The organism is Desulfovibrio oxyclinae DSM 11498 (assembly GCF_000375485.1).
Taxonomy (GTDB): domain Bacteria; phylum Desulfobacterota; class Desulfovibrionia; order Desulfovibrionales; family Desulfovibrionaceae; genus Pseudodesulfovibrio; species Pseudodesulfovibrio oxyclinae.
This window is the reverse complement of record NZ_AQXE01000011.1, coordinates 57,672-114,100: the sequence shown is the minus strand read 5'-3', so window position 1 is coordinate 114,100 and position 56,429 is coordinate 57,672. Positions and strand designations below refer to the sequence as shown.

General features: G+C 54.1%; 58 protein-coding genes and 1 tRNA gene (2 of these 59 cut by a window edge). 42 read left to right on the top strand and 17 right to left on the bottom strand.

The genetic code is table 11. The annotated features are described in order from the left end of the window. From B149_RS0112825 to B149_RS0112815, 3 genes are all read left to right on the top strand, one after another. A protein-coding gene (locus B149_RS0112825) for a hypothetical protein (protein ID WP_018125569.1) crosses the window boundary here: on the top strand, nt 1-308 show its 3' portion. Its footprint begins 43 nt before the window's first position; the window shows 308 of its 351 coding nt (coding positions 44-351); its start codon lies off the left edge, out of view; the stop codon is at nt 306-308. Nucleotides 309-437: 129 nt separating this feature from the next. Further along, entirely contained in the window at nt 438-1,412 is a 975-nt protein-coding gene (locus tag B149_RS0112820; RefSeq protein ID WP_018125568.1) for a hypothetical protein, read from the top strand. A 23-nt stretch (nt 1,413-1,435) separates the two neighbouring features. Beyond that, nucleotides 1,436-1,813, top strand: a complete 378-nt coding sequence (locus tag B149_RS0112815; RefSeq protein ID WP_018125567.1) for a Rid family detoxifying hydrolase — start codon at nt 1,436-1,438, stop codon at nt 1,811-1,813. Between the two features lie 306 nt (nt 1,814-2,119). Here the strand turns inward: B149_RS0112815 and B149_RS18735 are convergent, their stop codons facing one another. Continuing rightward, nucleotides 2,120-2,422, bottom strand: a complete 303-nt coding sequence (locus B149_RS18735; protein ID WP_018125566.1) for an Hpt domain-containing protein — start codon at nt 2,420-2,422, stop codon at nt 2,120-2,122. Nucleotides 2,423-2,558: 136 nt separating this feature from the next. Here B149_RS18735 and B149_RS0112805 point away from each other — a divergent pair, with 136 nt between their 5' ends. Continuing rightward, nucleotides 2,559-3,698, top strand: coding sequence for a murein transglycosylase domain-containing protein (locus tag B149_RS0112805; protein WP_245533218.1), 1,140 nt, complete (start codon nt 2,559-2,561; stop codon nt 3,696-3,698). Beyond that, on the top strand, nt 3,698-4,627 hold the full coding sequence (locus B149_RS17225; RefSeq protein WP_018125564.1) for a PilZ domain-containing protein: 930 nt from the start codon (nt 3,698-3,700) through the stop codon (nt 4,625-4,627). Before B149_RS0112805 ends, B149_RS17225 begins: the two co-directional genes overlap by 1 nt. An 87-nt stretch (nt 4,628-4,714) precedes the next feature. On the opposite strand, the gene B149_RS0112795 is transcribed toward B149_RS17225, so the two are convergent. Beyond that, complete coding sequence (locus tag B149_RS0112795; protein ID WP_018125563.1) at nt 4,715-5,275, bottom strand: GAK system XXXCH domain-containing protein; 561 nt, start codon at nt 5,273-5,275, stop codon at nt 4,715-4,717. A 142-nt stretch (nt 5,276-5,417) separates the two neighbouring features. Between B149_RS0112795 and B149_RS0112790 the strand changes: the two genes are divergently transcribed. Beyond that, the gene (locus B149_RS0112790; protein WP_018125562.1) at nt 5,418-6,572 is read left to right on the top strand and encodes an iron-containing alcohol dehydrogenase; all 1,155 of its coding nucleotides are present in this window, start codon (nt 5,418-5,420) and stop codon (nt 6,570-6,572) included. Here B149_RS0112790 and B149_RS18040 read toward each other — a convergent pair. The 8 genes from B149_RS18040 to B149_RS0112745 form a co-directional block, all read right to left on the bottom strand. Further along, nucleotides 6,569-8,821 (bottom strand): ATP-binding protein, encoded by a 2,253-nt coding sequence (locus B149_RS18040; RefSeq protein ID WP_018125561.1) that lies wholly within the window; start codon nt 8,819-8,821, stop codon nt 6,569-6,571. The two genes, B149_RS0112790 and B149_RS18040, sit on opposite strands and share 4 nt — an antisense overlap. 12 nt (nt 8,822-8,833) lie before the next feature. Further along, a complete protein-coding gene (locus B149_RS0112780; protein WP_018125560.1) occupies nt 8,834-9,592 on the bottom strand; it encodes a transporter substrate-binding domain-containing protein in 759 nt (252 codons plus the stop codon). A 242-nt stretch (nt 9,593-9,834) separates the two neighbouring features. Further along, nucleotides 9,835-10,587 carry an acyl-CoA dehydratase activase gene (locus B149_RS0112775; RefSeq protein WP_018125559.1) on the bottom strand — a complete coding sequence of 251 codons (753 nt, stop codon included), beginning with the start codon at nt 10,585-10,587 and terminating at the stop codon, nt 9,835-9,837. After that, complete coding sequence (locus B149_RS0112770) at nt 10,588-11,865, bottom strand: double-cubane-cluster-containing anaerobic reductase (protein ID WP_018125558.1); 1,278 nt, start codon at nt 11,863-11,865, stop codon at nt 10,588-10,590. It lies immediately after the preceding gene. A gap of 113 nt (nt 11,866-11,978) precedes the next feature. Beyond that, entirely contained in the window at nt 11,979-12,254 is a 276-nt protein-coding gene (hgcB, locus tag B149_RS0112765; RefSeq protein WP_018125557.1) for a mercury methylation ferredoxin HgcB, read from the bottom strand. Further along, on the bottom strand, nt 12,254-13,411 hold the full coding sequence (hgcA, locus tag B149_RS0112760) for a mercury methylation corrinoid protein HgcA (protein ID WP_252396623.1): 1,158 nt from the start codon (nt 13,409-13,411) through the stop codon (nt 12,254-12,256). The genes hgcB and hgcA overlap by 1 nt, the downstream gene beginning before the upstream one ends. Further along, entirely contained in the window at nt 13,411-13,695 is a 285-nt protein-coding gene (locus B149_RS0112750; protein WP_018125555.1) for an ArsR/SmtB family transcription factor, read from the bottom strand. The genes hgcA and B149_RS0112750 overlap by 1 nt, the downstream gene beginning before the upstream one ends. Nucleotides 13,696-13,831: 136 nt before the next feature. Then, nucleotides 13,832-15,106: an AICARFT/IMPCHase bienzyme formylation region gene (locus B149_RS0112745; protein ID WP_018125554.1), complete on the bottom strand. Its 1,275-nt coding sequence runs from the start codon at nt 15,104-15,106 to the stop codon at nt 13,832-13,834. Nucleotides 15,107-15,281: 175 nt separating this feature from the next. Here B149_RS0112745 and B149_RS0112740 point away from each other — a divergent pair, with 175 nt between their 5' ends. From B149_RS0112740 to B149_RS18580, 7 genes are all read left to right on the top strand, one after another. Beyond that, entirely contained in the window at nt 15,282-17,003 is a 1,722-nt protein-coding gene (locus B149_RS0112740; protein ID WP_018125553.1) for a methyl-accepting chemotaxis protein, read from the top strand. 145 nt (nt 17,004-17,148) lie between these two features. After that, nucleotides 17,149-17,529: a hypothetical protein gene (locus B149_RS0112735; protein ID WP_018125552.1), complete on the top strand. Its 381-nt coding sequence runs from the start codon at nt 17,149-17,151 to the stop codon at nt 17,527-17,529. A gap of 104 nt (nt 17,530-17,633) precedes the next feature. Beyond that, on the top strand, nt 17,634-18,908 hold the full coding sequence (locus tag B149_RS0112730; protein WP_018125551.1) for an adenylosuccinate synthase: 1,275 nt from the start codon (nt 17,634-17,636) through the stop codon (nt 18,906-18,908). An 11-nt stretch (nt 18,909-18,919) separates the two neighbouring features. After that, nucleotides 18,920-19,759 carry a hypothetical protein gene (locus tag B149_RS0112725; protein WP_018125550.1) on the top strand — a complete coding sequence of 280 codons (840 nt, stop codon included), beginning with the start codon at nt 18,920-18,922 and terminating at the stop codon, nt 19,757-19,759. 84 nt (nt 19,760-19,843) lie between these two features. Next, a tRNA-Ala gene (locus B149_RS0112720) sits at nt 19,844-19,919 on the top strand. A 277-nt stretch (nt 19,920-20,196) separates the two neighbouring features. Next, the gene (locus B149_RS0112715) at nt 20,197-20,790 is read left to right on the top strand and encodes a hypothetical protein (RefSeq protein ID WP_018125549.1); all 594 of its coding nucleotides are present in this window, start codon (nt 20,197-20,199) and stop codon (nt 20,788-20,790) included. Continuing rightward, the gene (locus tag B149_RS18580; RefSeq protein ID WP_156816827.1) at nt 20,783-21,172 is read left to right on the top strand and encodes a hypothetical protein; all 390 of its coding nucleotides are present in this window, start codon (nt 20,783-20,785) and stop codon (nt 21,170-21,172) included. Before B149_RS0112715 ends, B149_RS18580 begins: the two co-directional genes overlap by 8 nt. A gap of 138 nt (nt 21,173-21,310) precedes the next feature. On the opposite strand, the gene B149_RS0112705 is transcribed toward B149_RS18580, so the two are convergent. The 5 genes from B149_RS0112705 to B149_RS0112685 form a co-directional block, all read right to left on the bottom strand. Further along, nucleotides 21,311-21,643 carry a molybdopterin dinucleotide binding domain-containing protein gene (locus B149_RS0112705; RefSeq protein WP_018125547.1) on the bottom strand — a complete coding sequence of 111 codons (333 nt, stop codon included), beginning with the start codon at nt 21,641-21,643 and terminating at the stop codon, nt 21,311-21,313. Nucleotides 21,644-22,248: 605 nt separating this feature from the next. Then, nucleotides 22,249-22,896 carry a hypothetical protein gene (locus B149_RS0112700; protein ID WP_018125546.1) on the bottom strand — a complete coding sequence of 216 codons (648 nt, stop codon included), beginning with the start codon at nt 22,894-22,896 and terminating at the stop codon, nt 22,249-22,251. Nucleotides 22,897-23,545: 649 nt separating this feature from the next. Continuing rightward, nucleotides 23,546-25,720 (bottom strand): malate synthase G, encoded by a 2,175-nt coding sequence (locus B149_RS0112695; protein WP_018125545.1) that lies wholly within the window; start codon nt 25,718-25,720, stop codon nt 23,546-23,548. Nucleotides 25,721-25,963: 243 nt separating this feature from the next. Further along, entirely contained in the window at nt 25,964-26,614 is a 651-nt protein-coding gene (locus B149_RS0112690; RefSeq protein WP_018125544.1) for a YiaD family glycine zipper/OmpA-like lipoprotein, read from the bottom strand. A 161-nt stretch (nt 26,615-26,775) separates the two neighbouring features. Further along, on the bottom strand, nt 26,776-27,624 hold the full coding sequence (locus B149_RS0112685) for a LysR family transcriptional regulator (protein WP_245533216.1): 849 nt from the start codon (nt 27,622-27,624) through the stop codon (nt 26,776-26,778). Between the two features lie 231 nt (nt 27,625-27,855). On the opposite strand from B149_RS0112685, the gene B149_RS0112680 reads away from it, so the two are divergent. The 20 genes from B149_RS0112680 (at nt 27,856) to B149_RS0112590 (ending at nt 47,083) form a co-directional block, all read left to right on the top strand. After that, entirely contained in the window at nt 27,856-29,112 is a 1,257-nt protein-coding gene (locus B149_RS0112680) for a M24 family metallopeptidase (protein ID WP_018125542.1), read from the top strand. A gap of 11 nt (nt 29,113-29,123) precedes the next feature. Next, a complete protein-coding gene (locus tag B149_RS0112675; RefSeq protein WP_018125541.1) occupies nt 29,124-30,488 on the top strand; it encodes a radical SAM protein in 1,365 nt (454 codons plus the stop codon). Between the two features lie 116 nt (nt 30,489-30,604). Next, nucleotides 30,605-31,453, top strand: a complete 849-nt coding sequence (locus tag B149_RS0112670; RefSeq protein ID WP_018125540.1) for a glycine betaine ABC transporter substrate-binding protein — start codon at nt 30,605-30,607, stop codon at nt 31,451-31,453. 204 nt (nt 31,454-31,657) lie between these two features. Then, a complete protein-coding gene (locus B149_RS0112665; RefSeq protein WP_018125539.1) occupies nt 31,658-32,341 on the top strand; it encodes a type 1 glutamine amidotransferase domain-containing protein in 684 nt (227 codons plus the stop codon). A gap of 204 nt (nt 32,342-32,545) precedes the next feature. Next, nucleotides 32,546-33,070 carry a winged helix-turn-helix domain-containing protein gene (locus B149_RS0112660; protein WP_018125538.1) on the top strand — a complete coding sequence of 175 codons (525 nt, stop codon included), beginning with the start codon at nt 32,546-32,548 and terminating at the stop codon, nt 33,068-33,070. A 50-nt stretch (nt 33,071-33,120) separates the two neighbouring features. Beyond that, complete coding sequence (locus B149_RS18365) at nt 33,121-34,905, top strand: ABC transporter ATP-binding protein (RefSeq protein ID WP_083909232.1); 1,785 nt, start codon at nt 33,121-33,123, stop codon at nt 34,903-34,905. Between the two features lie 77 nt (nt 34,906-34,982). Further along, the gene (locus B149_RS0112650; RefSeq protein ID WP_018125536.1) at nt 34,983-36,062 is read left to right on the top strand and encodes a hypothetical protein; all 1,080 of its coding nucleotides are present in this window, start codon (nt 34,983-34,985) and stop codon (nt 36,060-36,062) included. Nucleotides 36,063-36,069: 7 nt separating this feature from the next. After that, nucleotides 36,070-37,185 (top strand): DegT/DnrJ/EryC1/StrS family aminotransferase, encoded by a 1,116-nt coding sequence (locus B149_RS0112645; protein WP_018125535.1) that lies wholly within the window; start codon nt 36,070-36,072, stop codon nt 37,183-37,185. Beyond that, a complete protein-coding gene (locus B149_RS0112640) occupies nt 37,185-37,889 on the top strand; it encodes a WbqC family protein (RefSeq protein ID WP_018125534.1) in 705 nt (234 codons plus the stop codon). Before B149_RS0112645 ends, B149_RS0112640 begins: the two co-directional genes overlap by 1 nt. 18 nt (nt 37,890-37,907) lie before the next feature. Further along, the gene (locus B149_RS0112635) at nt 37,908-39,152 is read left to right on the top strand and encodes a radical SAM protein (protein ID WP_018125533.1); all 1,245 of its coding nucleotides are present in this window, start codon (nt 37,908-37,910) and stop codon (nt 39,150-39,152) included. Nucleotides 39,153-39,168: 16 nt separating this feature from the next. Next, a complete protein-coding gene (locus tag B149_RS0112625) occupies nt 39,169-40,209 on the top strand; it encodes a hypothetical protein (RefSeq protein ID WP_156816826.1) in 1,041 nt (346 codons plus the stop codon). Continuing rightward, nucleotides 40,179-40,871, top strand: a complete 693-nt coding sequence (locus B149_RS0112620) for a class I SAM-dependent methyltransferase (protein ID WP_156816825.1) — start codon at nt 40,179-40,181, stop codon at nt 40,869-40,871. The genes B149_RS0112625 and B149_RS0112620 overlap by 31 nt, the downstream gene beginning before the upstream one ends. Next, nucleotides 40,868-41,344 carry a GNAT family N-acetyltransferase gene (locus B149_RS0112615; protein WP_026167601.1) on the top strand — a complete coding sequence of 159 codons (477 nt, stop codon included), beginning with the start codon at nt 40,868-40,870 and terminating at the stop codon, nt 41,342-41,344. Before B149_RS0112620 ends, B149_RS0112615 begins: the two co-directional genes overlap by 4 nt. 24 nt (nt 41,345-41,368) lie before the next feature. Next, nucleotides 41,369-42,295, top strand: a complete 927-nt coding sequence (locus tag B149_RS18575; protein ID WP_156816824.1) for a glycoside hydrolase family protein — start codon at nt 41,369-41,371, stop codon at nt 42,293-42,295. A gap of 25 nt (nt 42,296-42,320) precedes the next feature. Beyond that, nucleotides 42,321-43,253 carry a glycosyltransferase gene (locus B149_RS17210; RefSeq protein ID WP_156816823.1) on the top strand — a complete coding sequence of 311 codons (933 nt, stop codon included), beginning with the start codon at nt 42,321-42,323 and terminating at the stop codon, nt 43,251-43,253. A 119-nt stretch (nt 43,254-43,372) separates the two neighbouring features. Further along, the gene (locus B149_RS18360) at nt 43,373-44,470 is read left to right on the top strand and encodes a glycosyltransferase family 4 protein (protein ID WP_156816822.1); all 1,098 of its coding nucleotides are present in this window, start codon (nt 43,373-43,375) and stop codon (nt 44,468-44,470) included. Between the two features lie 292 nt (nt 44,471-44,762). Next, nucleotides 44,763-45,515, top strand: a complete 753-nt coding sequence (locus tag B149_RS0112605) for a DUF1538 domain-containing protein (protein ID WP_018125527.1) — start codon at nt 44,763-44,765, stop codon at nt 45,513-45,515. A 13-nt stretch (nt 45,516-45,528) separates the two neighbouring features. Next, the gene (locus B149_RS0112600) at nt 45,529-46,308 is read left to right on the top strand and encodes a DUF1538 domain-containing protein (protein WP_018125526.1); all 780 of its coding nucleotides are present in this window, start codon (nt 45,529-45,531) and stop codon (nt 46,306-46,308) included. A 4-nt stretch (nt 46,309-46,312) separates the two neighbouring features. Continuing rightward, nucleotides 46,313-46,660: a P-II family nitrogen regulator gene (locus B149_RS0112595; protein WP_018125525.1), complete on the top strand. Its 348-nt coding sequence runs from the start codon at nt 46,313-46,315 to the stop codon at nt 46,658-46,660. A 27-nt stretch (nt 46,661-46,687) separates the two neighbouring features. Further along, entirely contained in the window at nt 46,688-47,083 is a 396-nt protein-coding gene (locus tag B149_RS0112590; protein WP_018125524.1) for a CBS domain-containing protein, read from the top strand. 313 nt (nt 47,084-47,396) lie between these two features. Here B149_RS0112590 and B149_RS18035 read toward each other — a convergent pair whose 3' ends face one another. Then, the gene (locus B149_RS18035) at nt 47,397-47,744 is read right to left on the bottom strand and encodes a C-GCAxxG-C-C family (seleno)protein (protein ID WP_018125522.1); all 348 of its coding nucleotides are present in this window, start codon (nt 47,742-47,744) and stop codon (nt 47,397-47,399) included. 270 nt (nt 47,745-48,014) lie between these two features. Between B149_RS18035 and B149_RS0112575 the strand changes: the two genes are divergently transcribed. Further along, nucleotides 48,015-49,088: a PEP-CTERM sorting domain-containing protein gene (locus B149_RS0112575; RefSeq protein ID WP_083909229.1), complete on the top strand. Its 1,074-nt coding sequence runs from the start codon at nt 48,015-48,017 to the stop codon at nt 49,086-49,088. A gap of 66 nt (nt 49,089-49,154) precedes the next feature. Here the strand turns inward: B149_RS0112575 and B149_RS0112570 are convergent, their stop codons facing one another. Next, nucleotides 49,155-49,571 carry a winged helix-turn-helix transcriptional regulator gene (locus B149_RS0112570; protein WP_018125520.1) on the bottom strand — a complete coding sequence of 139 codons (417 nt, stop codon included), beginning with the start codon at nt 49,569-49,571 and terminating at the stop codon, nt 49,155-49,157. A gap of 117 nt (nt 49,572-49,688) precedes the next feature. Between B149_RS0112570 and B149_RS0112565 the strand changes: the two genes are divergently transcribed. From B149_RS0112565 to B149_RS0112530, 8 genes are all read left to right on the top strand, one after another. Next, the gene (locus B149_RS0112565; RefSeq protein ID WP_018125519.1) at nt 49,689-50,288 is read left to right on the top strand and encodes a flavodoxin family protein; all 600 of its coding nucleotides are present in this window, start codon (nt 49,689-49,691) and stop codon (nt 50,286-50,288) included. Nucleotides 50,289-50,606: 318 nt separating this feature from the next. Further along, nucleotides 50,607-51,869 carry a DEAD/DEAH box helicase gene (locus B149_RS0112560; protein ID WP_018125518.1) on the top strand — a complete coding sequence of 421 codons (1,263 nt, stop codon included), beginning with the start codon at nt 50,607-50,609 and terminating at the stop codon, nt 51,867-51,869. A 196-nt stretch (nt 51,870-52,065) separates the two neighbouring features. Continuing rightward, nucleotides 52,066-52,524 (top strand): hypothetical protein, encoded by a 459-nt coding sequence (locus B149_RS0112555; protein WP_018125517.1) that lies wholly within the window; start codon nt 52,066-52,068, stop codon nt 52,522-52,524. Continuing rightward, nucleotides 52,521-53,180: a cobalamin B12-binding domain-containing protein gene (locus B149_RS17200; protein ID WP_018125516.1), complete on the top strand. Its 660-nt coding sequence runs from the start codon at nt 52,521-52,523 to the stop codon at nt 53,178-53,180. Before B149_RS0112555 ends, B149_RS17200 begins: the two co-directional genes overlap by 4 nt. Continuing rightward, nucleotides 53,177-54,628: a sensor histidine kinase gene (locus B149_RS18030; protein WP_018125515.1), complete on the top strand. Its 1,452-nt coding sequence runs from the start codon at nt 53,177-53,179 to the stop codon at nt 54,626-54,628. The genes B149_RS17200 and B149_RS18030 overlap by 4 nt, the downstream gene beginning before the upstream one ends. Before the next feature lie 132 nt (nt 54,629-54,760). Next, entirely contained in the window at nt 54,761-55,162 is a 402-nt protein-coding gene (locus B149_RS0112540) for a cytochrome c3 family protein (RefSeq protein ID WP_018125514.1), read from the top strand. 14 nt (nt 55,163-55,176) lie between these two features. After that, entirely contained in the window at nt 55,177-56,142 is a 966-nt protein-coding gene (locus tag B149_RS0112535; RefSeq protein WP_018125513.1) for a hydrogenase small subunit, read from the top strand. A 30-nt stretch (nt 56,143-56,172) separates the two neighbouring features. Then, on the top strand, nt 56,173-56,429 hold the 5' end (the start) of the coding sequence (locus B149_RS0112530; RefSeq protein WP_018125512.1) for a nickel-dependent hydrogenase large subunit. The gene runs 1,411 nt beyond the window's last position; 257 of the gene's 1,668 nt are visible here — the first part of the coding sequence; its start codon is at nt 56,173-56,175; its stop codon lies off the right edge, out of view.

Genomic DNA, 56,429 nt, shown 5'->3' with positions numbered 1-56,429 from the left:
GTAATCAGGAACTTGATTTCCTGAAGAAGGGGGATGTGGACAGCGCTTCCGATCTTGCCGGGCAACGGCAGAAACTGATGCAAAGAGCCTTTGACGTGCTGGATGACAGCACGCGCAACAGCTGCGCCGACCAGCTGCGGGAACTGCACGAACAGCTCGACGCCATCATGGCCGAGGGCCGCAAGCTGAAGAGTTCACTTCAGGCCGATCTCGGCAAGGTCCGCAACACCGGCAAGCAGTTCAAGGGCTACAGCATGGGCGCGGGGATTCCTCAGGGCAACAGGGGACTCTACCACAAGCGCGGTTAGGAACCTCGGGGGCAACACCGACTTTATCGAGGCGTACCGGAACACCGGTGCGCCTCGTTTTCTTTTGCGCCGCGACTTCCCTTTTGGGGCGATATTTCCTAGAGTTTGCCGCGCAACAACGAGGTACTCATGGGAATCGCATCCAAGGTTTTGGAATTCTTTCGCAATATACTCAAGGACTCCGTGATGACCGCCATCGACCTCTACAAGGTCATGGTGCCCATCATCATCGGGGTCAAGCTGCTGCAGACGTTTGACCTGATCCGCTACGTGGCGTTGCCGCTCAAACCGCTCATGGCGCTGGTGGGGCTGCCTGCGGAAGCCGGGCTGGTCTGGGCATTCGCGCTGGTGAACAATATCTATACCGGGCTCATCGTCATCATGTCCCTGTGGTCGGACCTGAACCTGACGCAGGCGCAGGCCACGGTGTTGGGAGTCATGATGCTGGTGGCTCACGCCGTTCCGCTTGAGGCGGCCATTGCGAAGAAGTCCGGCCCCAAGTTCATTTTTCAGGGCGCGGTGCGCATCGCCGGGGCGCTTGTGCTGGGGATGATTCTACATGGCATCTATTCCTCGGGCGACCTGCTTTCGCAGCCCGCCGTCATGATGCTTGAACCCAAGGCCGGGCCCGAGCCGGGGCTCGCCATGTGGGCGCTGGGCGAACTCAAGAACCTCGGCTACATTTTCCTGATCATCACCGCGCTCATGACCATGATGCGCCTGCTGAACGCCATTGGCGTAGTGGAGTTGCTCAACAAGTTGCTGCGGCCTCTTTTGCGGCTCATCGGCATCGGCTCCAAGGCCTCGGCCATCACGGTCATCGGCCTGACGCTGGGCATCACCTACGGCTCGGGCCTGATCATCCGCGAGGCCAAGAGCGGCGCGCTGCCCAAGGAGGATGTCTTTTACTCGCTCACGCTCATGGGCATCGCCCACGCCCTCATCGAGGATACGTTCCTGATCCTGCTGATGGGAGCGCATATTTCCGGCGCGCTCTGGGCCCGGTTCGCCTTCGCGCTGTTGCTCACCGCACTGCTGGTGCAGGTGACGCGACGCCTCTCAAGCCGTTTTTGTGACAAATATCTGTGGGGAAACCCTGCATAATACATGCATAAAGGAGATCAACCATGACCATCGAAACCGTTCATACCGATAATGCTCCCGCCGCAGTGGGACCGTATTCTCAGGCCACCAAGGCCGGTAACCTGCTCTTTGTCAGTGGTCAGCTTGGGCTCATCCCGGGCAAAGGCAAGCTGGCGGAAGGCTTTGAGGCCCAGGCCGTGCAGGCCATGGATAACCTGCAGGCCATCCTGGACGCCGCCGGTTCCGGGCTGGACAAGGTGACCGTGGTGGAGATTTTTCTGACCGACATGGGCCGCTTCAAGGAATTCAATGAAATTTATGCGCGCTACTTCTCCGAGCACAAGCCCGCTCGCGCCGCCGTGCAGGTTGCCGGGCTGCCTCTTGGGGGAGAAGTGGAAGTGAAGTGCACCGCGCTGGTGTAGCGCTTTTCCGAGGGAGCTTTCGGTGCATGAGGCTTTCCGCAAGCGTCGGAAAACCGACTCCGGCATCATATGGTTCAACAGTCAAAAAGACCTCGTCAACCTAAATGGTTGACGAGGTTGATGCTTTTTCTGTCTCTGACTTTTTGGCCCGCATGTTGCTTTTTTAATAGGAAACGTCCTGGAAAGCAGGTGAGGCCGGATGCGGTCGGGAACTAACAGCATCGAAAGGAACGTATATCCAAGAGTTCCGGCCCCGACGCCCACGGCAGACCGGGAACAAAAAGCGGGTGCATGCACCCGCTTTTGTTATTCCGGCACGAACGAGATCGTCACCTCGTTCAGGTATTCGTCAAGCTTCTCAATTTCTGTTGAAATTTCTTCAAGTCGTCGATCCTTGGCCGCCTGCTCGATCCGCTTGCCGATTTCCCCGAGGCCATCGAAACCGTATCCGTATCCGGCACCTTTGGCATTGTGGCCCAGCCGTTCCACGGTTTCGAGGTCTCCCTCGCTCATGGCCCGGCGCAATTCATCAAGATCAGTGCGCGAATTGTGCATGAAACGGTCTATGAGAGGACGCAATTCTTCGCTGACCTGTTCCGTGACTTTCATTCGGGGACCTTTTATCGTATTTTTCGAGGCGTAGCCTGTTAGGAATAAAAAAGAAAAACGAGATATTATTTCCTTTTGGTGAAAAATGACAAAGAATTTACCTTTACAAAGGTTTGGCACCGGAGCGTGTTGTTTGGTGGTTCTGCTCGCGCTGCTGTGCACCTCCTGTTCCCGTGGTGACGCCATCCGATTGGCCACGGCGGCGGCATCGGGCAATGTGGCTGCCGCGGCGGAAGGTTTTGCGCGATCCAAGGCCGTCTCCTACGCCGTGAATCCTACGGCGCTTGTCGGGGACGTGAAGCGTTTCGGGGAATTGCTCGAAGCGTTCAGAAAAGCGGTGTCCGGCGAGTGGGGTGAGGATGTCCGCGAACCGCAGCCCAAGGTCTATGTCAAATACACGCAGGCGTTCAAATCCAGAGCCATCGTGGATTTCGACGCCGGGTTCGTACGGGTAGAGACCGTCGATTCCGAATCGCCCCGAGAGAGTCTGCGGCAGGCCGTGGTGACCACACTGCTGACTCCGGATGACCCGAGGTCCGTGGATTTGTACGACGCGGGAGAGGTGCGGCTCGGCGGAGTTCCTTTTCTTTACAACGAAGTACTGGACCACGACGGCAAACCCATCCGCTGGGAATGGCGCGCGGGACGGTATGCGGACCATCTTCTGGATACAGCCCTCAGGACCCGGAGTGCGGACGGCAAGCAGGTCCGTTATGTGGAATTCAAAATGGTCTCCGACCACCTCAAGGTCCGGGCGCGCAAGTACAGGGAGTTGGTTCGGGCGAATGCCGAACGGTTCGGCGTGAGCCGCAACCTCGTATACGCCATCATGAAGGTGGAGTCAGACTTCAACCCGTTTGCCGTGAGCCACGCCATGGCCGTTGGGCTGATGCAGGTAGTACCCGCCACCGCCGGGAGCGACGTTTACCGTTATCTCAATGGCAGCAAGGGACAGCCCACCATGCAGCAGCTCTATCGCGCGCCGCTTAACATTACTTACGGTACCTGCTATCTGCACCTGCTGCAGACGCGTTATCTTTCCCGGATTGCCGATCCCGTCACGCGGGAATACTGTGTCATTGCCGGTTATAACGGCGGCGCGGGCAATGTGTTGCGTACTTTCGACAGCAACCGCGAAAACGCGTATGACAGAATCAACGGCTTGAAGCCCGGAACGGTCTACCGCAGGCTGGTGAACGATCACCCCCACGCGGAAACGCGCCGCTATCTCCAGAAAGTGATGGCGGCCAAAAAGGAATTCGTCAATTTCAGATAATGGAAACCTTACTTGCCGACCTCCAGCGATACGTTGACGGCCCTCTGGCCGAGATGCTGACTTCCATGTTCGGGCTTGAAGATCCCGCACAGGCCCGGGTGTTGCTGGCCGGTGCGCTGGCGGCCGTCGCGCTGGCGCTGCTGCTGCTCGCGTGGCTTTTGATGCGGCCGGGCAGACGCAGGAACGGCGGGCGTGTCGAAGATATCCCTTCGCGTTTGAGCAGCAAGGGGGCGGTGCTGGACATGCTGGACGCAGCGGGACGCGACGTGGCCGTTCGCTGCGTGATTACTCGCGCCGGACGACGCAAGCTCCAGTGCGACATCGTGGAAAGCAGTGGCAGCACGCCGCAGGAAGGGGAGGCCGCGACGCTTCTCTTTGCCCCCGCCACCGCCGGCGGCAGCAAGACCAACTCATTCAGCGCCACCGTGAGCAAAAGCGATTCCGACAGGCTCGTGCTGGAGGCGCCTCACTCATTCGGATACGTCAAGCGGCGCGAGCACGTGCGCAAACGTGTCATGGACCAGCAGTTCATCCGCGTGCGGCTCTGGGTTTCCAGCAGGGATTCCGATTTTCCGTTTCAGGATGCGCAACCCGACGTGGGCGTGAATTCCTATGCGCAGGACGACTCCGGCCATGAAGCCAATACGGTGATCAACATCTCCAACGGCGGCATGGCGCTGTCGGTGCGGAATCAGAACCTTCCGCCCACCTGCATCAGCGGCGTGCCAGTGGTGATGAACATTTTTCTGTTCAATTTCCGCGAAAAGGAATTCATTCCGTACTGGTGCTCCGGAGAAATCAGGAGCATGGAAGGTGGCGACAATGGCTATACCCGCATTGGAATAGCGTTCAACGGCAGCGGTACGCCGCGGGATGACGGCTGCGTGGATTGGGATACAGGAAATTCATATCCGCCTTCCGTTCGCTGACGTGGATTAATTTTATAACGCTATAACTCTATGTAATAATATGAATGTGGTTGAAAATGGGTGCCCTGAAAGGGCACCCATTTTCTTTTAGTCGTATCTGGCGTGGCAGTGGCTCTTGAGGTCCTGAAGCTGGTCCACGGTCTCGTGCAATGCGGCCAGGTCCTGCGCCTCGAAGGCTTCGGAAAATGCGCTGCAGACGCGGCTGTATTCCTCGTAGTACTCATCCCCGTAGCCGGGATAGGTGACCATCAACGCAGAATCGCGCAGGAATTCCTCCACCGCAGCGCGCGGGGGAATCTCGTCGTCGTGGATCATGCGAAAGATCATCCTGAAGCTGCGTTTCATACGCTCCTTGAGCTTTTCGTAAGAAGGCTTCTTCGTTTTCCCGGATTCCTCGTCGGATGCGGCTGGAACTGATTCGGTCGGAGCCTCACCCTCTTCACGAAGGGTGCAGGCTTCCATGTCGTCGTTGACCTTCAGCTTGACTTCCAGCCGTCCGTAGCACTCCTTGGCTTTCAGCTTGAATTTGCGAAAGTCCGAGGGACATTCGAGGTCTTCGGGAGTTTTGCCTTCAAGGATGTCGGCCAGTTCGCGCAGCAGTTCAGGGAACTTTTCGCGGGTCATGTATCGTTCGGTCTTGTTGGACATGATTTCTCCTTTTCCGTTCGGGGGCTTGCCCATTGGTTAAGGCTTGCGTACACAATGAACACGGTTATCGACCAACATACACCACATGCGTCACGACGCAATAAGAATGAATGAAAACAGCAAATACGGTGGAGTATAGAATATGCATTTCAACTTTCGAACACCGGGCAGAATTCTCTTCGGAGCCGGGACCGCATCGGAACTGCCGTCCATAGTCTCCTCATTTGGCAAGCGTGTCTGTGTGGTGACGGGATCCTCGCCCCAACGGCACGATGACCTGACGAATGCGTTGATGGAGTCAGGCGCGCAGGTATTGGTTCAGCCGACGCAGGGAGAGCCGGATACGGATGCGGTTGCCGCATTGTGTGAGAAGGTCCGGGAGTTCGGGGCACAGGCACTGGTTGGCATCGGTGGCGGCAGTGTTATTGACGCTGCCAAGGCAGTGTCCGCGCTGGCTGCCAACCCCGGTGATATGTTCGAGCATCTCGAAGTGGTCGGGAAGGGGGAGCCGATTACAAGGAAGCCGCTTCCGCTCATCGCCATTCCTACAACGTCCGGCACCGGGGCAGAGGTTACCGCCAACGCCGTTCTGCTTTCGCGGGAACACGGGGTGAAGGTCAGCCTGCGTTCGCCCATGATGATTCCCGAGGTGGCGCTGGTGGATCCGGAGCTGGCCGTGGAAATGCCCCCCGGAGTCACGGCTTCCACCGGAATGGACGCGCTGACGCAGTTGCTTGAGGCGCTCGTGTCTCGCAAGGCGACCCCCATGACCGACGCCCTCTGCCGCGACGGTCTCGCGCGGGCAGCCGCGGCGTTGCCCGATGCATGGCATGATCCCGAAGACATGGAGGCCCGGGAGGATATGGCGTATGCGGCCATGCTTTCCGGCATTGCGTTGGCTAACGCCGGACTCGGAGCGGTGCACGGATTTGCCGCGCCGATCGGTGGACGCTTCGAAGCGCCGCACGGTGCCGTGTGCGCCGCGCTTCTGCCGCATGTCATGAGGGCCAATATCGAGGCGCTTCGAGAGCGCGATTCAGGCTCGGACAGGCTTGCCGCCTATGCCGGAGCCGCCTGGCTGCTTTGCCGAACGGCCGACGCCACCGTGGACGACGGTGTGAGCGCGGTTGCCGAGCTGTGCGGGGAATTGGAGATTCCGGGCCTTTCCGCCTACGGAATGGGAAAGCAGGATATCGAGCCGATGGTGGAGGCCGCTGCGGCAGCCAGCAGTATGCGCGGCAATCCTGTGGATCTTACCCGCGATGAACTCAGGAAGATTCTGGAGAACGCGCTCTAGTCGAGGGCGTCTATGATGGCTTCCAGCAGAGCGGCTTTGCGCACCGGCTTGGAGAGGTAGTGGTCACAGCCGACTTCGAGGCAGCGCAGCCGGTCCTGATCCATGGCGTTGGCTGTCAGCGCGATGATGGGAGTCCGCGATCGGCCCTCGTCGTCTTCGAGTGCGCGGATCATGCGTGTTGCACCGTACCCGTCAAGTTCGGGCATCTGAATGTCCATGAGCACCGCGTCGTATTTCCCGGTGCGGAACAGGGCCACGGCGTCGGCACCGTTTTCGGCGAAGTCGATCCGTTTCACGCTGTTTTGCAGGAAAAGCTCAATGAGCGCGCGGTTGTTGTCTGAGTCTTCGGCAATGAGCATGCTCAGATCGCGCTGTTGCAGCACCTTTTCCAGTTTCTGGGTCCGGTCCTTTTGGCGTTCGTCGGGGATGTCCTTTCGACTGCCTTTCACATAGGGAACCGTGAACTGGAAGGTTGTTCCTTCACCCTCGGTGGAAAGCACGCTCATGCTGCCACCCATCAATTCCGTCAGGGCGCGGGATATGCTCAGCCCCAGCCCGGAGCCGCCGTATTTACGGGTTGTCGAGGCGTCCGCCTGTGTGAACCTGCCGAAGATGAGTTCCTGTTTTTCCTCGGAAATGCCGATGCCCGTATCGCTGATAGTGAAGCACAGATTCACCCCGTCCGCGTCCCGGCCCGGGCGGGCTTCCACCGTGAGGGAAACGTAGCCTTCTTCTGTGAACTTCACCGCGTTGTCGAGCAGGTTGATGAGTATCTGGCTGGTCCTGCCACTGTCGCCGATGACGACTTCGGGCACGCCATCCGCGATGTTCAAACGGAAATCCACGCCTTTGGCTTCGGCCTTCTGGGCGATGCCGCGCGTGAGTTCCCATATCCGCCTGTCCGGCTCGAACGCATGTCTTTCAAGCTCTAGCTGCCCGGACTCGATTTTGGAAAAGTCGAGGATGTCGTTAAGGATGCCCATCAACAGATGGCTGGAAGTCTTGAAGGTGGTGATGTACTTGAGTTGGCGGTCCGTGAGATCGGTTTCGAGCATCAGGTCGGCCATGCCAAGGATGGTGTTCATGGGGGTGCGAATCTCGTGGCTCATGCCCGCAAGGAAATCGCTTTTGGCGCGTCCGGCCGCCTCGGCTTTGGCCATGGCTTTTTGCAGTTGCGCCTCGGTCTTTCGGTGTTCGGAAATCTCCCGGACCAGGGCCGCATTGGTGCGCTCAAGCTCGTCGGTGCGTTCAGCGATCTGTCTGACCAACCTTGCGGAGCGTTCCACGGAAGAGCCTATGTCATCCAGTTCCCTCAGACGGGCGCCCGGAAAACGCTCCGGGATGTCGCCTCGCTGGACCTGATCGAGAATGGTCACAGAATTGAGGATGGGACGCAGAATGTCCCGCCGTACAAGCAGGACGACCATGCCGAGTCCGGCGAGAATAATCAGAAAACACGCGGCTCCTATGGCCAAGGTCTGTTTTGATTTTTCAGCAATGACCGTGAACCGGTCCGAGGCCGTGCTGACCGTGCGGGTGGATATTTTCCCGACATTGGTGTCCAGAGTGGAAGATATTTCGGTCCACATCTCGTCTATGCGGCCACCCAGAGCGGCACTCTCTCGAAGATGCTTCACCATGGTGCGAAGCGGGGTAGCCTGTTTCGGATCGAGCTCGGGGCTGTCTGACTCCGTCTGAAGCATGAGCTTTTCAGCTATTATGGCGAGGTCTTCGGAGTCCTGTGTGCGCAGCGCCTTGAGGCCCAATTTGAGGGCCGGGGTGCGATCGCGTCCGCCCGACATGCGTTCAAATTCCTCAAAACTATCAGCTGCATGGGTCATGAGCTCGTGTTGTTCGCCACGCAGGGCATGGATGGTGCGCATCCTTGTGGCGACCGAATGGGCTATGGAAGCCATGGAAGGCGTGCCGTCGAAGGTGGCATCCTGTGAAAGGACATGAGCCGCGAGCATGTACCGGCGCCGTTCCTCGGGATCGTCGCTGCGGTAAAGTATCTGGGCGAATCGTGACAAACGTTCCAGATTGACTGCGGTGCGCAGATTGTCCGAAACAGATTTGAGCACGTTGTCCCGCGTGTCTTCGGAGAGTGTGTGGATGGAGAAAAGGGCGTGTCCGATCAGCAGACCGGTGAGGATCATCAGCAGGCAGATGAGGGACAGATAGCGCATGGCGATGGGCATGAGCCCGTGCCGTGCGCGTTTGAAAGTCTGATCCTGTGTCTGTTCGCTCATGCCGTTGCGGGGCTAGTAGATGCTGAAAGGAAAATAGCGTTTGTTGATTCTGTCGTAAAGTCCCTCTGCCTTGAGCAGTCGGATGGCGCGGTTGATCTCTTTACGAAGTTTGTCGTCTCCTTCGTTCACGGCGATGTGCGAATGGCTGGAGACGTTGTCCGCAGGCAGGGCGGCCCCGGTGTAGTCGAAATCCCGACCTTCGGGCGTTTGGAGAAAGTCGTAAATGGTGAGGCTGTCGCTGAGCATGACGTCGGCCTTGCCGTCCACCAGCATCTTGAAGGCCGCTTTGGTGCTGTCAGCGGTCACCAACTCGCTTTCGGGGTAGTTCTTGCGGATGTACTCGGCCTGAACGGTACCTCGCTGAGCCACAATGATTTTGCCGGAAAACGTCTTTCGTGAGGCGTCGGGAAAGCGTCCTGTTCGGGCGACGAAATTGCTGCGGGAGCGGTAGTACGGAATGGTGAAGTCCACGATCCGGTCTCGCTCCTCGGTCTTGGCGACGCTTGCCACGACCATGTCGAATTCATCGTCAGCCAGTCGCGGCAGCAGCTGTTCCCACGGGGCGGTGACGATACGGCAGTCGCGGTTCATAATGTCGCATATGGCCCGTGCGATATCCACGTCAAACCCGGCAGGCTGTCCTTCTTCGTCAATGTAATTGAACGGAGGGTAGGCGCCCTCGGTGGCCACCAACAGCTCCGGCTGACCTTCGGCCATGACCGGGGTCGCCATCATGAGTGTCAGCAGGATGCACACAATGAATCTGGTCATGCCAACCGGCTCCTAGGGTGAGGCAGACTTCCGGCATGTCGGGAGGCCACCATTTGTAATTGGTACTTGGGGAAAGCAATACCTTACGTTTGAAAAAAAATGAAGGATTGAAAAAGAGAGTCCGCATTTCTCGGACTGTGTGCAGGAATAATCTCTTTGAATCGAGGGTAATGGATGATATTCGGCAGGAGATGGACCGTAGCTCCGCCGGGCATGGCGAGGCTACGGTCCTTCTATGCCAATCAGGCCAACATTGCGGCGCCGAGCGCGCCGGTCATCTCCGGAGCCTCGGGGGTGAGAAGGTCGGGGCCGTCAGCTTTCAGAAGCTGGCGCAGAAGCGATGTCATACAGGGATTTCTCGCCACGCCGCCGACAAAGGCCACGGGGAGCTTGCCGCCGACGCGGCGCAGCATGTTCACGGTGCGGCGCGCAATGGACATGTGCAGTCCCAGGGCGATGTCCTCGGGCCGGGTGCCGCGCGCCATAAGGGACGTGGCCTCCGTCTCCGCAAAGACCGTACACATGCTGTTGATGACCGGGGCGTTCTCTCCCATGAGGGCATACTCCCCGAATTCCTCCACCGGAATCTGGAAGACCGCGGCCGTGTATTCCAGAAACTTACCGGTTCCGGCGGCGCACCGGTCGTTCATTTCGAACTTGAGCACCTTTCCGGCCTTGCTCAGGGATATGGCCTTGGTATCCTGTCCGCCAATGTCAAGAACCGTCACGGCCTCAGGATGTAACGCATGGGCCCCGGTGGCGTGAGCTTTGATTTCGGTGACGGTATCCACCGGGCACGGGAGCCCGGCCTCGCGCACGAGCTCCCTTCCGTATCCGGTTGCCATGCATCGCTCCGGAGCGACGTCGGCCAGCAATTTTCGCAGCTGCGCCACAGGATCGAAGGTGGTGGGCAGCGTGCGTTGCGACACTATGTTGCCGTCGTCCAGCAGAACCAGTTCCATGGATCTGGAACCGATGTCGATGCCTGCGATCATCTACATCATCTCCAGAAACGCTTCCACGCGCGTCTTGAGTTGTTCCGCGTCTTCCATGGAGTAGTCGGTCTCGATGCCAAGCACCGGGATTTCCGCTTCGGAGAGGCGCCGGTCCAGCTTGATGGATTCGTGCGTGTAGGGCTGGCAGAACATGAGCGCGTACTGAATGACTCCGTCAACGTCGAGTTCGCGCGCCATGGATTCCACATTCTGCGGGCGTTCGTCGTTGGGGGTGAAACAGGCGCAGTCGATCTTCATGTAACGGTCCGCGATGTTGTCGAGCATTTCCTCCAGCGTTTCACCGGATTCGTCCACCAGGTCGCGAGAGTTGCGGGTGCCGATGCAGGATTCCTCGCCCACGATGACCGCGCCCGAGCTTTCGATGAGCCAGGGCAGCTTCCAGTTGGGCACGGCCATGGGACAGCCGGAAAGCATGACGCGCGGGGTTCCCTCGGGGACCACGCCCTCGGATGCGGCAATGCGTTCCTCAATTTCATCGCAGAGCTTGTTGATGTTTTCGGTGAAACGGACAGGGTCGTCATAGAAGCTGATCTGGTTGACCAGAAGCACGTCGCGGCCGGAAATCGGGGTGGGTACCGCCGCGCGCAGGGCGTTCAGCCGCTGCAGGGCGCGCCGCTTTTCATTGACGATGCGAATGCCTTCCTTGAGCCGTTCAGCGGTGATTTCGACGCCGGTCAGTTCTTCGAGGGAGTCCTTGAAGCGCAGCACTTCGGATTTCCAAAGCTCGCGGTCCGAGGCTTCCTTGCGCTGCGGAACCTCCATGACGTACATGTTGTCCACGTGCTCGCCGAAGGTCTCGTAGGCTTTTTTCTTGCCGTCGCAGGTGGTCTCGCCCACGATCATGTCGCAGGATTCGGTAAAGGGGCAGAGCTTGGCGAGCTTGAAGCCTATGAAGGACTTGATGAGCGCACAGGTGTTGCGCGGGACGATCTCTTCCGCCAGTTCCTTGCCCGCGTCCGCGCCGGAACACAGGCCGACCTGCACCGCGTCGGCCGCAAGGCTCAGTTCCTCGGGTACGAATACGCAAAAGGTGCCGATGACCTTCTTTCCCTGCGCCTTGGCATCCTGAAGCTCCTTGATGCGCAGGCCGTGGACTTCTGAAAGGACGAAGTCGAGATATTCTGCGCCGTTCAGGCGGCCTTTCTGCGATAGGTATATGTCGCCGTAAAATTTGCCGAGGACTTCAAGCAGGCCGTCATGCGCGGCAAGATCGAGGTCCAGTTTCTCCCACATTTCGCGATACGCGGACTCGGACATTGGTCAACCCTCCTATTGGTTTCATCAATGTCCGGGAGTGTACCCCGATAGCGGAGTGCGAAGGCAAATCGTTTGTCGGCATGGCCGTCTGGGCGAATCATAGGGATTATCTATCAGCAGCAACCGCCGCTGCTGCGGATGCCGAGCCACCGCTTGATGATCAGCGACGCACACCCCACGCCGGGAGTGACGGAAACCGCATCCACCGGGCAGTTCAGTGCGCAGGCGCCGCACTCCATGCACGCTCCGTGGTCAGCCAGCACGACCTTGCCGTCTTCCAGCCGGAAAACCTCATGGGGACACACGGCGAGGCACATGCCGCACCCGACGCATTTTTGCGTGTCGAGACTGAGTGTGGCCATTCCTTCAAGGTAGCGAAAATCCTTCATCAGGCACCTCCCGTGATAAAGGGCATGACGATCCAGAGCGCGAGTCCGAGCAGCGCGGTGACGAGCTGGAAGGGGATGCCCCGTTTCATTTCATGTTCAACCCCTGTGGGCGAGGTGAACGGCGTTGAGCCGGTGAAATTCATCATCATGAATGAACCGGCAGCCGTACCGATCAACACCGGTCCCGGCCCCGAAGCCACCATGAACGCCGTGCACGCTGCAGCGATTGCCCCCAGAAGCGCGCCATGAAGCCAGAACATGCGTCCGGGTAGCCGGGACATGAGCAGGGGGGCCAGCGCCGTGCCGCCCAGGAATCCCGCAAGGCCGGTTAGAAACGCATCCCAGCCTCGGGACCACGCGGCATGAACGTCATACCCCCATGGCCCTATTCCGCCCAGCAGCACAAAGAGGAGCAGGGCAAGCAAAATCCAACGCCAGGCCATGACGATTTCAATGGGTATCAGTTCAGCGCGCTCCTTGAGCGTAAAGGATACGGCGCGCATGTCGTCCGTGGTCTTCAGGCCGTTTTCGATGAACGCTTTGAGGTCCGAGGATCGGACGGGGCCGTATTTCACCTTGAAGCCGGTGGCCTTTCTCACTTCATGAGCGGCTACGCCCGGAGCTCCGAGTTGGGGCAGAATGACCGAACGGTGGCCGACGAGTTTTTCAAGGCCCGAAGAGCGTATCTTGCGGATGACCTCATCCGTGGAGAACAGGGATTTGCCCGCCGCGCACCAGACATTGATGCCGCGTGTGTCAATGACCAACAGCCAGACATCGGTACAGGCGAGATCGCGCCGGACGACGTCGAAGGTCAGTTTGTAATTGGCCGTGACAATCACCGGAGAGTCCGGGCCTGGGTTGCCCACAGCGTGGACGCCCGGCGTGACGCGGTAGTTGGTGCGTATAAAGCCCGTGCGGACAAGGAACGTTCCAAAGTGGTCCTTGAAACGGATTTTCGAGGAAATGCGTGGAACGGTTCCTGCGGGAGTTTCCATGAACTCTTCGACGAAACCGCAGATGTCGTATCCGGGACGTTCGTAGACCCCGGCCTCGGGGTCGGGCTGAGGGCCTCAGCAGATTTCTTCCGTTTGCGACGAGGGAGCCATCATTGGCTGATTGAACATGACGTCGTTCAGTTCTTTGAGATCATTCATTATCGTTCTCCGAGCGCTTGCATCAGGGTCCCCATATCGGAAATGGCTTCGGGGTTGACGCAGTAGCAGGTCTTGGGGCCTTCGATTTCGCCGTGGATCAGTCCGGATTCTCGCAGGACCTTTAAGTGCGCGCTTACGGTGGACTGGGCCAGCGGCAGTTCATCCACGATACTGCCGCAGGTGCAGCGATTGATTTCGATGAGCTTGCGAAGGATGAGCACCCGCGTGGGGTGGCCCAGTGCCTTGCAGTATCCGGCCAGACGTTCCGTTTCGTGTTCTTTCATGATTCCATCCATCGTTAATCGTCGATTGACGATAGGTGTTCCGGCGTTGGATGTCAAATCCTGGTGCGGGGCAAGGTGTCCAAAAAAAGGCCTTTCCGGTGTGGAAAGGCCTTTTCAATGTAATACTAGGCGGTTGCTAGTGCTTGAAGCTGCGCTGGCCGGTGAAGACCATGGCGACCTGCGGGGTGGCCTCGTTGACGGCCTGAATGATCTCGTGGTCGCGGATGGAGCCGCCGGGTTGGGCGATGGCGCTGACGCCCTGTTCAATGCACAGGTCCACGCCGTCGCGGAAGGGGAAGAAACCGTCTGAAACAGCTACGGAGCCGGGGAGGCCACCGCGTTCTTCCTCAGTCTGTTTTTCGATCTGTTTCAGGGTGGCGGCAAGGGAGTCGTCTTCCTTGGCTGCCAGTTTGAGCTCGAAAAGGCTTTTGCCGGTCTTTTCGAAGGCGAGCAGGTCGGAGTGCTTGGTGTACGCTTTGCCAATGGCGAGGAGGACGCAGCCGACACGGTCCTGTTCTCCGGTCCCGACCGCCACCGTGGCGCCGTCCTTGACGAACAGCACGGAGTTGGAGGTCACGCCGGCTTCCACTGCCCATGCGAAGAGCAGGTCATCTGCCTCGCGGGCATCCGGAGTGCGAGCGGTGAAGGCGTTGCCGTCCTTCTCTGCGCTGGCGGAAATGAAGTCTTCCTTGGCGAGGATGCGGTTGCAGAACGAGAACTGAAGCACCATGCCGCCGTCCATAAGGGACTTGATGTCGAGGAAGGGCTGGCCTGCGAGCTTTTCAAGTTCTTCGATTCCCGGAATCTGAAGAATGCGCAGGTTCTTTTTGCTCTTGAGCAGTTCGAGAGCATCGGCATCGTAGGCCGGGGCGGCGACAACTTCGAAGTAGGCGGAGTTGACAATCTCTGCGGTGGCCTTGTCCAGCTTGCGGTTCACGACGATGGCTCCGCCGAATGCCGCAATGCGGTCGGCCTTGAAGGCGCGGTCCAGCGCGGTGGCGAGACCTTCATCGGTCCATGCGGCGCCGCACGGGTTGTTGTGCTTGAGGATGACCGCTGCGGGCTTTGCGGAAAGATACTGAAGAATGTTCAGGCCGTTATCCACATCGGTCAGATTGATTTTGCCGGGATGCTTTCCTGCCTGAAGCATGTGCTGCTCGGTCAGGGCGCAAACAAGGCCCTGTCCGGGGCCGCGCAGCTTGACGCCGCCGATTTCCAGTTCGCCTTCGACCGGCTCGAAAAGAGCGGCGGGCTGGTCGGGGTTTTCTCCATAGCGCAGGCCCTTGGTCTCACCGTCGATCTCCCACGTGCGCTTGCGGAAGGCCATTTTCTGCCCTCCGAGCTCAATGGTCATTTCTTCGGGAAACGGGTCCTGCTGAAGGGTCCGGTACATTTTCTTGAGATCGCTCATGACTCCTCCGGTTTGTGGGGTGAGGTCTCATATCACAGGACCAACCGCCGGGCAACGGGCTGTTAGCGGCGTTATTTTCTGGGAAAAAATGGTGCGGTTTCTCTCTGTTTGTGTACTGTTTAATCAGGAATCCAGAGTAAATGACCATCTTGTGTTTCGACTACCGGAGGGCGGAATGAAACGATTTTGCGACTGGAAGATGCAAACGAAGATTCTTGCTATCTTTGGCGGAACGGCAGTGATAATCCTTGCCGGGCTCCTCGGTTACTTCCTGCCTGTAACCGGCAACGCTCTCATGCAGGAAAAGCGCATTGCAACCAGAAGTGTGGTGGATGTGGCTTACACCCTCATTGAAGGGTACGCCAACATGGCTTCCTCCGGAGAGATAACCGAGCAGGAAGCCAAGCAGGCAGCCATGAATTCCGTACGCTCGCTTCGCTATTCCGGGAATGAATATTTTTGGATTCAGGGTATGGACGGAAAGATGATCATGCACCCCATCAAGCCGGATCTCGATGGGACGCAGGTTATCGGTCTCAAGGACGAAAACGGCAAGTCGTTCTTCAGGGAAATGGTTGAGGTTGCCAAGAGCGAAGGCTCCGGCTTTGTCGATTACGTCTGGCCCAAACCCGGCAAGAAGCAGCCTGTTCCCAAGGTTTCTTTCGTGAAGAATTACCAGCCATGGGGCTGGATCGTAGGCTCCGGGATTTACGTGGATGATGTCGAGGAGCAGATGAATGGATTGCGTCTGAAGATCATCATCCCTTCCATCGTCGTGATCGCGTTGGTCCTTTTGATCGTGGTCATGGTCGTCAGAGGCATGGTCGGCCCCCTCCAGTCCGCGGTTGCAGCCGCCCGCAGGCTCGCAAAGGGTGATCTCACCGTCGAAATCCCCAAGGGGTGTCGTGATGAATCGGGGCAACTGGCCGATGCAATGCGTGGCATGGTCAGCGAGCTTCGTGATGTCGTGGCCTCGGTTCAGGAAGCCAGTGAGAACATGACCGCGGGCAACGAAGAGCTCGCATCGGCATCTATGGAACTGTCACAGGGTGCGAACACGCAGGCTTCCGCCGTGGAGCAGGTTTCCTCGTCCATGGAGCAGATGACTTCCAGTATCAGCCAGAACGCCGAGAACGCTCGGGAGACGGACTCCATTGCAGTGAAGGCGGCCTCTGATACCGAAAAGGGCGGCGAGGCCGTCCGGAAGACCGTCGAGGCCATGAACCAGATCGCGGAAAAAATTCTCATAGTCGAGGAAATAGCTCGACAGACCAACCTGCTTGCTCTCAATGCGGCCATCGAAGCAGCCAGAGCTGGTGAGCATGGCAAGGGGTTCGCCGTGGTTGCGGCGGAAGTCCGAAAGCTCGCCGAACGTTCCGGGCAGGCGGCTGCCGAAATCAGCGAACTCTCCACTTCAAGCGTTGCCGTGGCAGAGGAAGCCGGCGACCTGCTCTCGAAGATCGTGCCGGATATTCAGCGGACCTCGGAACTCATTCAGGAGATATCCACTGCCAGCGATGAGCAGACTTCAGGGGCCGAGCAGGTCAACTCCGGCATTCAGGAACTGAACAAGGTCGTGCAGCAGAATGCTTCTGCTTCTCAGGAAGTTGCCTCAACCGCCGAGGAGCTTTCGAGTCAGGCCGAACAGCTGCAGGAAAGCATAGGCTTTTTCAAGGTTGCCAGCGGCAGCAAGGAGCAGAGCCGTTACGCAAAGCCCGCAAAGAAGCAAGCCAAGAAGAAGCCGCAGGCAAAGTCCGCAGGCAAGGCAAAGCCGCTGCCTTCTTCCGGGAATACTCCCAAGAAGAAGCCCAAGGATTCCAACGATGGCGGGGGCGGTGGCAGCACCGACTCCGGAGCCATGATCAATCTGGATGACGACGAGTTCGAACGCTTTTGATACTCGACGTGCATAACCTCCTGAGGGGAGGCCGCCTCCGACGGTCGGGGGCGGCCTTTCTGTTTGGTCATTAGTCATTGGCTGCCGGCGGGGAATCTGCTATGCAAGCCACGGCATTGCCAATCAAGGAGAGATAGAAACCACCATGGCAGAATCGTATCTGGAAAAAGCGCTGGTCAAGATGGCGCGTCAGCTCAACGCCTATGACGAGGCCTCTCTCATGAGCGTATGGGAAAAATACGCCGAGCGTGTGCGTGAATTCGAGCCGACCAAACGCTGGGAGGATGACGTGCTCGTCTTTTGCCTCCTGCAGTCCGTGCGCTTGAAGAACCAGCTTTTCAATCACCGCTGGAGCGAATCCCGAAATCCCGAACCGCAGGACGGCGGGATTGATTTGACTGCGCTTACCGCGCCTCAGGGCAGAGTGAAGGGCGAGCAGGCCCCGGAAGAGGGCGATCCCGCCGAAAACGGCGATGATTCGACTCCCCGCGGCAAGGTGCTGCGCTTTACCCCGCGAGACAAGTAGCTGCAGTTGACACATCTTCACGTATTCATTACGCAAGATTACCGTTTTGTGGTCAATTTACGGGTTGCAGCTTTGCCTCGGCCCGCGTCAAGGAGCGTTGAACAATGGCTAACGTAGTGGTTTTCGGCTCCCAGTGGGGGGACGAGGGCAAGGGGAAGATCGTGGACATGCTCGCGGAGAAGGCTTCCGCGATCGTCCGCTTCCAGGGCGGCAACAACGCCGGACACACGCTGGTGGTCGGCGGCGAGAAGTGCATCCTGCACCTTATCCCTTCCGGCGTGCTGCATCCGGGCAAGAAATGCCTCATCGGTAACGGCGTCGTGCTGGATCCCAAGGTTTTTTGCGAGGAAATCGACAAACTCGCCGCACGCGGCCTGGATGTCTCTCCCTCGCGTATGATGATTTCCAAGAAGACGCATGTGATCATGCCGTATCATTGCGTCATGGACGCGGCTCGCGAATCCACCAAATCCGACAGCAAAAAGATCGGCACCACCGGGCGCGGCATCGGTCCCTGCTACGAGGACAAGATGCATCGCTGCGGCATCCGTGCCGCTGATTTTCAGGACAAGGTGCTGCTGCGTGAAAAGATCAAGCGCGGACTCGAAGAAAAGAACGTTCTTCTCCAGCACCTTTACGGGGTTGAGCCGCTTGATGCGGATGATATTTACGAAGACATCCTGCCGTACGCCGAACGTCTCGTTCCGTATCTGGGCGATGTCTCCACCGCCATCCAGAAGATAAACGAAAAAGGCGGCCGGGTCCTTTACGAAGGCGCACAGGGCACACATCTGGACATCGATCACGGCACCTATCCGTTCGTGACCTCCAGCAACACCGTGACCGCCAACGCGGCCACGGGCTCGGGAAGCTCCCCGCGCGATCTCGACCGCATTATCGCCATTGTCAAAGCGTACACCACGCGTGTCGGCGGCGGACCGTTCCCCACCGAACTTTTTGACGAAGTGGGCAACTTCATGCAGGAGCAGGGCGGCGAATACGGCGCCACCACTGGCCGTCGCCGTCGCTGTGGTTGGCTCGATCTGGTGGTGCTGCGTGAATCCGTGCGTCTCAACGGTCCCACCGAGCTGGCCATCACCAAGCTAGACGTGCTTTCCGGGCTCAAGGAACTCAAGATCTGCACCGGGTACAAGTACAACGACGAGATCGTTAATTATCCGCCGCAGGAGCAGAACGGCATGGCCAACGTGGAACCTGTCTACGAAATCCTGCCCGGTTGGGATGAAGACATCACCAAGGCCAAGAGCTGGGACGACCTGCCGCTGAACGCCAAGAAGTACCTGGAGCGCATTCAGGAACTCACCGGTGTGACCGTGGGACTGGTGTCCGTCGGCCCCGACCGTGAACAGACCTTTTAGGAATACAAGCCATGGCGTCCGGCCGCACTGATCCGCTCACCGTCCTTTCGGGACAGCAGAACGCGATTCTTCGGCTGGGCGCCCTGGCGTCCAATCCGCCTCAGAGTGTGGTCATCGAAGGCGGCAACGCGGACGAACGGTTCGCCGCCGCCCAGTGGTGGGCCATGCGCCTGAACTGCACCGCTCCGGACAAGCCCTGTGCCGGATGCGCCCCCTGCCGCCAGATATCGGATCAGGCCTTTTCGGACCTCATGGTGTTCGACGGGCGAGAGGATCTCATCAAGGTTGAACCCATCCGTGAGGCTCGTCCCATATGGGGCCAGCCGCCTCACGGCGATGGCTATCGCGTCACCATCCTTGCCGAGGCCCAGCGGCTCATGACCGAGTCGGCCAACGCGCTTCTCAAGTCTCTTGAGGAACCCCGTCCAGGGAATGTGTTTGTCCTGTGCACTCCGCAGCGCGAGAGGCTTCTGGAGACCTTGGTTTCCCGTAGTTTCGTGGTGACCTTGGCTTGGCCCGAGGTCGCGGCAAATGATTCGGATATCGATGAATGGTGCGCGGCCATGGTCGGCTTCTGGCAGTCGGGCCGAGGCTGGTTCTCCCGGACATCCACCAAGGGAAAAGTGGATGCTGATCTGGCCTTTCAGATCTTGCTCGGCATGCAGCGGCATCTTCGCAATGCCATGAGCGGCGCAGAGGATGATCTTGGTGCCAAAATGGCGGCAAAGCTCGGACCTGCCGGTCTGCGACGTCTGGATCTCGCCCTTGGCGAAGCTCAGGATGCTCTGAACACGCAGGTGCCGGTCAATCCTTCACTCGTACTGGACTGGCTTGCCACGCGACTTCGGTAGTCTTTTCAACGATTTTCATTTTTCTCCCGCGAATGTGTTGACAGCGATACCGTGTTTCGCTAAACACATTTCTCCCAACGCAGTGGGGCTGTAGCTCAGTTGGGAGAGCGCTTGAATGGCATTCAAGAGGTCGTCAGTTCGATTCTGTCCAGCTCCACCAATGATTATAAAGGCTTAGAAGGTTTTCCTTCTGAGCCTTTTTTCGTGGAATATACAAAAGAATATACAAATTGATCAGACCTCAAAAGCGGAGTCCCAAAAGCTGTCAAGGTGAAATTTCGGTAAGTTACGAGCATTTTACCGACCATTGCCTGCATCCCATCGACAAGAGGATGCATTTGATCGACGACATCGTGTTTCGATGATTTTCATCCAAAAACCCGTGGTAGGCTTTTCGCAAACAAACGAACAGCCAACAGGGCAAAAGGAGAAAAGAGATGACGAAAGATTGGGTACAACACCTTGGCGATGACCAACTTGTTTATGGAATGCCTAAACGCATGGTCGGAGTATCAACTCAAGAGAGCTTAGCAAAGTTCAAGAGGGCCGAAGCTGAGTATAAGAGGAAGAACCAGGCAAACAAGTTTGATCATAAAGAGGATTATTATTGGACAGTGCATCCAAAGCCAAAAGCATGTGAGAAGTGCCGGACCATGGCTGGCAAGGAGTTCATGGAAGAGCCGGAACGTCCTCATCTGAATTGTAAATGCGAGATAAAAAAGCATCCGTTGCGGAAACAAAAACGGTATATTAATGGTTCTTTATCTGGTCATGAGTGGCACCGGTTTAAAGGAGGAAAACACATCCATATCCGATTGAAGGGGATTTGGGGCGGTGTCACAACCGGCGTTTGGCTCGAAGTCAATGATGAGTCCAAAGAAAATGTTGCCTGTCCTCCCCAGGCTTCGCACACGATCAATTTGACTTCTGATGAGGATGCCCCTGTCACATGGACAATTCGATTGCTGGCTCACGGTTCAGACAATATCCAAGTTGACTACACGATAATTTATGAGGATTGGAATGATTAACAAGTTAGTATGTCTGTCTTTGGTTTTTATTCTTTTACATGCTTTCGCAGCGCAGACAGTGGCATGCGACCTTTGCCTTTCCTGTGGAGATGTTGAAAGGATTGTTGTGAGCGAAGGGACAAAACATCTTTCTGGTGGAAAAGAGAAGAAAGTCTTTGTGGCATGCATTGATGTGGATGCCACAAAGATCCATCTGAAAGAACTCATTACGAACTGTGTTCATGATTCCATTACAGTACGAAGAGGGGAAACAGTCTTCGTAGTTCCCAAGGAGGAGTTCCCTGGCGGACATTGGTTCTGTGTCGTGCATTCAACACCGGAAGAGGCACTGGATGCAGCCATGAGTCTTTGTCCAGAGAAGGTCAAAAGCTATCTTCCGTAAACGCAACCTGGAAACCATTCCGCTGGCCTCATTGCTACTGCTCTTCAATCATACACAGTCTTACATTGCCTTTTCAAATCACTCCTTTTCGGCACGACACATGAGCGCGGAATGAGGCCAGCTGCCGATTTCCGGGCTTCAGAATTCCGGCGCGTCAGGACAGAGCATGTTCGTGTTCGACTCAAAGACCCCAAACAGTTCGGGTAGCTTTTCATTGCGCTCCGGGAACCACCAGGAGTGTTGGGCGTCCACCATCTTCGGATGCATGGTGTCGGTGATGTGGACGCGCTGACGTATGGAACCGTGAGGTGAGGTAATCACGGCCCAGTCACCCTCGGCCAGGCCAAGCCCGGTGGCAGTATCCGGATGGATGGAGAGCAGCGGATCAGGTACTTTTTTACGTGCTTTTTCGATCTGCCGCTGTTCGGAATGATACATGGGCATGAACCGACTGCCGGTGATGAGAATCAACGGATACTCTTCGGTTATTTCCGGATTATCGCTTTGATGAACCGTTCAGGCGATTCACGGCGGCTGGGGCTGGCAAGCCATACCGGGTCTTGACACCGAAGATCGGCGAAGCGGTCGATCTGACCAATACGCAACAGGCGTTCTCTCAATGGTGGAAGTCTGTCAAAAAGGAGCAGATCACTTCCCATTAAAGATCGGGCAACCTTCTTTCGATTATAGGCCTTTCGTGTCCGCTTTTCCCACGACGCCCTGCTAAATCAACGACATTCCGCGCTTTCTGCACAGCATGCTACAGTGTGTTTCGAATAGGCTTGGCGGCAAATAAGTCCAGTATTATTGTTTGCTTAGATGGTCCTGTAAGTTGAACGTCCTCAAAAATGGCATTCAAGAGGTCGTGGGTTCGATTCCCTCCAGCTCCACCACATATTTCCCTAAGAAAAAGGGGCGGTTAGGCGAAGAGTCCGACCACCCTTTTTTCGTTGGTGGTGAACCGTTTGGTGAACCGTGGGGTGAATGGGGTGTTGGCTAATCTGGGAAAATATATTTGAGAACAGGATGTTGGGACACTCCTTTCGCTTGTTTATTGTTCAAGCGGTTGCTCGCGTTTACCTAAGGTCCTTCATCTTTTTCGCGCTAAGAATTGCATCCACAGCTTCCTCTACTTGGTCCATATTGTCGACGATAAAACTGGAATAGCTCGACATATCCTTCTTTAAGCTGATTCGCTTATACGGCTTATGATCTTCTGGGAGGCCATACACAACAATTCGCAAGTTTCGGACCCTGGGTTGTATTCGTACGACCCAAAAATTGTCCGGAGACTCGACAAACTTTCCCGATTTTTCCTTGAAAGTGAGTTCACCAGCGCTTTGGCGTCTTATCGCCTTGAGAATCTCTTCTCCTATTGTTCTCTTGTCTTTCAGTTGTGATCCGAGCTTTTCCAAAAAGCGCTTATCACCAGCCGAAGTGGGCTTCGACGTGGGCGAGCTGTTGGCAGCGTTGTCAGCTTGACCCTTTGCTGCATCGATTAAGACAGTTGTCGACGTACAGCCAAGGTTCATCACAACAGCAGAATCGAGAGGAAATTCTAGGCTGTTGCCTACATTGTCATAGACAGGGGATTCGATGAGCAGAATGCTAACACTACCTCTTTGATCAAGAGGGCTACCAAAGTGCATAAGCCTATGGGGTTCAATTGCTACTTCCCAAACTCCACCAGAACAATGGGTGACGTTTTCAAGTCGAGCGTACATAGCTACCTCCAAAATTCTAACTTCCAGTTAAACTGGCCAGTTATTTTTGTCAAGCAAGAAAGGTTAAGGCTATGTGTGATTGTCATTTTCTGGTGAACCTTTCGGTGAACCAAACCCCTCCAACACCACCCGCAAATCCCCGAAAAAAGTTGATTGTCCGGAAAAAGTCCAAATGATTTCAATATGTATGGGCGACAGCGTTGGCATGGCATTCAAGAGGTCGTCAGTTCGATTCTGTCCAGCTCCACCAATTTTTCCAACCGTTTAGAGGATCTTCCTCTAAACGGTTTTTCCTTTATATACAGGGGTGTATACATATGTTGCTGATGTGTTGGTACTTAACAACCCAAAATAAATTAATAAATTGTTCAAGTCAAACAGGGGCCTCAGAATGCAACTGAGGCTCTTTTCTTTTAGTTCTTAGTTTTATTCTGTTATTTGTGGTACTCTAGCCACCGCAGTTTTTTGCATCTTCAAATGTGTAAAGTTCCCTTTCATAGGCCAGCTAAGGGTAGAGACTTGGCCAACTCATAAGTACGTTCAGACAATCTCGTTCAAATCAGTCTGCAATCCCTTAAGCATCAGCTCCGGCACATGTCCCCTTACACGGAATAAAGGCTGCCCGGAGTTCCGGGCAGCCTATTTACGATTACAGAATGCCGAATTTCTCTTTCGCCTCGATGCGTCGTGCGTGGAGAATCGGTTCCGTGTATCCCGACGGTTGTGTGCGGCCCTTGAAGATGAGGTCGCGGGCGGCCTGGAAGGCGACGCTTTCGGAGAAGTTCGGAGACATGGGGCGATAGCCCGGATCGTCCTGATTCTGCTTGTCCACGACGGCTGCCATGCGTTCAAGGGTCTGCGTGACCTGCTTTTCGGTGCAGATGCCGTGCAGCAGCCAGTTGGCAACGTACTGGCTTGAGATGCGCAGCGTGGCGCGGTCTTCCATGAGGCCCACATCATTGATGTCGGGCACTTTGGAGCAGCCGACGCCCTGTTCGACCCAGCGCACCACGTAGCCGAGGATGCCCTGTGCGTTGTTGTCCAGTTCCCGTTGAACCTTGTCCGCGGAGATGGGGTCGGTCATGACGGGCAGTTGCAGCAGATCGTCAAGGCTGGCGCGGCGCTTGCCTGCCAGTTGTTTCTGGCGTTCGGCCACGTTCACTTCATGATAATGCATGGCGTGCAGGGTGGCGGCGGTGGGGGAAGGCACCCAGGCGCAGTTGGCTCCGGCCTCCGGGTGGGCGGCCTTGGTGTCCATCATCTCGCGCATTCTGTCCGGTTTGGGCCACATGCCTTTGCCGATCTGCCCCTTGCCCGCAAGCCCGCATTCGAGGCCGATGTCCACGTTCCAGTCCTCGTAGGCCGTGATCCAGCGCTGGGCCTTCATGGCGTCCTTGGGAACCATGGGGCCTGCTTCCATGTCGGTGTGAATCTCGTCACCAGTGCGGTCCAGAAAGCCGGTGTTGATGAAAATGACCCGGTCGACGGCCTGACGGATGCACTCCTTGAGGTTCAACGTGGTCCTGCGTTCCTCGTCCATGATGCCCATCTTGAGGCTCGTCTGCGGCAGTCCCAGCAGTTCTTCGACTCGGCCGAAAAGCTGCGAGGTGAATGCCACTTCGTCAGGGCCGTGCATCTTGGGTTTGACGATGTATGCGCTCCCCGATGCGCTGTTGCCGACGGTTTCTTCGCCCGTGATGTCGCGCTTGAAGATGAGACCCGTTGCAAAGGCGTCGAGAATGCCTTCGGGAATTTCCTGCCCGTCCAGAAGTACGGCCGGGGTGGTCATGAGGTGCCCGACATTGCGCACCAGCAGCAGGCTCCTTCCGGAAAGAGTGAAGGAGGATCCGTCGGGCGCGGTGTATTCCCTGTCGGGATTGAGTGTGCGGGTAACGATCCTGCCGCCTTTCTGGAAGCGCGCTTCAAGGTCGCCGCGGACAAGACCGATGATGTTGGCATAGGCGAGCGCCTTGTCCGGGCCGTCCACTACGGCGACGGAGTCTTCGCAGTCGAGAATGGTGGTCATGGCGGATTCGAGGATGACATCGCTGACGCCGGAAGGGTTGCCCGCGCCCACCGGATGGTTCCTGTCCACGACTATCTCGGCGTGCAGTCCATTGTTTTCGAGCAGAATGGAGAACGCCTCTTCACCGCCGGAGTAACCTTTGTAGCGATCCGGGTCGGCCAGACCGGTTTCCGTGCCGTCGGCCAGCTCAATGCCAAGGGCCCTGCCGCCGTCACTCAGGGAGTAGCGCGCCACATCCGCGTGGCTGCCTTGTGCGAGGGGAGCCGCGATGTCGAGAAATGCCGCAGCTTCGGCAATCACCTTGTCGCCGCGCACCGGGTTGTATTCAGCTCCCTTTTCCGCACCGTCTGTTTCGGGGATGGCGTCGGAACCGTATAGGGCGTCATACAGGCTGCCCCAGCGGGAGTTGGCCGCGTTGAGCACGAAGCGCGCGTTGGTTACGGGCACCACGAGTTGCGGTCCGGCGATGGTGGCGATTTCAGGGTCCACATTTGCCGTGGTGACGCTAAAGTCGTCGCCTTCCGGGACGATGTAGCCTATTTCCTCAAGAAATGTGCGATATGCCTGATGGTCGTGGCTTTTCCCGGCGTGCTTCCGGTGCCATTCGTCAATGGACGCCTGAAGTTTTTCGCGCGTATTCAGCAGGTCGCTGTTTCGCTCGCCGAATTCCTCCACGAGTTGTTCCAGTGCGGCCCAAAAGGACTCCACGCCGATACCGCATTCCTCCGCCAGCGGGGACAGCGTGTCGTAAAGCCGTTGGTCAACCGCGAGTTTGCCGGTGGTGATCCGTTGGGTCATTATGGCAGCTCCTTGCCTGTTCTGTGTCGCAATCCCTCAAGCGCTGAAAGCACGCCCGAGTCCGCAGATTTCGGCAAATATAGCGTTCCGGGAGATTTTTGCAAAGGGTTGTAGCTGGTTGTTGTGTCTGGTGTGCAACCAATTGCGGCAAGGAAAGGAAAACTAGGCTTTTGGCATTATGCGGCAGCGAAAAAGGGTGCCGCCTGTTGGCGACACCCTTCACGCTGGTTTCGGAATGGCCGGTCAGCTTTTTCGAATCGGCTTGATGGTGACTTCCACGCGTCTGTTGCGCGCATGATCCGAAGAAACGGGACGCGACTCGCCGTACCCCACGGTGGTGATGCGCTGCTCTGAAACGCCGTTTCGGATGAGTTCGTCAGCTACGGCCTGAGCGCGTCTTTCGGACAGTCGCTGGTTGTACTCTTCCGAGCCACGAATATCAGTGTGTCCGGCCACTTCTATCGTGGTGTGCGGGTACTTGATGAGCACGTCGGATATTCTTTTCAACTCGGGATACGCCCCGGGCTTGAGTTCGCTTTCATCGTAGTCGAAATACGCTTCGCCCTTGAACGTGGCCCGGAGGATTTCCCGGTCCCTCTGGACGCTTGCTGCCTCGGAAGCGGCCACGGCATCCCGCAGTTCCTGTTCATGCAGGTCCATGTACTTGCCCACCTGATTGCCGGTGAGTCCGCCGATGACAGTGCCGATCCCGGCTCCGAGAAGCGTGGCCTGGGTGCTCTTGCCGATGGCCTGCCCGAGGATGGCGCCGACAGCGGCGCCGGTGCCTGCGCCATAAGCGGTGCCCTTTTGCTGGTTGGTCTTCAGGTTTGTGCAGCCCAGAAGTGTCAGGCAAAGAAAGGCCGCCAGCAGCCATTTGAACCATGTATTCTTCATGAAAGCTCCTTTAGGTTGCATGGTCGTTCCAAGCATAGTTGAATAAACATGATAAACGGCGTGCGTTTTTTTGAAAAGGAGAAGTTGAGGATTCGTGAGTGCTCCGAGCCGCTCGGTTGCTGCGTGCCCAGCCTGACAGGTTCGATTGGCCGCGACCCGGTTCAGATTTGATATTCGCCCAGATTGCGAAGCAGCCATTGCCCGGCCCGGCCGAGTTTCCTGTTGCGGTTGCGGATCAGATATAGCGGCGAAGCGTGTTCGCGTATCTCAAGCTCAAGCGAGATGGGCAGGATGTCGCGTTTTGCCAGCGCGCTCTTGAGCAGCGGAGCTGGAAAGAACGCCCAGCCGAGGCCGCGCTCCACCAGCGAGGCGCAGGCGGCGTAGCTGTCTATGAGCCAGCGCTTCTGGCTGAAGTGGGTTACCTCGGTATCCTTGTCTTCTCCGCGGCTGGTGACGACGATCTGTCGTTCGTCTTCAAGGTCTCCCACGGAAACCCCTTCCTTTTGAGTGAGCGGGTGGTGCCTTGAGGCCGCAGCCTGAAAGGGGATGTAAGACAAAAGCTTGTACGCCTCCAGACGCTTGGGGATGCCGGAACTGATCAGCAACCCCAGATCCGCCTTGCCTGCTGCGACATATCCCTCCACGTCATTGAAGATTCCTGTCTGAATATCCAGTTCCGTGAATGGAAACATCTCCTCGAAAGGTCTGAGGTATTGCTCGATGAATTCCGGATGTAGCGCCTCGTCCAGTACGATGCGGATGTGCGTGTCTTCCTCGGCGCAAAAAGAGAGGGCCCGGTCCTTGAGTCGTTGCGCCCCCCGTATGACCCCGAGCGCGTCGCGAAGGAGCGCCTCGCCTTCGTCGGTGAGCGTCAGATACTTGCGGCTTCTGTCGAAAAGCTGTGCACCGAGGTCGATTTCAAGGTTTGCCACGGCCGTGCTGACACCGGACTGCGCTTTGCCCAACAGACGACCCGCCGCCGAGAACGAGCCGGATTCAGCGGCAGCCACAAAGCATTCCAAATGAGAAAAGTTGAATGAAATCAAAGGTAATATCCAGTGTTGTCAATTCGCTTGCCTGAGACACCATAGCTGAAGAATGGTTCCCGGTCTAGAACCTATCTAAAAAATAGATAGGTTCTAGCTTTGTGGTGGGGTAATTTGCGTATAGGTTGGCACCCGAACAACGCCGAAAGGGCGGTAACAAAGATTCTTGAAACGCCAAAGAACCCGAGGTGGAATATGGCTCTCATAGAGTGGCATTCGGACGATCAAAGCATGTGCTGGCCGGAGCTGGTGGACCTTGCTCCCGAAAGCATGGGCATCGATCTGAAGGCGGTTCGCCGTTACAGGCTGGGCCGTGTTCGCGAACAGATGGAGCGTTACGACGTGAACGCCATGATCCTGTCCGATGCGGTCAACATCCGCTACGCCACCGGCGCCAGAAATATGCAGGTCTTCTCATCACGCAACGCTCCCTCCCGGTATCTTTTGCTTACGCAGGATAGGAGCATTCTGTTCGAATTCACCGGCTGCCTGCACCTTGCCGACGGCCTTGAGACCATCGACGAAGTGCGCCCCTCGGAGACCGCGAGTTTTGTAGCGGCAGGGCCGAACATCAAGGAGCGCGAGATTGAGTGGGCGCGCAAGATGATCGCGCTCATGAAGGAACTGGTCGGTCCTGAACTGCGTGTGGGCATTGAACGGATGAACGCCGGGGTGGCCATCGAGATGGCAAAGAACGGCGTGCAGGTCGTGGACGCGCAGGAACCGGTGGAGATGGCCCGCTGCATCAAGTCCGACGAGGAGATCAAGTGCATGATCGCCTCGCTTCAGGCCACGGAGCAGGCCACCGGAAAGATGCGCGGTGCGATTCGTCCCGGCATCACCGAGAACCAGCTGTGGTCCATCCTGCATCAGGAAATCATCGCTTTGAACGGAGACTACGTGGAGACGAGGCTCCTGAGCTCCGGCGCGCGTACCAACCCGTGGTTTCAGGAATCCGCCAACAAGGTGATCGGGAAAAACGAGCTGATCGGCTTTGACACCGACGTGGTGGGCTGCCACGGATACTACTCCGACTTTTCCCGCACCTTCCACGCGGGGCCCGACGCTCCCACCGAAGAGCAGCGCACCCTGTACAAGATCGCGTACGAGCAGATCCAGCACAACATCGGCATCATCAAGCCCGGAATGACCTTTCGCGAATACGCCGACAAGGCTTGGGACATCCCGGAAAAATACCACGCCAACCGGTACTATCTTTCCGCTCACGGCGTGGGCATGTCGGGCGAGTACCCCTACCTCTATCATCGCGCCGACTTCCCGGACGCAGGCTACGACGGGGTGATCGAACCGAACATGACGCTGTGCGTCGAGTCTTACATCGGTGAGAACGGTGGGCATGAGGGCGTCAAGCTCGAGGAGCAGCTGCTTGTCACCGAGCATGGCACGAAACTGCTGACGCACTATCCCTTCGAAGAGGAACTGCTGCGGTAGGGGGCACGGCCATGAATACGGATATCGCAACCCTCCACACCGAAACCGTCGAAGGCGACGGGTTCCGCATCGCGCTGCATAGGCGCGGCGAGGATACCCACGTCAAGCAGCGGCGTCCGGTGATGTACGGCGTATATTCGGAGGTAGAGACCGAGTCCATGCTGCTTCGGTTCAATCTGAACAACGAGATTGTCAGGGCCGAAGGGCGTGGAGAAGACTGGCCGAGCGATCTGGAATACCTTAAACGCACCGCCGGAAACGACTGGGTGTACTATTCCACCGGCGGCTACGCGGGCTCGTGGGAAACACTGACAGATGCCTCGTTTCCGGCCCCGGTCTCGTTCAGGATTCCCGAGCCGTACAGCGAAGTGTATAAAATGGTTGGAGAGTACTACCTCCCCAATCTGCCATACGAAACCAACACCATTCTCGGCGACGATCCATTTGCGTCACCGGGCGTGAGGCGGGTTCTGAACGGTTGGCATGACGAGATCGAAAAGATCCGCAACGCGGCTGACGATCTGCCGGGTCGGTTCCGGAGATTTCTGGATGAAGCCGCGCAGAATTCCCCCAAGCGCCTTCAGGCCAAGGCGGAAACTCTTTTTGGTGTGTGCGGCGGGCGGACATCCGTGCTGCCGCCCGATGCGCGGCATGCGGATTACGACGTCATTCCGCTGAACATCTCGCAGGGGTGCCTCTACAAATGCCGCTTCTGTTCGGTGAAGAACGACATGCCGTTCTCGGGGCATACCCGCGCACAGATTCGACAGCAGGTCGAAGCGCTGGCTTCGTTCTACGGAAACGACCTGTACAATTACAATTCCATCTTTCTGGGCGATCACGACGCGCTCAACGCCGACGAGGAGCATATTCTCTTTGCCGTCTCGGAGGCGATGAAAGGGCTGAGGCTCAGGCGCTCCTTCATGCATGGCGTCAATGTCTTCATTTTTGCCAGCGTCGCGTCCCTGATGAGCAAGCAGGACGCTTTTTTCGAAAAGCTCGATACATGCGGTGCGAAGGTCCATATCAATGTCGGCCTTGAGTCGGCGGATCAGGAAACGCTGGATTATATCGGCAAGCCGCTTGTGAGCGCCGAGGTGGTTCGCTGTTTCGAGCGTATGCAGTCGCTCAACGGCAGGCATCCGAACGTTGAATGCACCGGTAATTTCGTTTTCGATGATGCGCTTCCTGCCGGACATATTCCCGCTTTCCTGGAACTGGCCGAAGGGCCCGTAACCGCCTCGCCCGACAAGGGGACGCTTTATCTGTCGCCCCTTTGCATCAGCAAGCCGTCCCCTGGGACGCTTTTTGAATTCAAGCAACTCAAGACGTTTAGTATGTTGCCGACATACTTGTATATCATACAGCGTATCTGATGACGGACGGCGGAACTGACCGTCCAAATCTCGACAAGGCAGCGGGCTTCCAATTCGTCAAGGCATTTTTGTTGGACTCACCGCGGAACATGCAACAGTATCAAAGGAGTGGATGTATGATGAGGCTGAAAGGAATCATTGCGATCGTGGCCATGGCGTTTGTCCTGTCCGTCTTTTCGCAGCCGGCGGCTGCCAAGGAAAAGACGTTGCGTTTCGGCGTGAACAACTGGGCCGAGAACGTGGCTGTTTCGAACATGTGGAAGATTCTTCTGGAAGAGCGCGGTTATGATGTCGAGCTGACGCAGGTCGGCAACGGCGTCATGTACGGCGGCGTGGCATCCGGCTCTCTCGACATCGGTCTGGAAGTGTGGCTGCCCAACTCCGACAAGCCGATGGTGGATCGTTTCGGCAAGGACTTCGACATTCAGAGCGCATGGTACAAGGGTGCCAGCCTCGGACTCGTTGTGCCGTCGTATGTGGAAATCGACTCTCTGGCCGAACTGTCCGATAACGCCGAGATGTTCGAAAAGGAGATCATCGGCATCGACTCCGGTTCGAGCCTGAACGAAATGACCCGCGAAGCCGTGGATGCGTACGGACTGGAATATGAGTTCGTGGAAAGCTCCGAACCGGCCATGCTGGGTGTGCTGGATGCGGCCTACAAGGCGAAGAAGCCCGTCGTGGTGACACTGTGGAACCCGCATTTTGCCTTTGCCGAATATGACCTCAAGTACCTTGAGGATCCCAAGAACGTATACGGCGACGGAGACGACATCTTTTTTATCACCCGCAAGGGCTTTGAAGAAGACTTCGGTGAAGTGCTGAAGTGGATGAACAACTGGTTCATGACCGACGCCACCCTCGGTGAGCTCATCGGTACCATCAAGCGTGCCGACGATCCGGAGGAAGGGGCTGCAAAGTGGATTGACGCCAACCGGGAACTGGTCGACTCCTGGTTTGAATAGGTCGCCTTTTCCGCCCGGGACACAATGACCCGGAGCGGACCATGCGCCGAACCGAATCGGGCCGACGGTTTTTCCGTCGGCCCCTTTTTTGTGCTGAAGAAGGGCAGATCGCGTGCATTTTGTTCAGGCATGACACCAAACCTTTTCCTGTGCTAGCGTCGTACGGTGTATCGTTGCAAAGCATAAACTCTAGTGAGGTGCCGTATGACCAAAAAGGTACTGGTGGCAGTGACCAGCGTGGCGAAGTATCCGAATCTGCGACGCGCCACTGGCCTCTGGCTCAGCGAAGCCGTGCATTTCGTCAAGGAGATTCAGGAGGCCGGGTATGCCGTGGATTACGTCAGCCCGCAGGGCGGGTATACGCCCATCGACCCGCACAGCCTCGAAGGTGCCGACGACACGGACTGGCAATGGTATCAGGACAAGGCGTTTATGAACCGCCTCGGGGCCACCATGCGGCCTGACGAGGTCCGGGCAGAGGATTACGCCGCTATCTACTATGCGGGAGGGCACGGCACCGCCTGGGACTTTCCCGAAAATGAAGGCTTGCAGGACATCAGCCGGAATATTTACGAGAACGACGGCTACGTCACCGGAGTTTGTCACGGCGTGGTGGCCCTGCTGAATCTCAAACTGTCAGACGGCAAGCCGCTCATCGACGGCAAGCGGCTGACCGGCTTTTCCGATGAAGAGGAGCGGCTTGCGGAACTCGATTCGGTCGTACCGTTTCTCACCGAAACCGAACTACGCGCCTGTGGCGGAATCTACGAAAAGGCGGACAAGCCTTTTGCCGGACATGCCGTTGCCGACGGGCGTCTCATCACCGGGCAGAATCCGGCTTCCGGCGCGGAAGTCGGTCGTCTGCTTGTGGGGCAGATGAGGAGGTAAGGGCAAAAATAAGTATTTTGAAATAACGTACTAATTTTCGACATTAAAAGAAGGCGGGGCATTGCCAGTGCCCCGCCTTTTTCGTTTCTTCGTGTGAGCGGTATAATTAAGCACGGTGGAAGCACATAATGACCTCCTAACGGATGTGTAAATGGGGTGTCGTTCGGGGTTTGTTTTTGTACAATTTTGCTGTAAAGAAAACGAATGCTTTCTCAGCTTTTCTCCTCAAAAACACGTATCAAAATATTACTTAAACTGTTCCTTAATCCAGAAGTTTCATGCTATCTTAGAGGGTTATCGAACGAGTTTAATGTTTCGCCCAATGCCATAAAGCTTGAGCTTAACAATCTCAGCGAGGCTGGATATTTGCTTCGGGAGGCATCGGGTAGATCAACATATTTCAGGGCTAACAAAGAGCATCCTTTTTTTCCCGAGATATCATCTATTGTTCGCAAAACCTTTGGCATCGACAGGTTGGTGGAGCAAGTAATGGCTGACCTTGGTGAAGTGCAAGCCGTCTATATTTTGGATGATTATGCCCAGGGGTGTGATTCCGGGCTTATTGATGTGCTTATTGTGGGGGCGGTTGACAGTGCGCATTTAGAGAACCTGCGTCAAGTTACAGAGGATAAGATTAATCGTAAACTACGTATAATGACGATGGCCCATGATGAATTTGAGGAATCGCGGGATGTATTTTTAAAGCGGCCTCATTGGAAAGTTGTTTAACGAAGTTGAGGATTGACTGATTCTCTGACCAACCAAGGATTATTTGCAGCATGGCGGTATCTTTTCTTAGTATATTTAAGCGATTTGATTCGTTATTGAAAAAACGCGTTTTTGTAGCGTTATTTTCGTCGGTCGTTGTGTCGGTGCTCCAACTTGTTCTTGTAAGTTCAATCGCACTAATGGGAGCTGCACTTTCTTCGCCAAAGGAAGTAGTTTCATCGGAGAAAATTGCATGGTTATGGGCTCTAGTTTCCAAAGAAATTTTGGCTGAGCCTAAATCGTTTATTATAGTTATAGTAGGATTAACTGCCTTAGTTGTTATATTCAATAATGGGATTCGGCTGTGGAACACTTCCTGTTCTGTCCGCCTACAGAGAGAGGTAGAGAAGTTTGTTGGCTCTAGACTCCTTTCCTCTTTGTTGAGCCTGCCTTACGAATGGCATGTGAACCGTAATTCAAGCGATATGGCTTTGTATGGACTTTGGGCTCGCTATTACGGGCTCGTGGCTAGAAGTGTAATAAACATCGCTTGTGACGGATTTACCGTTATCTTCATTCTTTTTGGATTACTTTTTGTAGACCCTGTTGTATCTCTTGGCACATTTGGTGTGCTTAGTCTTGTGGGGATGACGATATTTAAATTTTCAAAGAAGCGGATCGATCATTTAAGTAATAAATTGTCGGAATGTATGGTCTGGCGCAATAGAGTTTATGCGAGATCGTTACAAGGAATTGCTGAGGCGAAAATTGCAGGGTGTGGGAGTACTTTACTGGATGAATACAGGAAGTGCATGAGTCGGGCGACTGGAGTTGGTGTAAAAGTTGAGTTGATGCGCAGTACTCCAATGTATCTTCTTGAATCCTTTGGTTTTATTCTTATCGCATTGTCAATTTGTTATTTGTTGAGTTTGGATGCTTCGTATGCTCGGGTAGCTGGTACAGCAGCTCTATTGGCAGCAGCGGGTTGGCGCCTTTTGCCTTGTATGAACAAACTGTTGGATTCGATGGGGGCTATACGTATGAGTTGGCCTTATATCGAGCGGTTGGAGGCGGTAGAGGAAGAGCTTTACGCTTTGGACCTTGAAGAAAAAGCAGTTAATTCGGAAAAAAAGATTCCGCATCTTAGAGAATCTGTGCAGCTAAAAGGTGTAAAATTTAAATATCTTGGTGCTTCAATGGAAGCCTTGTCTCAAATCGACCTTGTGATTGACAAAGGTCAGGCCTTGGGTGTTGTAGGGCCTTCTGGGGCTGGGAAGTCGACACTCATCAACCTGCTGGCAGGATTGCTTCCACATAGTAGTGGCGAATTTGTTCTGGACGGAAAGAAATTGACATCGGAAGAAGTGAGAGCGTGGCAAGTCGAAGAAATAGGTTATGTGCCGCAGTTCCCATATGTTTTTGATGGGACAATTGCTGAGAACATTGCATACGGTGTGCCGGAAGCACGCATCGATAGAGGATGGGTCCTTGAGTGCTGCCGTATGGCATCACTGGATTTTCTTTCTGAGCTGGTCGATGGAATAGATACAAAGATTGGTGAGCACGGCGCTAAGCTTTCTGGTGGGCAAAGGCAACGCCTGGCGATCGCCAGAGCCTTGTACAAAAAGCCCGAAGTGTTGATATTCGACGAGGCAACGAGTTCTTTGGATTCCAAGGTTGAGAAAGCTATTTTGGACACAGTATATTCGTTCAAAGGAGAGTTGACTCTGATAATTGTTGCTCATCGCAACTCAACCGTTGAGCGGTGTGACTCAATTGTTTGGGTTGAGTCTGGTGAAATTGTAGATCGAGGAATCCCAAAAAGTGTTTTGATGCGATATGATGCTCGCTTTTGATTTGTTTTATAAGCAGTTCTTCTTTTGTTGTTAATTATGATAGTGGTCATCAATGTAAGTCAATTCAGAGGGATAGTATGAGGCAAAAGTTTTATATACATATTGGTATGGGAAAAACTGGAACATCTTCCATACAGACTTTTTTTGATGTTAATCGGGATGCTTTTAAACGCAGGGGAGTATATTACCCTATAACCAGTCGCGTAAACCACGCCCATCTTATTTGTAATAACGACTTTGAAAGAATTAGTTTAAAAAAGCAGATTTTTAATTGGAAAAAACTAATTAGGGAGGGGAAGAAAAGTTCTTGTGAGAAAGTTGTCATCAGTTGCGAAATGTTGGCACATTTACCAGAGCAAAGTGATATTTTCCAGATAGCTGAACTGTTTGCTGGTGAAGATGTTACGATTGTTTGTTATATAAGGCGTATCGATACTCTTTTGCAATCACAATATGTCCAGGGTTTGAAACGAGGAGCGTATTTGTATACCCCGGATGAATATGTCTCTCTGTTGAAAGGTCGAAGGATGCTTACCCTTGACTGGTGGGCAGAAGCTTTTGGGGATGAGAATGTTATTCTAAAACCTTTTGAAAAATCTGCTCTCAAAGGGGACTTGGTAGAGGACTTTCTTGATTGTTTGGGAGAGAAGCTTCATCCTGAATACGAACGTATCAAGAGCAGTAATATTTCTCCCAAAGGCGAAACATTAGCTGCCATGATTGAGGTCACACGAATGGTCAAGGCTGGCTTGCTTGACCCTGATGAGGGAAAGTACCTTAATCGTAGTTTGCAAGAGATGTCTCACCTTTTTTCTTGGTCCAAAAAAAGAATACAGCTTTTTTCTCGTGAACAGATTCTTAGTAGTTATCGTGCATATGAGCCAAAGTATAAAGAATTCGCTCGGCGTTTTTTAGGCCGTCGAGATGGAGTGCTTTTTCAGGAGCCATTAGTATTGAAGGATGCCAGCAGTGAAGAGGATTTACAGCTTGACCGAGAGGCGCTTCTTCGTTTGTTGTTGGGGGCTCAGCTCTCGCATCGTAAGGCGTTACGGAGCATGCCGCGGCGATTACCTAGGTATTATTTTGAAAAGGTAATGGAAAAATGTTTGTCTTTTGTAGGGGGGGAGTTCAAAGCTCGGCCCTTGGAGAAGGATTGATAGCACCATGAGTATTCACGTAACACGCCCTTCACTTCCTTCTTTGGACGAGCTTCTTCCGTTGCTTGAGGACATCTGGGACAGTAGGCAATTGAGCAACATGGGGAAATACCATGCTGCATTTGAAAAAGCATTGTGCGATTATCTGAAGGTCTCGCATGTTAACCTTTTTTGCAATGGTACTATGGCTTTGCAGACGGCCCTGCAAGCTCTTCGTATCACGGGAGAAGTGATTACCACCCCGTTCAGTTTTGCCGCTACCACACATGCAATATACTGGAATAGATGTACTCCTGTATTCTGTGACATTGACCCTGGTACCCTAACCCTTGATCCTGAGCGCATAGAGGCCCTTATTACTCCTCAAACGACGGCAATACTGCCAACTCACGCTTTCGGTTTTCCCTGTAACGTTGAGGCTATCGAACGCATCGCAAGTATCTATGGCCTTAAAGTTGTTTATGATGCAGCTCCAGCTTTTGGCGTTACGATTGATGGGGAATCAATATTCAACAAAGGCGACCTATCGATTGTGAGTTTTCATGCCACGAAGGTTCTCAATACCTTTGAGGGCGGAGGTATTTTTTCTCAGGATGCGAATCTAAAACGCCGTATTGATTTTCTCAAGAACTTTGGAATTGCGGATGAAACTACAGTCGTTGCTCCTGGCAGCAATGGTAAGATGAATGAATTTCAAGCTGCTGTAGGTTTGCTTCAGGTGAAGGATTTTAATTGCAAACGCGAAAAATCAAAGCATGTATTTAATAGATACGTTGAGGCTTTTTCTGATCAATCCGGATTGAGGCTTGTCAGACCTCGCAAAGGTATTGAATGGAATTATTCGTATTGCCCTGTGTTGGTTGATAAAAAGAGTTTTGGTGCCGACAGAGAGCAGGTTTATGNAAAGCTTAAGGAACATGATATTCATCCGAGGCGATACTACTATCCTTTAATTAGTGATTTCCCTTCATACAGAGACCTCAAAAGCGCTGGTCAACACTCTCTTTCGGTCGCTTCAGAAATCAGTGAAGCAGTGATTTGCCTTCCGATTTATCCAGACCTTGCTCCGTTTGACCAAGAAAAAATTATTGATCTGGTTCTTTCCTGCAGAGGAGGACAGTAATGCGATTAGCCGTGATGCAGCCATATTTTTTGCCCTATCTTGGTTATTTTCAGCTGCTTGCATCCGTAGATCGATTCGTTGTGCTTGATGATGTTAATTATATTAAGCGGGGATGGGTGAATCGAAACCGTATTCTTGTAGATGGGCGACCTAATACTTTTTCTTTGCCTGTTAAAAAGGCAAGCCAGAATAAAATGATCAATGAGTTGGAACTCGGGCAGGATTACGAGGATTGGGCTAGAAGGTTTCTTAAAACAATAAAGCATGCTTACAAAAAAGCACCTATGTATAATAACGTGATGCCTTTGATTGAAGACATGCTTGCCTGTAAAATAAGTGGTTTATCCACTTTTCTTGTGCATTCGCTGAAGAGAGTTTGTTCTTATCTTGGGATTAGTACGGAAATAGTTGAAACTTCTTCTGTATACCCTCGGAAAGGGCTGTCCGGGTCTGACAGGGTTTTGGATATTTGCATCCAAAATTGTGCTGAAACGTATGTCAACCTTCCCGGCGGTAGAGATCTGTATGACTGCGCAACCTTTCGGCGGAAGGGTATATCACTTGAGTTTTTACAGCCCAAGCTTAGGTCATATCCACAGGGGACAGGGGATTTTGTTTCAGGGTTGTCGGTTCTTGATGCTATGATGTGTACATCTAGCTTCCAAGAGTTGTTAGTTTACGAAACTGAAAACGTTCAATGCTAGAACGGGTATAATGATTATATGAAAAAATTCTATGTGTTTAGCGCGGGGTGTATTCGAAGGGGCCTGGATGTTATCCATCTTCAGAGTTATCTGGAGCGCAATGGTTGGGATATGTCCAGGAAACCTGAGACTGCTGACATGATAATTGTTGCAACCTGTGGTGTCGTTGAGCTTAATGAGGAGAATTCGCTTAGAGCTATTCATGAAGCGGTTGCAAGGCGTGGAAACAAGAACTCTCTTATCGTTGTAACTGGCTGCCTTCCTCTGATTAACGCTGGCCCGATGAGTGACATCCGTGATTGCGTTTTTGTCCCCACGGGTCAACTGGAAAAATTTGATGAGTTGATTAATGCCATCACTCCTTTTGAAGAAGTGGAGTATCCGGACAGTATTGCCGATAATCCGGATATAGTGAATTATCTTGTAGCCCGTAGTTTTTGTCGCAAGTCAAAGCTGTACAAAAGAATATTCTACAAATTCTTTATGAACGGTAAGTTTCTCGAATACTCAGTTCGAGGGAAAAGTTTATACGAAAAGATTAAAAGTCTTGCCAAAGGCAACAAGCCGCAAACTTTTATTCCATACTATAATATTAAAATTGCGGATGGATGTCTTAGTCAATGTGCTTTTTGTGCAACGAAGTATGCTACAGGCACCCTGCGTAGCCGACCGCTTGAGGACGTTTTCCATGATTTTAAAAAGGGAATAGACAAAGGTTATAAGACTTTTCAGTTAATCGCAGAAGACACCGGATGCTACGGGAAAGACATAAACAGTTCTTTGGCCGAACTGATTAAGTCTCTTTGCAGTTATGCTGAAGATTTTAATCTTATAATAATCGACTGTAATCCACAGTGGTTAATTGAGGATCGAGATACACTGCTGCCTGTAATTGTTAGACACCAGGAAAACATTAAGGAGCTGTTTGTCCCACTTCAGTCAGGCTCTAATTCAGTACTTGAGTCGATGAAGCGGGAATACAAGGCACAAGATGCCTTGGATACTCTTAAAGAGATCAATGAGAGAGCGCCTGAGATTGCGTTAAGAACCAGTCTGCTTATTGGATTTCCTGGTGAAACTGAGGAAGATTTCCAATTGTCCAGAAAGGCTGCGAAAGCTTTGGGATTTGCTGAGGTCACTGTTAACCGATATGAGGATAGGCCCAAGGCTGTGTCATCATCTCTTCCTCAAAAGGTTGACTCAGCGACTATAGAAAAAAGGGCTGCTGTATTGTCTGAAGACGGGTGTTACATCCTGTCTTAAGCCTTAGGCCTTATTGATGAAACACGAATTGATTCCATTAACGGATGAAGAGCGCTGGTGCAGAGCATTAGATGGGATGGCTACTCCGCTGGCTCATTCTCATGCTTACTGCAAAGCTTTGTCTTTGTCAGTGGAATATGAGTTGTTTTTGTATCGGTGTGATGGTGATGGAGGCAAGGCTGTATGTCCTCTAGGAGTTCGAAGACTGTCAGCCACAGCTCCTCCGGAATTATTTTCTCCCTATGGTTCTGGTGGCTTCGTAACCACATGGCCCTCAAACAAAGGCCACTCATTTTTTGCTGAATGGACAGATTTTTGCCGTCGAGAAGGATTTGCAACTGCATACATCGTGCAAAATCCAGCGATTGAGTTGCCTACGGACATGGTTCATGAATTTGAGGAGCAGCCCCAAGTGGTCTACCTTTTGGACCTGACTCCGCCTCTGAAGGATATGTTTTCTTCGCTTAATAAGACTCATCGGTATGAGATTAGAAAAGTTGATCGCGATCATACAGTTACAATCGCGCATAGTACGCCTGTTTTGCACGAAGCTTTTCTTGAATTGTATCCACAGACTATGCAACGTGTTGGTGCTTCTGATTGCTACGATTTTAGCCGCGAAACGTTGAAGGCTTTTCTTGAGATTCCAGAAATGGTGCCGGTGGGTGTTATTGTAGGTGGCAAAGTCGAGGCGGTTTCACTTTTCATTTTACCCGAAGGGAATGGGAGGGGAGACTGCAATGTGATGGAATACTTCCTTAGCGCATCAACCTCAGCTGGCAGAAAATATTCCAGAAATATAATCTGGAACGCACTAGAAATGCAGAAAAAAAGAGGCGCCGGTTTGCTCAATTTGGGAGGCGGAGTTGCCCCCGGTGATGGCCTCGATCGATTTAAACAGCGATTTAATGCCGTACCGTGTAATTTGAAAGCATTGAAGCAAGTTGTTTTGTCAACTGAATACAAGCAACTTTGCCTTTCTGCAGGTGTGGATTCCAACTCGCAAGACGGATACTTTCCTCCATATTGGAAAAACAGGAAAAGCTCTACGCGCTAGCAGGAGATGTGCTTTTGTCTAAAATGAATGGTGGCGATTATGAAGTCGTTAAAGAACACTATGAAAAACGACTGGCAGAGTTTGGCCCCAATCATCGCGGGGTTGACTGGCCAAATCAACACGATCTAGAACGTCGGTTCGCAGTGATGTTGGATGTTGTCCGTACACGAGCTGGCAGTGTGTGTCTGGCTGATGTAGGGTGTGGAGTCGGATTGATGGTGGACTACTTGACTGACACAGGGCAGAGGGAGCGTTTTAACTACCGCGGTATTGATATATCCGAAAAGATGATTGAAGCTGCTAGTCGTAGACATCCCAATGAGTTTTTTGAAGCTAGGGATTTACTAAAAAATCCAATTCAAGAGCAAATTGCCGATTATGTTTTAATGAATGGAGTCCTTACAGAAAAGCTTACTCTTTCACATCAGCGTATGGCCGATTTCGCAAAGCACATTATTTACTCAACGTATGGTCTTTGCCGCAAAGGACTGGCCTTCAATGTGATGAGCAGTCATGTAGATTGGTACAGGGATGACCTCTTTCATTGGCCTCTGGATGAATGTGTTTCATATTTGGTTAAGAATATCAGTCGGCATGTCACAGTTCGAATGGATTATGGATTATATGAGTACACTGTCTATGTTTATAGAGATGCGATATGAACCGTCTTTGTTTTAGATTGGCTAGTATTGATGATTCTGAGCGTCTTTGCTCTTTGATGAAAAATAGTTGTCGAACTAATTTTAATTTTCCTGAGCAGGCCATTGCCGGATATGCGCAGCTTTTTGAGACAAACAATTTTACCAGCTTTTTAGAAAGAGAGAGAGCTGCTGTCTGGGTTGCCGTTTTTGATGAAATGGTTTGTGGTTTCTTGTTGGCCTTGCCTCCTGAGGGGGGAGTCTCAACTGTCCTTTGGCTTCTAGTTGACCAATCCTTTCAAGCGAGAGGTATCGGTTCTATGCTGTTTGATCAGTGTGTGGACTTCTATAAAAAGCACGGTGTTCACAAGATAAAGTTAACGGCTCCGAGCGAAGATGCAGTAGCATTTTATAAAAGAATCGGTTTTCAAGTCGAGGGTTTTCATCCGCATCATTGGTGGGGAAAAGATTTTTGGTCTTTGGGGTATAATTTGTAACTTGAATTTCAAGAAGGTGTTTCGATGGCCTGGAGAAAAATTGGACTTGTCTTTGATCGTAGTAAGTATGAACTCGACTGGATTAACAGCCATGCAATGTTGCCGACACCTCTTGTGATGGAAGATTGTATCCGTGTCTACTATAGTCCGCGTGATGTAAATGGGAAGAGTCGGATTACTTACGTGGACTTAGACAAAGACGACCCTGCAAAAGTCCTGTATGTGCATAAAGAACCAGTTTTAAGCCTCGGAAAACTTGGTGCTTGTGATGACAGTGGTACCTTATGTACTTGCGCGCTTGAGTGCGACGGAAAAATTTATTTATATTACACTGCTTACAATATTCGAGTGACTGTGCCTTATGGCAATGCGATTGGACTTGCTGTAAGTGATGATGGAGGGAACAGTTTCACTCGCTTATTTGATGGTCCTGTTTTGGATAGAAGCGCTTATGATCCTTATTTTGTCATATCTCCATGGGTCATGAAATTTGGGGAGGGATGGCGCATGTGGTATGCCGCAGGTACTAAATGGATTACTGTGGATGGTAAACCAGAATCTTTGTACCAGATAAAGACTGCATTTTCACAAGATGCAATAAATTGGTGCAAGGATGATCTAACTTGCATCCCGACCATGTCTGAATATGAGGCAAATGCCAAGCCGACTGTAGTTTTTGAAGATGGAATGTATAAAATGTGGTTCTGCTATCGAGGAAGCAATGACTTTAGAGACGGTCCTGAGAGTTACCGTATCGGGTATGCAACTTCTGAAGATGGACTGAGTTGGATCCGAAGTGATGCTGAATGTGGAATCCAGCCAGGGCCGCAAGAATGGGATTCTAAAATGCAAGCCTATCCTTCTGTTGTTAGTACAAAAAGCTCAAAGTACCTTTTTTATAACGGTAATGGCTTTGGGATGAATGGCTTTTGCTGCGCTGTGTGGGAGTAATTGCTAGTTCGGGATGGGTTAATCTGTGTCTGATGTGACTGCCCCTTTTGTTGGTGTGATTATGGGAACGTATAATCAAGCCAACTATATTTCTCATGCTCTTGACGGAGTCTTGATGCAGCGAGGGGAGTTTCCTGTTAAGATTTTTTTGTCTGACGACGGTTCTACTGATGGTACTCGGGAGATATGTCAGAAATACAAGGAGCAGCACCCTGATCGTATTTACTTGCTGATGTCTGAGGAGAACACAAAAGGTAAAATTGTTGAGAGTCTATATGACAAATGTTTCTCGTCGGGAGTGAAGTATGTCGCCATGTGTGAAGGTGACGATTACTGGACAGATCCTCGTAAGCTTATAAAGCAAGTAGAGCTTCTTGAGTCTGATCTTCACCTTTCCGTGGCTATACATAGTCAAGCAGTGATTTTTGATGGAATGGAAGGTCAGAATTTTGTTCAAGGCAATATCTTTTGCAAGAAAAGGGTTGCGCTTGAAGATGTTTTGGCTTGCTTTCCTTGTAATTTCACTGCTTCGCTTCTTTTCAGGAATCCAAAGACTCTTCCCAGTTGGTTTTACACCACCGTATCTCGTGACCATGCCTTGCTGATTTGGCTTGCTACTTTTGGAGATATATATTTTATGGATGATGTGATGGCAGTTTACCGACAGCATCCAGCAGGAATAACTAAGACAATTGCCAAGAAACCTTTTGAAGAGTTGATCGCAGTCAATGAACGCAAAACAAGCTTTCTTGTTGAGCTTGATGGTTATTTTAACAAGAAGTATTCATCCATCATTAGAAAACACATCTTTCATCAGTTTGAAGAAGCCTTGACCCTTTCCCGTCTGCATGGACGCCGTTTCTCAGCTTTTCGTTATTGGCTTAAAATGTTGCAGCATGATTACGCTCGTACCGTGAGAATGAGCGTTGCATTTTTGATTAAAAGGCTGCATTTTTAGAAGAGTCTTGTGGAGTATTTAATAAGTACTTGACGCTGTGTCTTTGCTGCTGCCAGACCTACTATAAAAAATACAACTTAATTTTCCGTGTTTTCAATTTTTGGCTCTGTGGATGATTTGTGAATATTGTTTTTGTAATATCTTCATTGGATGCTGGTGGCGCAGAACGTGTGGTTTGTACAATGGCTAATCATTGGGCTGCGTCCTGTGAGCATTCCATAAGTATAGTTACTTTCAGTGAAATAAATGATTCATTTTATCCTTTGCATGAGAGTGTGTCGGTGCAGAATTTGTCACTCTTGTGGCCTTCGCAGAACTTATTGCAGTCTGTTGTCAACAACCTAAAAAGAAGCATTGTACTACGTCGTGCTATTCGAAATATAAATCCAGACGTTGTGATTAGCTTTGTGGATACTGTTAATGTTCGTTTGCTCCTGAGTCTTTTGGGGGCTGGTTACCCTGTCCTGATATCTGAAAGAAGTGATCCATGGAAGCATGACATAGGTAAGGTGTGGGGAAAACTAAGGTCTTTGACCTATCCTCTGGCTGATAGGATTGTTGTACAGAGCTCAAATGCTAAGCAATTCTTCCCGAGACGATTAAGTAATAAAATTGATATAATAGCGAACCCTGTTTCTGCGCCGCATCCAGGCGGTGAGAATGTATCCTTGCCAAGTCCCTTGATAACTTCCATTGGTCGTCAATCGGCTGAGAAGGGGCATTCGAGGTTAATCAAAGCGTTCAGTCAAATTGCATCCCGTCATGAGAGTTGGCATTTGGCTCTTGTTGGTGACGGGCCGTTGAATCTTTTTTTAAAGCAGTTGGTTTCTTCGCTCGGTCTTAATGACCGGGTTCATTTTACAGGACAGATTGTTAATGTAGCCAATTGTCTTCAGCAGACAGAACTTTTTGTGCTTCCTTCTTCTTATGAAGGGTTCCCTAACGCGTTATGTGAGGCCATGGCTTCTGGTGTCGCTGTGATTTCGACAGAATGTGGTGCTGTGAAGGATATTGTGCATCATGGCTATGATGGTTTGATTGTCCCTTGTGAAGATGTTTCCGCTTTAGCTGGTGCGATGGATGCTTTAATGAGTGATTCACAGATGAGAGAGACTTTCGCTTTTCGTGCGCAAAATGTGACAGAGCGTTTTTCGCTGCCGACTGTGATGTCATTTTGGGAATCATCTATTGACAAGGCTCTTCATAGAGCCTCATAAATGTTTTTCGTTTCACGTTTGATCCTTATCGCGTGACCACTCGTCAACTTGTTTTCTAGCCATCCCTTCTTCACCCGCAAGTAACGTGTCAGCCTGTTTACCATTCTGGCGCAGACCTCCGTCGCGGTTGCCTGCTAATAGATAATGCGTTTTAGTCTTCACGTTGTTTTTCTTTTGCTAGCACGTATTCGAACATCCAATCCCGTGATAAATATGCACGAATATGCAAAGAACCTTTGACTTGGGACATTTCTTTTGCAAGGTTGCGAAAAAGGCGGAACTACCCAATATTATGAAGGTTCAAACTCTTGATCGAATTGCGAAGGTTGTTCTGGGCAAGCTCTGGAGCTCGCTCAAGGACATGCTTCCCATCATTCTTGTCGTGGTCTTCTTTCAGGCGGTTGTGCTCAGGCAGCCTTTCCCGAATCTCGGGGAAGTGGCCTTCGGCAGTCTGTTGGTCCTCGTCGGGCTTGCGCTTTTCGTGCAGGGGCTCGAAATGGGCCTGTTTCCCATCGGGGAGAATCTGGCGCGCTCGCTTGCGAGAAAGGGGAGTCTGTTCTGGATTCTGACGTTCGCCTTTCTGCTTGGCTTTTGCACCACCGTGGCAGAGCCAGCGCTGATCGCCGTGGCCGCTGAGGCTGCGAGCATCGCCGCCACTGCAAATCTCATCGATGCCGGACAGTCTTCCATGGACAGCTACGCCATGGGACTGCGGCTGTCCGTGGCTCTCTCGGTGGGCGTGGCCATCCTGATCGGTGTTCTTCGAATAATACGAGGCTGGTCGATTTCTCTGGTGATTATAAGTGGCTATGTCCTCGTGATGCTGATGACCATTGTCGCGCCCGAAGAGATTATCGGTGTCGCCTATGACGCAGGCGGGGTGACAACCTCCACGGTGACGGTGCCGCTGGTGGCGGCGCTCGGCGTGGGGCTGGCCTCCATCATCAGGGGGCGCAGCCCGCTGCTGGACGGTTTCGGACTCGTGGCGCTGGCGAGCCTGCTGCCCATGATCTTCGTGATGGGGTACGGCCTCATAATCTTCTAAGCCTGGAAGCCGTATGGATTTTTTCATTGATTTCGGATCGGTCTTTCTGGCCACGGTACGCGATACGCTGCCGATCCTCGGACTGATTCTCGTCTTTCAGATATTCGTCATCCGCCAACCCATCCCGCATTTGCCGAGGGTGATTATGGGCGGTGTGTACGTGGTGCTCGGACTGGCCCTTTTCCTTATAGGACTTGAAAAGGCGCTGTTTCCTGTGGGTAAAGCCATGGTCGCGCAGTTGACCGCTCCGGATTTTCTCATAGGCGGAGTGGAAGCCCAGTCGGACTGGACGGCCTATTTGTGGGTCTACCTGTTTGCCGCCATGATCGGCTTCTCCACCACCATTGCCGAGCCATCCCTTTTGGCTGTGGCGTTGAAGGCCAGCGAGGTGTCCGGCGGCAGCATCAGCCAGTGGGGATTGCGGATCACCGTTGCCATTGGCGTGGCGGTAGGCATTACGCTGGGGGCATATCGGATCGTCACCGGCACGCCCCTTTCCCTTTACATACTTTGCGGGTATGTTGCAGTGGTGGTGATGACATTCTTCACACCCAAGAAAATTATTGCCATTGCGTACGACTCCGGTGGCGTGACGACGTCCACTGTAACCGTGCCGCTCGTGGCGGCGCTTGGTCTCGGACTTTCGGAAGCCGTTCCGGGGCGCAACCCCGCGCTGGACGGTTTCGGGCTGATTGCATTCGCCAGCCTTTTCCCGATAATTGCCGTCATGGGGTACGCGCAGATGGCGCATCTGTTGAATATGCGAGCCAGAGCAAAAACGCGAAAGGAATGATGTCATGAAATTCAAAGCTATTTTCGCCCCGGTCAAGACGCACAAGACCGATCCCATCGTGGATGCGGCCAAGGAGGCGGGCGCCACTGGGGCGACGATCATTTCCGCCCGCGGAACGGGGATGCGCGAGGCCAAGACCTTTTTCGGGCTGACGCTGGAAGATCAGACCGATATCGTCTTCTTTCTGATCGAGGAACACCTCGTCAATCCCGTTCTGGAGGCCATCCGTACCGCCGGTGAGTTCCAGAAGCCGGGCACAGGTATCGCGTTTGTGGTTCCCATTGAAAAGGTCATCGGTATGGAGAGCCAGATCGAGCGTTTCAAGGAAGAAGTCCGCGAGAAATATTTCTAGAAACCAGCATTTCAGGGAGTTGACATAATGAAACAGTCCATAGTTCGCGTCCGGGACGTGATGCATTCGGAAATCCTGAGCATCGATGGCATGGCGACCGTCAAAATGGCCGCAGACAAGATGCGGCAGGAACAGGTCTCCGAGCTTCTGGTGGAGCGCCGGCACGAAGATGATGCCTGGGGCATCATAACCATCATGGACATCGTGGAAGGCGTGCTTGTTCCCGGTCAGGACGCCGAGGACGTGAGCGTCTATGAAATAATGACCAAGCCGGTCATCACCGTCCCCGCGGTGATGGACATCCGCTACGCCACGAGGCTGATTCATCGTATGAAGATTCATCGCGCTCCGGTGGAGCACATGGGCGAGATCGTCGGCATGGTCACGCTCGACTCCCTCATTCTGGAACACGAGCTCCTGTAGCTGGAGGATGGATGTGGGGATTCTTCGTTGCGATCAATTCGCTGCTCAATAAGGTGCGGATATGCCCGAAGTGCCGCCACAAGCAGGCGGTGGGTGATTCGCAGAAGCATGATACGGTGAGGTGCCGCAACTGCGGGGCCGACATCCCGCCCAGCAGCGGACGCGGTAGGAATTCCTGATCCAAGCCGGCAGCACCTGCTTGTGTGCGTGTATATTTGTGGAGCGGGCCCGAGCGACATTGTCGGTCGGGCCCGTTTTGCTGTTTTACTAGCCCGAAGCGGCGTTTTTTTAGTAAAATTGATCGGATAGGTGCTTAAGAAGGGCTGTCTTCCATGCGGCGCTGGGTCAGTTGTGCGCTGAGGGAGACACAGTCCCGGCAGGAGATGCGTTTGAGGGAACGAATCTGTTTGCAAAGGACTGAACCGGCCTTTTGGGCAAAGGCTTCCTGAACGTCATTGGTTTCCTTTTTACCCAATATGACGCCGGCGGCGAAAAGCGCGCCGCAGAGTCCGCCTTCGGCTTTGCCGCCACCGGCTCCGGAGGCAGCCTTGACTGCGCCTTCGGGGATGCCCGCTTCATGCTGAAAAGCCTTGAGGACCGCCTGAGCGCAGTTGTACTTTTCCTTGCCCCGAAAGTGTTGCAGTGCTTCTTGAGCTTTCATGAATATCTCCAACCGCCGGGCCGACTTGGCCTTGAGCGGGACTTTTCTTGTACGACTCGTCTGGGATTACCGGACGGCTGGTCGTGCCGTGCGGTCAGGATTTCTACAAGGGGGATGANGATCTGTCTACCCCCTCCTCACGCTCGGGAAGGAGGCAGGCTGACTGATACACGCACGAAGAAGAGTGTAAAGGATGTCATAACGGTGTCTTGAAAACCCTACACTTCAGGACCGTGGGGAAAGTTTTAATGTCCATGATATTGAGCTGTTATGGATGTGCACGCTTTTTGCAAATTCTGTTCAACTGGAGGAAATGCAATGAACAGGTTTGTCTGCGCGTGTATTATTGTTGTGGCAGTCGTGGTTGCCATGCCGTCATGGGCAAAGGCTTTCACGTTTCCTGATCCCACCACCAACGCCATGTTGTACGGCGATTTCTATTCGTACTCACTGCCGATCCTTGCCTTTCAATATGATCAGGAATTCGGCGGTGGTGTCGGCCCCGGAAATCCGTATTACGTCCAGTCCACCGCTGGTCATATCAAGGACAGCATCGTCATCGCCACCGGCTCGACCGGGACTGGAGTAAACACCAACTTCCCGGGAATGGATAATGCGTATCCCACCCCGAACAGTTCCGGTGTGTCCACTTTTTCGACAGGCACGACGCCTGACCCCGGATTTACGCCGACCATGCCCGCCAATCAGGCGGATACGTGGGACTCGACCATCGAGGCGTTCATGGGGCAGATGGGCGGACAGAGTCCAGCCTTCTTTTTCAATAACAATCAGGAGCGGGTCGAGCAGGACCTGTGGGCCTATGGTCAGGTCAAGGTATGGAGCAGTACTGGCGGTGCCACAGCTGAATATTTCGATCTGGCAAGCCCCAATGGGGACGGAACCGGCATTTTCGGCGGCGATCCGGCAACCTATGTTTCCCCGACATATTCCGATGCATCCTGGGAGCCGACACCCTTTGAAGATTATATCATCTCCGGTGGGGATGTGTGTCTCAATGCTTCCGGCATACCTGTACCGTGTGGCAGCCCCGATGCGGTTGAGGGGCCTTTCCCGCACAACCTTGGAGAAAACGAGGCAGCCTATGCCGTTTTCTCGCCAGAGTTGAATGCCATGCTCGCGGCGTGGAACGGAGACAGCCCGTACGACATGATCTCCATGGATTTCCGTATGCATTCGCTCAACAGCGGATACGAGCAGGCGTTCGTGATGCCCGCCGAGTTTCTGTCGCAGCCGGTTCCCGAACCATCCTCCGTGCTTCTCATGGGGCTCGGTTTCACGGGGCTGGTCCTGGTCTCCATGCGACGGCGTTTTCGGCGTGATTGAGTAGGGATTGCGTTTCCTTGCAAGGGGTCGGCAGCAGCCGGCCCCTTTTCGTATTGCGCAGACTTGCTACGTGGAAGGGAGGACCGGATCTTCAAGGGCTTCGTATTTCTCGGGGTCAAAGACAAGCTCGCCGCCCCCGAGGTGACGTTCGTATTCAATTCCCCATTTTCGCAATTCAAGCAGTGCGGGGAGCAGTTTTCTTCCGAGATCTGTCAAAGCGTATTCGACCTTGGGCGGAACCTCGGGATAGGCCGTTCTGCTCAATACGTCATCATTTTCAAGTTCGCGAAGCTGCTTTGCCAGCATCCTTTCGGATATTTCCGGTATGGTCCGCTTGAGTTCTCCGTAGCGCATGACCCCTGTGCGTGCCAGATGATATATGATGACGGGTTTCCACTTGCCTCCGAATACCTGAAGCGTCAGTTCGAAAAAGNATCGGTATTCCTTGTCCTTGACCTTCTTGAGGGGGCACTGCTGGATCATGGCGGTTCCTGACTTACATGCGTGTAAGTGGCTGACTTTGATGTAACCTCTTGAAAAGAGAGTGAATCATGTTATGTTTGTCATCTGTTCGTACTAACGCAAGCCAAAGGAGGCAAGATGTACGCAGTAGCAGTAAACGGAAGCCCGCGAAAGGGCGGTAATACCGAGACACTTCTCAAGGCGACCCTCGAACCGCTGGAGCAGTCCGGCTGGGAAACCGAACTCGTTCAGGTGGGTGGTCGCAAGGTGCGCGGCTGTATTGCCTGCAATAAGTGTTTCGAGGAGAAAAACGGCACGTGCATCGCCCATGACGACCTGTTCAACGAACTGATGGAAAAGATCGTACGCGCCGACGCACTCGTATTCGGCAGCCCGACATACTTCTCGGACGTTTCCGCCGAGCTCAAGGCCGTGCTGGATCGCGCCGGATACGTGGGACTCGCCAACGGCGGCCTGCTGCGCGGCAAGATAGGTGCGGCAGTGGTGGCCGTGCGTCGCGGCGGTGGAATCCATGTGTACGACTCCATCAATCACATGTTCCTCATGTCCCAGATGATCGTTCCCGGCTCCATATACTGGAACCTCGGATACGGTCTGAACAAGGCGGAAGCCGCCGGTGACGAGGAAGGTATGCGGAATATGGGCAACCTCGGTCGGACCATTGACTGGCTCGGCAAGGCCATGAAGCCGAATATGGATTCCTTCCCTGTGGAATAAGCGTTACGGCGCATTGCCCAATCGGAAGGACGAAAGGTCCGGGAGCGTCAGGCAAAGGCGTTCCCGGCCTTTGTTTTGGGGTCGGCACGGCCGAAGCTTTACATCTGTGCTGATAACGTCTACAAAGTAACACCTCAGCGTGACTGGACGCACGGAAACCCTCACGCCTGTTCCCCAACGGGCGACCCTGTTCCGCATCAATTCGGACCAAGATCGATTTTTCGTCCCAGAGACCTGCCTGAAGCTTCCCGGCACTGCCGGATTACGACCGCTGTCACGCGCCGTCGTTCATATTTTCTTCCAAATTAGGACTAGTTAGTGAATTTCGACCAATTTTCGTTTGACCAGCGCATTGTCGCTGGAATCAAGGCCTGTGGCTATGAAACCCCGACCCCCATTCAGCAGCAGGCCATCCCCGATGTCCTCAAGGGCAACGACGTGCTCGGTCTGGCTCAGACCGGTACCGGGAAGACCGCTGCCTTTGCGCTGCCCATTCTCCAGCGCCTGCTTGATGCCGACGCTCCCAAGCGTGGTCCGGTAAAGACGCTGGTTCTTGCACCGACCCGCGAGCTGGCACTGCAGATTCAGGAAAGCTTTGTCGCATTCGGCAAGCAGAGCGGCATTCGCACCGCCGCCGTGTTTGGCGGAGTGGGCTTTACGCCGCAGATCAAGGCCGCGCGATCCGCCACCGTTGTGGTGGCCTGCCCGGGCCGCCTGCTGGACCTGCTCAATCAGGGCGTCATCAAGCTGGATCAGGTTGATACGCTGGTGCTGGACGAAGCCGACCACATGATGGACATGGGCTTCCTGCCTGACCTTCGCCGGATCATGGCCAAGCTGCCCGAGCAGCGGCAGAACCTGCTTTTCTCCGCCACCATGCCGAACGACATTCGCAGGCTGGCCGACAAGATACTCGACAATCCCGTCACCGTGCAGGTGGACAACACCCGCCCGGCGGACAGCGTCAGCCATGCCTTCTATCCCGTCAGGCATCACCTGAAGGGACAGCTGCTGGAAGACCTGCTTGAGAAAACCGAGCATGAAAGCGTACTCGTTTTCACCCGTACCAAGCATCGCGCCAAGAATCTGGCCCGTAAGCTGGAACGTCAGGGTCACGAGGCCGCCTTCCTGCAGGGCAACATGAGCCAGAACCAGCGTCGCCGCGCCCTCGACGGGTTCCGCGACGGCACGTTCCGCATCATGGTGGCGACGGATATCGCGGCTCGCGGCATCGACTGCGCCCGTGTGAGCCACGTCATCAACTTCGACCTGCCGGATACCGCCGAAACCTATACGCACCGCATCGGCCGCACCGGCCGTGCCGAGCGTACGGGCGCGGCGCTGACCCTGCTGGCTCCTGATGACGACAAACGTCTCGTCGGACAGATCGAAAAGATCGTCAATCAGCGCATCGAGCGTCACAAGCTCGAAGGGTTCGATTATGACCGCGCAGATACCAGGAAATCCGCTCCGCGCCGTGGAAGGCCCGGTGGAGGTTCCGGAAAACGTCCCGGCCGCCCCGGTGGCGCCAATGGGTCGCGCGGAGGAAAACGCGCTCCCCAGTCCGCAGGACGACGCTAAAAAAACAGGACGCCCCGCAATTGCGGGGCGTCTTTTTTTGCCGTACCAATAATAAATGCTTCGTACTGCTTTTCTTATAAAAGCATTTTGACAGATTTTTGTTTAGGAACCGACTCATGGTCCTTAGAGGATGTGAACTGTCTGTTCGTGGTTTGCCGGGGCTTTTGGACTTCATCTCAACTCAAGCATATCTGCCATGGATACTCTGGAATTTTTGAAGGATAGCCTTGCTCTAGACCGACCTGCCGCTCCCGAAGCCGTCTCATCGCAGGATATCCACCTCAGTATGGCCCCTGCACTGAATGAGCGGATGGAGAAGGAGCCTGATCTTGATTTGATCGTTCCCTTTGAAAAACGGGGAATGATGCGAGAGAATCATATCAATCATTTCCGTTACATGCATTCTGTGGCCCGAGTATTCAGCCATGGGGATTTCGTAGAGACCGTGGCATGGGCCATGCGCACGTATCGGGGGCACGGCTTTGCCCTTGAATACTGGCGACGTATGCTGCCGCACTGCATCGAGCTTTGCCAAAGTCGTCTTCCTTTGCAGGAATCGAGATTTCTGGTCGGGCTTTACGAATGGATTCTCGGTAACATTCAGGAGCTGGACCCGCTCACCGCGCCAGAACAAATGCAGGCAGGCGAACAATGAGCGGTTTCAGCCATGATCGCACAATGAAACTTGCGGATGACTATCAGCAGGCTCTTCTCGACGGTCAGCGGGACAAGGCAAGCGCCCTGATTATCGATGCGCTTGATGACGGGCTCGCTATCCCTTCGTTGTATCTCGACGTTTTCCAGCTCACCCAGCATCGCATCGGTCGTCTCTGGCAGCAAAACAAGGTGAGCGTGGCCGTGGAGCATTACAGTACGGCCGTCACGCAGTTGATCATGTCCAATCTGTTTCCACGCATTGTGGGCGACGGTTCTGCCGGAAAAACGGTGGTGGGATGCTGCGTCAGCTCCGAACTGCACGAGATGGGCATGCGCATGGTCTGCGACTTTTTCGAGATGAACAACTGGACCACGCACTTTCTCGGATCGGGTATGCCCGACGCTGATCTGGTCGGTTTCGTTCGCGATAAACAGGCCGATCTGGTCTGCATTTCATGCACCACATCCTACAATGTGCAGGCGGTCAAATCGCTTGTTGCAGCTCTCAGGGACGATGCCGGGATCATGCCGGCGATAATGGTCGGCGGGGCGCCTTTTGCCGCGAATCCTGATCTGGTGGCTCTGGTAGGAGCGAACGCCACGGCGGCGGATGCCCGTGAAGCAGTCCGCAAAGGCTGGGAGTTGGTGTCATGACAGAGAAAGCTGAAGGCTCGCATCCGTCTGGCACCGCGGTGGTCTGCGACCAAGCCTCTCGTGTTTTGCGCGTGGTGTCCGACGGGCTCGGCATATTTCAATCCGGTGAACGTGAGGATCTTGTATCCATCGTGGATGACGGCTCGCTGCATAAGCTTACCGATTTTCTGGAGAGGGTGCAGAAGCAGAAATCCTCCATGGGATGGGAACTCAACACAATCACCTCCGAAGGCGTCAAAGCCCTTTACTATTTCGGCGTGCGTCACGATGACGGCTTGCTGGTGGTGATCTCCCCCATGCCGGAGAATCTGGTTCATCTTTATGATCAGATGGTCTCCATCGTGAATGAGCAGAGCGTTCGGCTTCGGGAATGCCAGCAGCAGCTTTCCCGAGAGCGCGATGCTCCGGATGACCCTGCACAGCTCGACAGTATGATGCAGCTCAACAACGAACTCGTGAACGCCCAGCGGGAACTCAGTATCCGCAACCGGCTGCTGAAGCGACAGAAGGAGAGGGCCGCCAAACTTTTCGAGATGAACCCCGATGCCTTGCTGGTCATTGATGCGACCGGGACCGTCATCACGGGCAACAGTGCCGCCATGACGCTGTTTGAGACGGATGCCGAGGGCCTGTCCGGGATGCGGATGAAGTTTTCGCTGGAGCAGGATGAAGGGGTCGAAACCTGCGTGCGGACCGCCGAGGGCACCAGAGTGATGGAAATCCGTTCCACGGAAACCGAATGGGACGCGAAGCCCGCCACACTTGTTTCCCTGAGGGATGTGACCCAGCGCAAGGAGCTGGATGAACTCAAGGAGGACGTGGCCCGCATCTCGCAGCACGACCTCAAAAGTCCCCTTGGCGGGATGGTGTCAATGTCCCAATTGCTTCAGATGCATGAAGACTCTGAGGTGCGGGAGCAGGGCGCTCTCATGGAGGCGGCAGGGCATCGCGTTCTGGGTATGATCAACGATTCCCTGGACCTGCACCGAATGGAACGCGGCGAATATATACCGGATATCTGTGACGTGAAGCTCGAACCCGTCGTGCAGCAGGTCGTGGGGGAAAATGGCGCATTGCAGCAGTACAAACAGTTGGATGTGCATGTGGATGCGCGTTGCGAGTCGATCCCCGGCGAAGAATCGCTTTATCGTACCATGCTCACGAACCTGCTGAAAAATGCGTTCGAAGCCGCGCCTGCGGGCTCTACGGTTTCGGTGAAGTGGCAGCGGTGCGATGACGGTTTTCGCCTCGAGGTTCATAACCTCGGGGTTGTTCCGAAAGCAGTCAGGCACAGTTTCTTTGACAAGTACGCCACCGCTGAAAAAAAGGGTGGCAGCGGCCTCGGTACATACTCCGCCAGACTCATCGCCAAGGCGCTTGGCGGTGCTCTGGACATGCACACTTCGCAAAACGAGGGAACCACCCTCACCTTCTCGCTGCAAGCCTAACCGATCCAGTCCCTGCTTTTTCCTGCCTGCCCGAAATGAAATACATGGCTTCGTGTATCTTATAATCAGAATAATACACGATTCGTGTATGCTTGACCTCGATTGCTCAACTACTCACCAAACGGAGGAAGCATGTTCCGAAAGGTCCTGTTTTCCGTGGCGGCTTCGCTGGCGATGGCCGTCATAGTGACCACGGCGGTCGCCTATAAGGTTCCCGACGAAATCGTTCTGGAACGTCCCAAGGGCAACGAGCCGCTGGCCACATGGGTCAAGGAGGTCAAGTTTGCGCACGGATTCCACGCCATCAGGGTGCCGTGCCAGAAGTGTCATCACAAGGAGTCGGACAAGACGCTGGGAGAATTCGTGGCCTGCCGACAGTGCCACAGTGCGGACAATCCCAAGGACAAGACCGGCTTTTACAGGGCGTGGCATTCCGAGGGAGCGCCGAGCTGTCTCGGCTGTCATACGCAGAGGCGAGCCGCGGGCGGCGATAACCCCGTCGGCTGCACCACAGCCTGCCACAAGCCCGGTTAGCCAAGGAGGATCGCATGCCGAACTCGAACAGGTTCGATACACTCAAGATGATGGCAGGCACCGAGAAGCCCAGCCGTCGCGACTTCATGAAATTCTGCGGGACCATGGCCGCCTTTATCGGAATGGGACCGGCATTCGCGCCCAAGGTGGCCCATGCGTTGGCCGGAAAAAAACGTCCCTCCGTCATCTACATGCACGGCGCCGAATGCACCGGCTGCACCGAAGCGCTTCTCAGGGCCTACCAGCCGTATTTCGACGAAATCATCATGAATACCATCTCGCTGGACTACTGCGAGACCGTCATGGCCTCAGCCGGACAGGCGGCCCACGCCGCACTTGAGAAGGCCATGAAGAATCCCGAAGGGTACGTCTGCGTCATCGAAGGCGGCATCCCCACGTATCACGGCGGGGAGTACGGCAAGGTGGGCGGCGAGACCATGTTCCAGCTCTTTGCGCGGGTGGCGGCCAAGGCCAATGCGACCATCGCCATGGGTTCATGCGCCTGCTTCGGCGGCATTCAGGCGGCCGCCCCAAACCCCTCCGGCGCCAAGGGTACCAACGACGCGCTCAAGGCGGTCGGGGTCAACGCCATCAATATCGCGGGTTGTCCGCCGAATCCCATGAACTTCGTGGGAACCGTGGTCCATCTGCTGACCAAGGGTATGCCCGAGCTTGATGCGTGGAACCGGCCCAAGATGTTCTACGGCGACACTGTGCACGACCATTGCCCGAGGCAGGAGCACTTTAATCGCGGCGAGTTCGCTCCGGATTTCGAGAGCGACGAGGCGAAGAAAGGCTGGTGCCTGTATCAGCTGGGCTGCAAGGGGCCGTACACTTACAACAACTGTCCTACCTCCCTGTTCAACGAGGTCAACTGGCCGGTTCAGGCGGGCGCGCCCTGCATCGGATGCAGCGAGCCGAACTTCTGGGACGACTATTCGCCGTTCTTCCATCCCATCGAAGACGGACCGGAAACCTAACCCGCGCCATCAGGAAGGAGGAATTACCGCATGAGTCAAAGCAATGCCATGAACGGCACCGGCAACCGCCTGATCGTGGACCCGGTGACCCGCATAGAAGGCCATCTCAAGGTCGAGGTGGAACTTGAAAACGATCACGTGAAAAACGCGTGGGTCAGCACGCAGCTCTACCGGGGCATCGAGCAGATCCTCAAGGGCAGGCCGCCCGAGGACGCGCCCCTGTTCACCCAGCGCGCCTGCGGCGTGTGCACCAACACCCACGCTCTGACGAGCATCCGCGCCATCGA

What these genes read in the sequence shown, in the direction of transcription:
- B149_RS0112635 (WP_018125533.1), top strand. Translation starts at nt 37,908, where the DNA reads ATGAAAAAATTCTATGTGTTTAGCGCGGGGTGTATTCGAAGGGGCCTG.
- B149_RS18035 (WP_018125522.1), bottom strand. Translation starts at nt 47,744, where the DNA reads ATGAAAGCTCAAGAAGCACTGCAACACTTTCGGGGCAAGGAAAAGTAC.
- B149_RS18030 (WP_018125515.1), top strand. Translation starts at nt 53,177, where the DNA reads ATGACAGAGAAAGCTGAAGGCTCGCATCCGTCTGGCACCGCGGTGGTC.
- B149_RS0112540 (WP_018125514.1), top strand. Translation starts at nt 54,761, where the DNA reads ATGTTCCGAAAGGTCCTGTTTTCCGTGGCGGCTTCGCTGGCGATGGCC.
- B149_RS0112600 (WP_018125526.1), top strand. Translation starts at nt 45,529, where the DNA reads ATGGATTTTTTCATTGATTTCGGATCGGTCTTTCTGGCCACGGTACGC.
- B149_RS0112535 (WP_018125513.1), top strand. Translation starts at nt 55,177, where the DNA reads ATGCCGAACTCGAACAGGTTCGATACACTCAAGATGATGGCAGGCACC.
- B149_RS0112790 (WP_018125562.1), top strand. Translation starts at nt 5,418, where the DNA reads ATGCATTTCAACTTTCGAACACCGGGCAGAATTCTCTTCGGAGCCGGG.
- B149_RS18365 (WP_083909232.1), top strand. Translation starts at nt 33,121, where the DNA reads ATGGCGGTATCTTTTCTTAGTATATTTAAGCGATTTGATTCGTTATTG.
- B149_RS0112770 (WP_018125558.1), bottom strand. Translation starts at nt 11,865, where the DNA reads ATGTCCGAGTCCGCGTATCGCGAAATGTGGGAGAAACTGGACCTCGAT.
- B149_RS0112740 (WP_018125553.1), top strand. Translation starts at nt 15,282, where the DNA reads ATGAAACGATTTTGCGACTGGAAGATGCAAACGAAGATTCTTGCTATC.
- B149_RS17225 (WP_018125564.1), top strand. Translation starts at nt 3,698, where the DNA reads ATGGAAACCTTACTTGCCGACCTCCAGCGATACGTTGACGGCCCTCTG.
- B149_RS0112715 (WP_018125549.1), top strand. Translation starts at nt 20,197, where the DNA reads ATGACGAAAGATTGGGTACAACACCTTGGCGATGACCAACTTGTTTAT.
- B149_RS0112730 (WP_018125551.1), top strand. Translation starts at nt 17,634, where the DNA reads ATGGCTAACGTAGTGGTTTTCGGCTCCCAGTGGGGGGACGAGGGCAAG.
- B149_RS0112780 (WP_018125560.1), bottom strand. Translation starts at nt 9,592, where the DNA reads ATGACCAGATTCATTGTGTGCATCCTGCTGACACTCATGATGGCGACC.
- B149_RS0112690 (WP_018125544.1), bottom strand. Translation starts at nt 26,614, where the DNA reads ATGAAGAATACATGGTTCAAATGGCTGCTGGCGGCCTTTCTTTGCCTG.
- B149_RS18580 (WP_156816827.1), top strand. Translation starts at nt 20,783, where the DNA reads ATGATTAACAAGTTAGTATGTCTGTCTTTGGTTTTTATTCTTTTACAT.
- B149_RS0112660 (WP_018125538.1), top strand. Translation starts at nt 32,546, where the DNA reads ATGCTTTCTCAGCTTTTCTCCTCAAAAACACGTATCAAAATATTACTT.
- B149_RS0112575 (WP_083909229.1), top strand. Translation starts at nt 48,015, where the DNA reads ATGGATGTGCACGCTTTTTGCAAATTCTGTTCAACTGGAGGAAATGCA.
- B149_RS0112650 (WP_018125536.1), top strand. Translation starts at nt 34,983, where the DNA reads ATGAGGCAAAAGTTTTATATACATATTGGTATGGGAAAAACTGGAACA.
- B149_RS0112795 (WP_018125563.1), bottom strand. Translation starts at nt 5,275, where the DNA reads ATGTCCAACAAGACCGAACGATACATGACCCGCGAAAAGTTCCCTGAA.
- B149_RS0112735 (WP_018125552.1), top strand. Translation starts at nt 17,149, where the DNA reads ATGGCAGAATCGTATCTGGAAAAAGCGCTGGTCAAGATGGCGCGTCAG.
- B149_RS0112615 (WP_026167601.1), top strand. Translation starts at nt 40,868, where the DNA reads ATGAACCGTCTTTGTTTTAGATTGGCTAGTATTGATGATTCTGAGCGT.
- hgcB (WP_018125557.1), bottom strand. Translation starts at nt 12,254, where the DNA reads ATGAAGGATTTTCGCTACCTTGAAGGAATGGCCACACTCAGTCTCGAC.
- B149_RS0112700 (WP_018125546.1), bottom strand. Translation starts at nt 22,896, where the DNA reads ATGTACGCTCGACTTGAAAACGTCACCCATTGTTCTGGTGGAGTTTGG.
- B149_RS18575 (WP_156816824.1), top strand. Translation starts at nt 41,369, where the DNA reads ATGGCCTGGAGAAAAATTGGACTTGTCTTTGATCGTAGTAAGTATGAA.
- B149_RS0112815 (WP_018125567.1), top strand. Translation starts at nt 1,436, where the DNA reads ATGACCATCGAAACCGTTCATACCGATAATGCTCCCGCCGCAGTGGGA.
- B149_RS18735 (WP_018125566.1), bottom strand. Translation starts at nt 2,422, where the DNA reads ATGAAAGTCACGGAACAGGTCAGCGAAGAATTGCGTCCTCTCATAGAC.
- B149_RS0112590 (WP_018125524.1), top strand. Translation starts at nt 46,688, where the DNA reads ATGAAACAGTCCATAGTTCGCGTCCGGGACGTGATGCATTCGGAAATC.
- B149_RS0112820 (WP_018125568.1), top strand. Translation starts at nt 438, where the DNA reads ATGGGAATCGCATCCAAGGTTTTGGAATTCTTTCGCAATATACTCAAG.
- B149_RS0112695 (WP_018125545.1), bottom strand. Translation starts at nt 25,720, where the DNA reads ATGACCCAACGGATCACCACCGGCAAACTCGCGGTTGACCAACGGCTT.
- B149_RS0112775 (WP_018125559.1), bottom strand. Translation starts at nt 10,587, where the DNA reads ATGATCGCAGGCATCGACATCGGTTCCAGATCCATGGAACTGGTTCTG.
- B149_RS0112555 (WP_018125517.1), top strand. Translation starts at nt 52,066, where the DNA reads ATGGATACTCTGGAATTTTTGAAGGATAGCCTTGCTCTAGACCGACCT.
- B149_RS17200 (WP_018125516.1), top strand. Translation starts at nt 52,521, where the DNA reads ATGAGCGGTTTCAGCCATGATCGCACAATGAAACTTGCGGATGACTAT.
- B149_RS0112595 (WP_018125525.1), top strand. Translation starts at nt 46,313, where the DNA reads ATGAAATTCAAAGCTATTTTCGCCCCGGTCAAGACGCACAAGACCGAT.
- B149_RS0112665 (WP_018125539.1), top strand. Translation starts at nt 31,658, where the DNA reads ATGACCAAAAAGGTACTGGTGGCAGTGACCAGCGTGGCGAAGTATCCG.
- B149_RS0112750 (WP_018125555.1), bottom strand. Translation starts at nt 13,695, where the DNA reads ATGAAAGAACACGAAACGGAACGTCTGGCCGGATACTGCAAGGCACTG.
- B149_RS0112725 (WP_018125550.1), top strand. Translation starts at nt 18,920, where the DNA reads ATGGCGTCCGGCCGCACTGATCCGCTCACCGTCCTTTCGGGACAGCAG.
- B149_RS0112675 (WP_018125541.1), top strand. Translation starts at nt 29,124, where the DNA reads ATGAATACGGATATCGCAACCCTCCACACCGAAACCGTCGAAGGCGAC.
- B149_RS0112605 (WP_018125527.1), top strand. Translation starts at nt 44,763, where the DNA reads ATGAAGGTTCAAACTCTTGATCGAATTGCGAAGGTTGTTCTGGGCAAG.
- B149_RS0112670 (WP_018125540.1), top strand. Translation starts at nt 30,605, where the DNA reads ATGATGAGGCTGAAAGGAATCATTGCGATCGTGGCCATGGCGTTTGTC.
- B149_RS0112565 (WP_018125519.1), top strand. Translation starts at nt 49,689, where the DNA reads ATGTACGCAGTAGCAGTAAACGGAAGCCCGCGAAAGGGCGGTAATACC.
- B149_RS0112680 (WP_018125542.1), top strand. Translation starts at nt 27,856, where the DNA reads ATGGCTCTCATAGAGTGGCATTCGGACGATCAAAGCATGTGCTGGCCG.
- B149_RS0112625 (WP_156816826.1), top strand. Translation starts at nt 39,169, where the DNA reads ATGAAACACGAATTGATTCCATTAACGGATGAAGAGCGCTGGTGCAGA.
- B149_RS0112640 (WP_018125534.1), top strand. Translation starts at nt 37,185, where the DNA reads ATGCGATTAGCCGTGATGCAGCCATATTTTTTGCCCTATCTTGGTTAT.
- B149_RS18040 (WP_018125561.1), bottom strand. Translation starts at nt 8,821, where the DNA reads ATGAGCGAACAGACACAGGATCAGACTTTCAAACGCGCACGGCACGGG.
- B149_RS0112745 (WP_018125554.1), bottom strand. Translation starts at nt 15,106, where the DNA reads ATGAGCGATCTCAAGAAAATGTACCGGACCCTTCAGCAGGACCCGTTT.